Origin of the sequence: Nonomuraea sp. NPDC050790, from assembly GCF_044456745.1 — a bacterium.
Taxonomy (GTDB): Bacteria; Actinomycetota; Actinomycetes; order Streptosporangiales; family Streptosporangiaceae; genus Nonomuraea.
In genome coordinates, this window is record NZ_JBITGF010000020.1 from 1 (window position 1) to 54,059 (window position 54,059).

Annotated in this window: 60 protein-coding genes and 2 pseudogenes (1 of these 62 running past the window's edge); 34 read left to right on the forward strand and 28 right to left on the reverse strand. The window is 67.8% G+C overall.

Annotated features, from left to right (window positions below; genetic code table 11):
• Together ACIBEJ_RS51295 and ACIBEJ_RS51300 are read left to right on the forward strand one after the other, a co-directional pair.
• A partial coding sequence (locus ACIBEJ_RS51295; RefSeq protein WP_397190356.1) for a TetR/AcrR family transcriptional regulator C-terminal domain-containing protein occupies positions 1-529 on the forward strand: 529 nt, incomplete at its 5' end.
• 88 nt (positions 530-617) lie between these two features.
• A pseudogene (locus ACIBEJ_RS51300) lies at positions 618-1,540 on the forward strand (Tn3 family transposase); the annotation flags it as partial.
• 81 nt (positions 1,541-1,621) lie between these two features.
• Here the strand turns inward: ACIBEJ_RS51300 and chrA are convergent.
• From chrA to ACIBEJ_RS51315, 3 genes are all read right to left on the reverse strand, one after another.
• On the reverse strand, positions 1,622-2,980 hold the full coding sequence (chrA, locus tag ACIBEJ_RS51305) for a chromate efflux transporter (RefSeq protein ID WP_397190357.1): 1,359 nt from the start codon (positions 2,978-2,980) through the stop codon (positions 1,622-1,624).
• Positions 2,981-3,050: 70 nt separating this feature from the next.
• The gene (locus ACIBEJ_RS51310) at positions 3,051-3,482 is read right to left on the reverse strand and encodes a chromate resistance protein ChrB domain-containing protein (RefSeq protein ID WP_397190358.1); all 432 of its coding nucleotides are present in this window, start codon (positions 3,480-3,482) and stop codon (positions 3,051-3,053) included.
• Complete coding sequence (locus ACIBEJ_RS51315) at positions 3,479-3,997, reverse strand: Chromate resistance protein ChrB (protein WP_397190359.1); 519 nt, start codon at positions 3,995-3,997, stop codon at positions 3,479-3,481. Before ACIBEJ_RS51315 ends, ACIBEJ_RS51310 begins: the two co-directional genes overlap by 4 nt.
• 125 nt (positions 3,998-4,122) lie before the next feature.
• Between ACIBEJ_RS51315 and ACIBEJ_RS51320 the strand changes: the two genes are divergently transcribed.
• The 7 genes and pseudogenes from ACIBEJ_RS51320 (at position 4,123) to ACIBEJ_RS51350 (ending at position 9,693) form a co-directional block, all read left to right on the forward strand.
• Positions 4,123-4,455, forward strand: a complete 333-nt coding sequence (locus ACIBEJ_RS51320; RefSeq protein ID WP_397190360.1) for an ArsR/SmtB family transcription factor — start codon at positions 4,123-4,125, stop codon at positions 4,453-4,455.
• A gap of 8 nt (positions 4,456-4,463) precedes the next feature.
• Positions 4,464-5,705 carry a GNAT family N-acetyltransferase gene (locus ACIBEJ_RS51325; protein ID WP_397190361.1) on the forward strand — a complete coding sequence of 414 codons (1,242 nt, stop codon included), beginning with the start codon at positions 4,464-4,466 and terminating at the stop codon, positions 5,703-5,705.
• A gap of 451 nt (positions 5,706-6,156) precedes the next feature.
• The gene (locus tag ACIBEJ_RS51330; protein WP_397190362.1) at positions 6,157-6,765 is read left to right on the forward strand and encodes a hypothetical protein; all 609 of its coding nucleotides are present in this window, start codon (positions 6,157-6,159) and stop codon (positions 6,763-6,765) included.
• Positions 6,766-7,056: 291 nt separating this feature from the next.
• On the forward strand, positions 7,057-7,710 hold the full coding sequence (locus ACIBEJ_RS51335; RefSeq protein WP_397190363.1) for an arsenate reductase ArsC: 654 nt from the start codon (positions 7,057-7,059) through the stop codon (positions 7,708-7,710).
• 58 nt (positions 7,711-7,768) lie between these two features.
• A complete protein-coding gene (locus ACIBEJ_RS51340) occupies positions 7,769-8,113 on the forward strand; it encodes an ArsR/SmtB family transcription factor (RefSeq protein ID WP_397190417.1) in 345 nt (114 codons plus the stop codon).
• A gap of 80 nt (positions 8,114-8,193) precedes the next feature.
• Entirely contained in the window at positions 8,194-9,183 is a 990-nt protein-coding gene (gene arsB, locus ACIBEJ_RS51345) for an ACR3 family arsenite efflux transporter (protein WP_397190418.1), read from the forward strand.
• Positions 9,173-9,693, forward strand: a pseudogene (locus ACIBEJ_RS51350) (arsenate reductase ArsC). The gene arsB and the pseudogene ACIBEJ_RS51350 overlap by 11 nt, the downstream one beginning before the upstream one ends.
• Here the strand turns inward: ACIBEJ_RS51350 and ACIBEJ_RS51355 are convergent.
• Entirely contained in the window at positions 9,649-9,915 is a 267-nt protein-coding gene (locus ACIBEJ_RS51355) for a hypothetical protein (protein WP_397190420.1), read from the reverse strand. The pseudogene ACIBEJ_RS51350 and the gene ACIBEJ_RS51355 sit on opposite strands and share 45 nt — an antisense overlap.
• Positions 9,916-10,172: 257 nt before the next feature.
• Between ACIBEJ_RS51355 and ACIBEJ_RS51360 the strand changes: the two genes are divergently transcribed.
• Complete coding sequence (locus ACIBEJ_RS51360; RefSeq protein WP_397190364.1) at positions 10,173-10,481, forward strand: hypothetical protein; 309 nt, start codon at positions 10,173-10,175, stop codon at positions 10,479-10,481.
• Positions 10,482-10,561: 80 nt separating this feature from the next.
• Here the strand turns inward: ACIBEJ_RS51360 and ACIBEJ_RS51365 are convergent, their stop codons facing one another.
• The 6 genes from ACIBEJ_RS51365 to ACIBEJ_RS51390 form a co-directional block, all read right to left on the reverse strand.
• Entirely contained in the window at positions 10,562-11,401 is an 840-nt protein-coding gene (locus ACIBEJ_RS51365) for a hypothetical protein (RefSeq protein WP_397190365.1), read from the reverse strand.
• Positions 11,398-11,904, reverse strand: a complete 507-nt coding sequence (locus tag ACIBEJ_RS51370; RefSeq protein WP_397190366.1) for an RNA polymerase sigma factor — start codon at positions 11,902-11,904, stop codon at positions 11,398-11,400. The genes ACIBEJ_RS51365 and ACIBEJ_RS51370 overlap by 4 nt, the downstream gene beginning before the upstream one ends.
• A 223-nt stretch (positions 11,905-12,127) precedes the next feature.
• On the reverse strand, positions 12,128-12,265 hold the full coding sequence (locus tag ACIBEJ_RS51375) for a hypothetical protein (RefSeq protein ID WP_397190367.1): 138 nt from the start codon (positions 12,263-12,265) through the stop codon (positions 12,128-12,130).
• 203 nt (positions 12,266-12,468) lie between these two features.
• On the reverse strand, positions 12,469-12,966 hold the full coding sequence (locus ACIBEJ_RS51380) for a hypothetical protein (RefSeq protein ID WP_397190368.1): 498 nt from the start codon (positions 12,964-12,966) through the stop codon (positions 12,469-12,471).
• A gap of 11 nt (positions 12,967-12,977) precedes the next feature.
• Entirely contained in the window at positions 12,978-13,229 is a 252-nt protein-coding gene (locus ACIBEJ_RS51385) for a hypothetical protein (protein WP_397190369.1), read from the reverse strand.
• Between the two features lie 108 nt (positions 13,230-13,337).
• On the reverse strand, positions 13,338-14,075 hold the full coding sequence (locus tag ACIBEJ_RS51390; protein ID WP_397190370.1) for a TetR/AcrR family transcriptional regulator: 738 nt from the start codon (positions 14,073-14,075) through the stop codon (positions 13,338-13,340).
• A gap of 123 nt (positions 14,076-14,198) precedes the next feature.
• Between ACIBEJ_RS51390 and ACIBEJ_RS51395 the strand changes: the two genes are divergently transcribed.
• From ACIBEJ_RS51395 to ACIBEJ_RS51410, 4 genes are read left to right on the forward strand one after another with little or no spacing between them, the layout of a single operon-like run.
• Positions 14,199-15,695: an MFS transporter gene (locus tag ACIBEJ_RS51395; RefSeq protein ID WP_397190371.1), complete on the forward strand. Its 1,497-nt coding sequence runs from the start codon at positions 14,199-14,201 to the stop codon at positions 15,693-15,695.
• A complete protein-coding gene (locus tag ACIBEJ_RS51400) occupies positions 15,685-15,879 on the forward strand; it encodes a ferredoxin (RefSeq protein WP_397190372.1) in 195 nt (64 codons plus the stop codon). Before ACIBEJ_RS51395 ends, ACIBEJ_RS51400 begins: the two co-directional genes overlap by 11 nt.
• Positions 15,876-17,012, forward strand: coding sequence for an NAD(P)/FAD-dependent oxidoreductase (locus tag ACIBEJ_RS51405; protein WP_397190373.1), 1,137 nt, complete (start codon positions 15,876-15,878; stop codon positions 17,010-17,012). Before ACIBEJ_RS51400 ends, ACIBEJ_RS51405 begins: the two co-directional genes overlap by 4 nt.
• Entirely contained in the window at positions 17,009-18,190 is a 1,182-nt protein-coding gene (locus ACIBEJ_RS51410) for a cytochrome P450 (protein ID WP_397190374.1), read from the forward strand. The genes ACIBEJ_RS51405 and ACIBEJ_RS51410 overlap by 4 nt, the downstream gene beginning before the upstream one ends.
• A gap of 107 nt (positions 18,191-18,297) precedes the next feature.
• On the opposite strand, the gene ACIBEJ_RS51415 is transcribed toward ACIBEJ_RS51410, so the two are convergent.
• Positions 18,298-18,420 (reverse strand): hypothetical protein, encoded by a 123-nt coding sequence (locus ACIBEJ_RS51415; protein ID WP_397190375.1) that lies wholly within the window; start codon positions 18,418-18,420, stop codon positions 18,298-18,300.
• Positions 18,421-18,617: 197 nt separating this feature from the next.
• Here ACIBEJ_RS51415 and ACIBEJ_RS51420 point away from each other — a divergent pair, with 197 nt between their 5' ends.
• Positions 18,618-19,523 carry a recombinase family protein gene (locus ACIBEJ_RS51420; protein ID WP_397190376.1) on the forward strand — a complete coding sequence of 302 codons (906 nt, stop codon included), beginning with the start codon at positions 18,618-18,620 and terminating at the stop codon, positions 19,521-19,523.
• A 204-nt stretch (positions 19,524-19,727) separates the two neighbouring features.
• Here the strand turns inward: ACIBEJ_RS51420 and ACIBEJ_RS51425 are convergent, their stop codons facing one another.
• The gene (locus tag ACIBEJ_RS51425) at positions 19,728-20,684 is read right to left on the reverse strand and encodes a hypothetical protein (protein WP_397190377.1); all 957 of its coding nucleotides are present in this window, start codon (positions 20,682-20,684) and stop codon (positions 19,728-19,730) included.
• A gap of 327 nt (positions 20,685-21,011) precedes the next feature.
• Here ACIBEJ_RS51425 and ACIBEJ_RS51430 point away from each other — a divergent pair, with 327 nt between their 5' ends.
• Both ACIBEJ_RS51430 and ACIBEJ_RS51435 read left to right on the forward strand, forming a co-directional pair.
• Complete coding sequence (locus ACIBEJ_RS51430; RefSeq protein ID WP_397190378.1) at positions 21,012-21,971, forward strand: phosphotransferase family protein; 960 nt, start codon at positions 21,012-21,014, stop codon at positions 21,969-21,971.
• A gap of 199 nt (positions 21,972-22,170) precedes the next feature.
• Positions 22,171-22,467: a tetratricopeptide repeat protein gene (locus ACIBEJ_RS51435; protein ID WP_397190379.1), complete on the forward strand. Its 297-nt coding sequence runs from the start codon at positions 22,171-22,173 to the stop codon at positions 22,465-22,467.
• Positions 22,468-22,496: 29 nt separating this feature from the next.
• Here the strand turns inward: ACIBEJ_RS51435 and ACIBEJ_RS51440 are convergent, their stop codons facing one another.
• The 3 genes from ACIBEJ_RS51440 to ACIBEJ_RS51450 are packed head-to-tail and all read right to left on the reverse strand — an operon-like array spanning position 22,497 to position 23,582.
• A complete protein-coding gene (locus ACIBEJ_RS51440; protein ID WP_397190419.1) occupies positions 22,497-22,889 on the reverse strand; it encodes a recombinase family protein in 393 nt (130 codons plus the stop codon).
• Positions 22,801-23,139, reverse strand: a complete 339-nt coding sequence (locus tag ACIBEJ_RS51445) for a recombinase family protein (protein WP_397190380.1) — start codon at positions 23,137-23,139, stop codon at positions 22,801-22,803. Before ACIBEJ_RS51445 ends, ACIBEJ_RS51440 begins: the two co-directional genes overlap by 89 nt.
• An 11-nt stretch (positions 23,140-23,150) precedes the next feature.
• On the reverse strand, positions 23,151-23,582 hold the full coding sequence (locus tag ACIBEJ_RS51450) for a tetratricopeptide repeat protein (protein ID WP_397190381.1): 432 nt from the start codon (positions 23,580-23,582) through the stop codon (positions 23,151-23,153).
• 968 nt (positions 23,583-24,550) lie between these two features.
• Between ACIBEJ_RS51450 and ACIBEJ_RS51455 the strand changes: the two genes are divergently transcribed.
• From ACIBEJ_RS51455 to ACIBEJ_RS51465, 3 genes are all read left to right on the forward strand, one after another.
• On the forward strand, positions 24,551-25,066 hold the full coding sequence (locus ACIBEJ_RS51455) for a serine hydrolase domain-containing protein (protein WP_397190382.1): 516 nt from the start codon (positions 24,551-24,553) through the stop codon (positions 25,064-25,066).
• A 644-nt stretch (positions 25,067-25,710) separates the two neighbouring features.
• Entirely contained in the window at positions 25,711-26,061 is a 351-nt protein-coding gene (locus ACIBEJ_RS51460) for a hypothetical protein (RefSeq protein WP_397190383.1), read from the forward strand.
• Between the two features lie 191 nt (positions 26,062-26,252).
• Positions 26,253-29,396 carry a BTAD domain-containing putative transcriptional regulator gene (locus ACIBEJ_RS51465; protein ID WP_397190384.1) on the forward strand — a complete coding sequence of 1,048 codons (3,144 nt, stop codon included), beginning with the start codon at positions 26,253-26,255 and terminating at the stop codon, positions 29,394-29,396.
• On the opposite strand, the gene ACIBEJ_RS51470 is transcribed toward ACIBEJ_RS51465, so the two are convergent.
• Both ACIBEJ_RS51470 and ACIBEJ_RS51475 read right to left on the reverse strand, forming a co-directional pair.
• The gene (locus ACIBEJ_RS51470) at positions 29,386-29,889 is read right to left on the reverse strand and encodes a GNAT family N-acetyltransferase (protein WP_397190385.1); all 504 of its coding nucleotides are present in this window, start codon (positions 29,887-29,889) and stop codon (positions 29,386-29,388) included. The two genes, ACIBEJ_RS51465 and ACIBEJ_RS51470, sit on opposite strands and share 11 nt — an antisense overlap.
• 36 nt (positions 29,890-29,925) lie before the next feature.
• The gene (locus tag ACIBEJ_RS51475; protein ID WP_397190386.1) at positions 29,926-30,351 is read right to left on the reverse strand and encodes a hypothetical protein; all 426 of its coding nucleotides are present in this window, start codon (positions 30,349-30,351) and stop codon (positions 29,926-29,928) included.
• A gap of 27 nt (positions 30,352-30,378) precedes the next feature.
• Between ACIBEJ_RS51475 and ACIBEJ_RS51480 the strand changes: the two genes are divergently transcribed.
• A complete protein-coding gene (locus tag ACIBEJ_RS51480) occupies positions 30,379-30,858 on the forward strand; it encodes a TipAS antibiotic-recognition domain-containing protein (RefSeq protein WP_397190387.1) in 480 nt (159 codons plus the stop codon).
• A gap of 748 nt (positions 30,859-31,606) precedes the next feature.
• Here the strand turns inward: ACIBEJ_RS51480 and ACIBEJ_RS51485 are convergent.
• The 3 genes from ACIBEJ_RS51485 to ACIBEJ_RS51495 form a co-directional block, all read right to left on the reverse strand.
• Positions 31,607-31,912: a hypothetical protein gene (locus tag ACIBEJ_RS51485; protein ID WP_397190388.1), complete on the reverse strand. Its 306-nt coding sequence runs from the start codon at positions 31,910-31,912 to the stop codon at positions 31,607-31,609.
• A gap of 777 nt (positions 31,913-32,689) precedes the next feature.
• Positions 32,690-33,229, reverse strand: a complete 540-nt coding sequence (locus tag ACIBEJ_RS51490) for a dihydrofolate reductase family protein (RefSeq protein ID WP_397190389.1) — start codon at positions 33,227-33,229, stop codon at positions 32,690-32,692.
• Positions 33,230-33,837: 608 nt separating this feature from the next.
• Entirely contained in the window at positions 33,838-34,152 is a 315-nt protein-coding gene (locus tag ACIBEJ_RS51495; protein ID WP_397190390.1) for a hypothetical protein, read from the reverse strand.
• Positions 34,153-34,814: 662 nt separating this feature from the next.
• Between ACIBEJ_RS51495 and ACIBEJ_RS51500 the strand changes: the two genes are divergently transcribed.
• The 4 genes from ACIBEJ_RS51500 to ACIBEJ_RS51515 all read left to right on the forward strand — a co-directional run bounded on the left by ACIBEJ_RS51500 (position 34,815) and on the right by ACIBEJ_RS51515 (position 36,892).
• Entirely contained in the window at positions 34,815-35,234 is a 420-nt protein-coding gene (locus tag ACIBEJ_RS51500) for an RICIN domain-containing protein (protein WP_397190391.1), read from the forward strand.
• A 376-nt stretch (positions 35,235-35,610) separates the two neighbouring features.
• A complete protein-coding gene (locus tag ACIBEJ_RS51505; protein WP_397190392.1) occupies positions 35,611-36,003 on the forward strand; it encodes a hypothetical protein in 393 nt (130 codons plus the stop codon).
• Between the two features lie 24 nt (positions 36,004-36,027).
• On the forward strand, positions 36,028-36,276 hold the full coding sequence (locus tag ACIBEJ_RS51510) for a hypothetical protein (protein ID WP_397190393.1): 249 nt from the start codon (positions 36,028-36,030) through the stop codon (positions 36,274-36,276).
• A gap of 415 nt (positions 36,277-36,691) precedes the next feature.
• On the forward strand, positions 36,692-36,892 hold the full coding sequence (locus ACIBEJ_RS51515; protein WP_397190394.1) for a hypothetical protein: 201 nt from the start codon (positions 36,692-36,694) through the stop codon (positions 36,890-36,892).
• A 699-nt stretch (positions 36,893-37,591) separates the two neighbouring features.
• Here ACIBEJ_RS51515 and ACIBEJ_RS51520 read toward each other — a convergent pair.
• Both ACIBEJ_RS51520 and ACIBEJ_RS51525 read right to left on the reverse strand, forming a co-directional pair.
• A complete protein-coding gene (locus ACIBEJ_RS51520) occupies positions 37,592-39,022 on the reverse strand; it encodes an MFS transporter (protein ID WP_397190395.1) in 1,431 nt (476 codons plus the stop codon).
• The gene (locus tag ACIBEJ_RS51525) at positions 39,019-39,321 is read right to left on the reverse strand and encodes a hypothetical protein (protein ID WP_397190396.1); all 303 of its coding nucleotides are present in this window, start codon (positions 39,319-39,321) and stop codon (positions 39,019-39,021) included. The genes ACIBEJ_RS51520 and ACIBEJ_RS51525 overlap by 4 nt, the downstream gene beginning before the upstream one ends.
• Positions 39,322-39,417: 96 nt before the next feature.
• On the opposite strand from ACIBEJ_RS51525, the gene ACIBEJ_RS51530 reads away from it, so the two are divergent.
• Positions 39,418-40,092 (forward strand): winged helix-turn-helix transcriptional regulator, encoded by a 675-nt coding sequence (locus ACIBEJ_RS51530; RefSeq protein ID WP_397190397.1) that lies wholly within the window; start codon positions 39,418-39,420, stop codon positions 40,090-40,092.
• Positions 40,093-40,558: 466 nt separating this feature from the next.
• On the opposite strand, the gene ACIBEJ_RS51535 is transcribed toward ACIBEJ_RS51530, so the two are convergent.
• The 4 genes from ACIBEJ_RS51535 to ACIBEJ_RS51550 all read right to left on the reverse strand — a co-directional run bounded on the left by ACIBEJ_RS51535 (position 40,559) and on the right by ACIBEJ_RS51550 (position 44,388).
• Positions 40,559-41,110: a dihydrofolate reductase family protein gene (locus ACIBEJ_RS51535; protein WP_397190398.1), complete on the reverse strand. Its 552-nt coding sequence runs from the start codon at positions 41,108-41,110 to the stop codon at positions 40,559-40,561.
• Between the two features lie 15 nt (positions 41,111-41,125).
• Positions 41,126-42,628 carry an MFS transporter gene (locus tag ACIBEJ_RS51540; protein ID WP_397190399.1) on the reverse strand — a complete coding sequence of 501 codons (1,503 nt, stop codon included), beginning with the start codon at positions 42,626-42,628 and terminating at the stop codon, positions 41,126-41,128.
• Between the two features lie 132 nt (positions 42,629-42,760).
• A complete protein-coding gene (locus tag ACIBEJ_RS51545) occupies positions 42,761-43,102 on the reverse strand; it encodes a DUF1330 domain-containing protein (protein WP_397190400.1) in 342 nt (113 codons plus the stop codon).
• A 122-nt stretch (positions 43,103-43,224) separates the two neighbouring features.
• Positions 43,225-44,388 carry an alpha/beta hydrolase fold domain-containing protein gene (locus tag ACIBEJ_RS51550; protein WP_397190401.1) on the reverse strand — a complete coding sequence of 388 codons (1,164 nt, stop codon included), beginning with the start codon at positions 44,386-44,388 and terminating at the stop codon, positions 43,225-43,227.
• Between the two features lie 107 nt (positions 44,389-44,495).
• Between ACIBEJ_RS51550 and ACIBEJ_RS51555 the strand changes: the two genes are divergently transcribed.
• From ACIBEJ_RS51555 to ACIBEJ_RS51575, 5 genes are all read left to right on the forward strand, one after another.
• Positions 44,496-45,050, forward strand: a complete 555-nt coding sequence (locus tag ACIBEJ_RS51555; protein WP_397190402.1) for a dihydrofolate reductase family protein — start codon at positions 44,496-44,498, stop codon at positions 45,048-45,050.
• A gap of 87 nt (positions 45,051-45,137) precedes the next feature.
• Positions 45,138-45,686 carry a dihydrofolate reductase family protein gene (locus ACIBEJ_RS51560; RefSeq protein ID WP_397190403.1) on the forward strand — a complete coding sequence of 183 codons (549 nt, stop codon included), beginning with the start codon at positions 45,138-45,140 and terminating at the stop codon, positions 45,684-45,686.
• Entirely contained in the window at positions 45,683-47,200 is a 1,518-nt protein-coding gene (locus tag ACIBEJ_RS51565) for an MFS transporter (RefSeq protein WP_397190404.1), read from the forward strand. The genes ACIBEJ_RS51560 and ACIBEJ_RS51565 overlap by 4 nt, the downstream gene beginning before the upstream one ends.
• A 23-nt stretch (positions 47,201-47,223) precedes the next feature.
• The gene (locus tag ACIBEJ_RS51570; protein ID WP_397190405.1) at positions 47,224-48,210 is read left to right on the forward strand and encodes an ArsR/SmtB family transcription factor; all 987 of its coding nucleotides are present in this window, start codon (positions 47,224-47,226) and stop codon (positions 48,208-48,210) included.
• 20 nt (positions 48,211-48,230) lie between these two features.
• Positions 48,231-48,770 carry a hypothetical protein gene (locus ACIBEJ_RS51575; RefSeq protein ID WP_397190406.1) on the forward strand — a complete coding sequence of 180 codons (540 nt, stop codon included), beginning with the start codon at positions 48,231-48,233 and terminating at the stop codon, positions 48,768-48,770.
• Between the two features lie 4 nt (positions 48,771-48,774).
• Here ACIBEJ_RS51575 and ACIBEJ_RS51580 read toward each other — a convergent pair whose 3' ends face one another.
• On the reverse strand, positions 48,775-49,299 hold the full coding sequence (locus ACIBEJ_RS51580; RefSeq protein ID WP_397190407.1) for a hypothetical protein: 525 nt from the start codon (positions 49,297-49,299) through the stop codon (positions 48,775-48,777).
• 594 nt (positions 49,300-49,893) lie between these two features.
• Between ACIBEJ_RS51580 and ACIBEJ_RS51585 the strand changes: the two genes are divergently transcribed.
• Positions 49,894-50,094, forward strand: a complete 201-nt coding sequence (locus ACIBEJ_RS51585) for a hypothetical protein (RefSeq protein ID WP_397190408.1) — start codon at positions 49,894-49,896, stop codon at positions 50,092-50,094.
• A 340-nt stretch (positions 50,095-50,434) separates the two neighbouring features.
• Here the strand turns inward: ACIBEJ_RS51585 and ACIBEJ_RS51590 are convergent, their stop codons facing one another.
• Positions 50,435-51,271 (reverse strand): EamA family transporter, encoded by an 837-nt coding sequence (locus ACIBEJ_RS51590; RefSeq protein ID WP_397190409.1) that lies wholly within the window; start codon positions 51,269-51,271, stop codon positions 50,435-50,437.
• Between the two features lie 247 nt (positions 51,272-51,518).
• Between ACIBEJ_RS51590 and ACIBEJ_RS51595 the strand changes: the two genes are divergently transcribed.
• Together ACIBEJ_RS51595 and ACIBEJ_RS51600 are read left to right on the forward strand one after the other, a co-directional pair.
• Positions 51,519-52,682, forward strand: a complete 1,164-nt coding sequence (locus ACIBEJ_RS51595) for an alpha/beta hydrolase fold domain-containing protein (RefSeq protein ID WP_397190410.1) — start codon at positions 51,519-51,521, stop codon at positions 52,680-52,682.
• A 1,220-nt stretch (positions 52,683-53,902) separates the two neighbouring features.
• On the forward strand, positions 53,903-54,059 hold the 5' portion of the coding sequence (locus ACIBEJ_RS51600; RefSeq protein WP_397190411.1) for an integrase core domain-containing protein. Its footprint extends 140 nt past the window's final position; only the first 157 of its 297 coding nucleotides appear in the window; the start codon lies at positions 53,903-53,905; its stop codon lies off the right edge, out of view.

Sequence of the window (54,059 nt, forward strand, 5' to 3'; positions counted from 1 at the left end):
TCAGTCATATCGAAACGGGCCATGCCCGAGTTCTACCAGTCATGACCAGCCCGCTCCCCGGCCTCACCTAGATCCGAACTCCGAACAGCTCCTAGCAGCGGTCCCGGGCGGCTGGCGCGGCAAACTCGAACGGTGGGCCCATCAACTGTGGGCGACCTGGGACCGCCACCCGTGGCTACCCGGCGCCACCCTCGGCGAGCGGGTCATGGGCCCCAAAGAGATCGGCTGGACCGAGATCGCCGTGGCCGCCCTGGCCGGAACCGGGCTGAACGGCAGCGAACAGATGGACGCGGTCCTCCTGCTCAGCGGCCACGTCCGCAACACCCGCTCGGTCGGCTCGGCCGGCACACAACCCTGGACTCCACAACAGCAGCTCACCACCCTGCTCGACCACGCCGCCGACCGCTTCCCCGCGCTGAGCGCCACCATCGTCTCCGCCGGAGACCCTGACCCGGGCAGAAGCCGCGAATTCGGCCTCCAACGCCTCCTCGACGGCCTCGACGTCCTCATCACCCACCGCACACGCTGACCAGACAAACCAGCTCTCCGCCCGAACCGTCCCGGCCCGGCAGGTGATCGCGTGGGATGGCGGGCGGAGGCGAGAAAGCAACAAGATCCCTCAGTACTTCGGCTACAATCGCGGCCTCACCCTCCTCAACGCAGTCAACGATCAAGTCATGGGGATCGGGCAGATGGTCGTGCCGGGCACGCCGCGCGACTCGCTGTACATCCTCGACACGCTGATCAACATCGACGCCGGCCCGCAGCCCGAGGTCGTCACGACTGACCAGGCCTCCGATAGCGACATGGTGTTCGGGATCTTCTCGATGCTCGGCTACCGGTTCGCGCCCCGCTTCGCCGACTTGTGCGACCAGCGGTTCTGGCGCGCCGAGCTGCCCGACGGGAGCACACCGGCCTATGGGCCGCTGGAGGCGATCGCCCGCAACAGGATCAACCGAGGCAAGATCGCTACGCAGTAGGCGGACATGACGCGGGTCGCCGGATCGCTGGTGACCAACCAGGTGCGCGACCTGCTGCGCATGTTCGCCCGTAACGGCTGCCCGACCCCGCTGGGGCAGGCGTTCGCCGAATACGGCCGCATCGACAAGACCCTGCACCTGCAGTCCATCCTGGACCCGATCGACGACACCTACCGGCGCAAACTCAACAAGCAGCTCACCGTGCAGGAGTCGCGGCACCGACTGGCCCGCACGATCTGCCACGACGGCAGCGGCCAGATCCGGAAGGCATATCGGAGGGCCAGGAGGATCAACTCGCCGCGCTCGGCCTGGTCGTCAATGCGGTTGCGCTGTGGAACTCGAAGTATCTGTCGGCCGCCGTCGACCAGCTGCGGGCCTAAGGCGTGCCGATCAAGGATGAGGACGTCGCCCGGCTGTCCCCGCTCGGCCACGCCCACGTCAACGTCCTGGGCCGCTACACGATCTCCTCCTCCCCCGCCGAGGGTTTGCGCCAGCTTGGCGAGATCCCCGACCTGCCCGATGCCTACGCCGAGGTCAACCCCTACGCCGATCCCCAGTGACGGTGTGCACGCCGGCGCGCCGCAGGACCCGGCAGCGCGTGGGCCGACCAGCCAGACCACGGGGGGTCGACGCATGGGGTACTACCAGGGCAGGAGCACCGTGCCGAGGCCGAGCAGCGCGCAGACGCCGAGGATGCGCAGCATCGGCCACTTCAGCGTGAACGTCATGACCAGCGCGGCCACGGTGATCGCCAGGGCGATCGGGTTGAGCGTGCCGAACTCGGGGACGCGCGCGGTGAACGGCCCCCACGCCCAGGCGAAGGTCTGCCCGAACAGGGTGTGCTCGGCGAAGTAGAACGCCAGGTTGGCGATGACGCCCACCACGGAGGCGGTGATGCCGGTGAGCGCGGCGCTGATGGCGGTGTTGTGCCGCAGCTTCTCCACGTACGGGGCGCCGAGGAAGATGAACAGGAAGCATGGCACGAACGTGACCCAGGTGGTCAGCAGCGCTCCCAGCAGCGCGCCGGCCCACGGGGTCAGTGCGCCAGGGTCGCGGTAGGCGCCGAGGAAGGCGACGAACTGCACCACCATGATCAGCGGCCCCGGCGTCGTCTCGGCCAGGGCCAGGCCGCGTACCATCTCGCCTGGAGTCAGCCAGCCGTAGACCTCCACGGCCCGCTGGGCGACGAACGCCAGCACCGCATAAGCGCCGCCGAAGGTGACCAGCGCGGTGCCGGAGAAGAACAGTCCTTGCGTGGTGAACACGCTGTCGGTGCCGAGCAGCAGCGCCACCGCGGCGACCGGCAGCCACCAGACGACCAGCCCGATGGCCAGGATCTTGCCCGCCGAGCGCCAGCTCGGCTGGGCGTGGTGCAGGGCGTCGTCCGGGATCAGCGGTGCCGGCCCGCCGTCGCCGCCGTGCCCGTTGCCTGCTGTGAAGGCGTGCGGGGCCAGCCGGTGGACCAGCCAGCCGACGATTGCCGCTGAGGCGACCACGAGCGGGAACGGCACGGCGAACAACGCGAGCGCGGCGAACGCGGCCACGGCCAGGGCGACGAAGAAGGGGTGGGTGAGGGAGCGTTTGGCGACCCGGATGACGGCCTGGGCGACGATCGCGAGCACCGCTGGGGCGATGCCGGCGAACAGGGCGGTCACCACCGTGGTGTCCTGCCACAGGAGGTAGACCGCCGACAGCACCAGCAGCGCCAGCATGCCCGGCAGCACGAACAACGTGCCGGCCACCAGGCCGCCGCGCGTGCCGTTCAGCAGCCAGCCCACGTAGATGGCCAGTTGCTGGGCTTCTGGGCCGGGCAGCAGCATGCAGTAGTTGAGGGCGTGGTTGAAGCGCTGCTGGCCGATCCAGCGTTTCTCCTCCACCAGGGTGCGCTGCATGACGGCGATCTGCCCGGCCGGGCCGCCGAAGGTCTGCAGCGAGATGCCGAACCAGGCCCGTACGGCTTGGCGGAACGGGATCACATCGCCGGTGGCGTCGATCGTCATGACGGCCTTTCAGAGGGCAGGCGGACGGATCGGAAGATCCGCCACAGGGTCAGGTCGTAGCCGGGCGGGGTCATGCCGGTTCCCGCCCCAGCAGCAGCGCCCGCCGGTGGAACTCATACAGCCCGTCGAAGATCGGTCCGGTGATCTCCAGCACCCGCTCGTCGTCGCAGACCATCGACAGCCCACGCAGGATCGCATCCACCCCGCGGGCCTCGGGCGCCTCGAAGCGCTCATCGTCGATGTCGGCCTCGTGCACGATCTCGGCCAGCTTCCACAACACCGGATCATCCAGCTGGTAGCGGCGCAGGATGGTCTCGAAACTGCAGTCACCGCCGTGATGCGACAGCTCTGCCCCGCGCATGTCGAAGGGGGTGGCGTCGGCCGGTACCGAGGCGGGGTCGTCGACGAACACGAACTCCGGCTCCGCATCGAGGTGCCGCCGGATCAGCCAGGCGCACGCGGCCCGGTCGATGTGTACCCCCGCCCGGGTGGCCCATTTCATCGCACGTCCTGCGCGAGGGCCGTCGTGGCGGCCGCCGCCAGCGCCCGCACGGCCTGCTGGGCGCCCTCTCGCTCGGGGGGCGGGAAGTAGTCGCGCCGGCCGATCCGGCGCAGCTCGGCCTGCAGCCGCTTGAGCGTGCGGCTGCGCTCGCCCGGCCGCGCCAATGCGGCGGCCTCGGCCTGCTCAAGCACCGCCCGGTATTCGGCCGCCCGCGCGCTGCGCATCTCGGCGGCGATCACTTTCTCCTGCGCCGCGCTGCCGGCGGCGGCCAGCCATACAGTGCTGCTGCCGCCCACCTCGCCGATCTCCTCGGCAATCCAGTCCAACTGCTCACGGGTACGGGCGTCGGCGGGCAAGGCCACCAGCCCGTCACCCAGCCGCGCCACACCGAGCCGGTCGAGCTTGCGCCAAATGGTGATCCGCAACGTGGAGGGCTGGCGCGGGATGCGATAGGCCAGCAGCACCCACTTCCCCGCCGTACCCGTCACCGTCTCCACGCCATGCCCCCTGTTCACGCATATAACCATGGTTACCGTAACCACGGTTGCAGACTAATGGCAAGCGATGGCCCACGCCCACCGGGCCCCCACATGGTTCAGGGCTGGTGCATGCACAATCAATCGACTATCGTCGATTAACGATGAATGAGAAGGAGCCCTTGGGCCGGGCCGAGGCCGAGGAGTACGCGAGCTGGTTCAGGGCTCTGGCGGATGCCACCCGCATCCAGCTCGTGTCGTTGCTGGCCCGCCGCCGGGAGCCGATGACGGTCGGCGAGATCGTCGAGGCGTCCGGGGTGGGCCAGTCGACCGTCTCCCACCACCTGAAGATCCTGGCCGAGGTGCGCTTCGTCCTGGTCGAGCGCCGCGGCACCTCCGGCCTGTACCGGATCAACGAGAACTGCGTGTCCTGTTTCCCGACCGCGGCTGATGTGGTCATGGGCAAGCCCGTCCCCAAATCACCCGTGTGCGAGTGAAGGAGCCGATGATGGCGGATAGGGAGATCGTCCAGCGCTACTCCGGCCTGGCCCGCCAAGCCATGAACGGCGAGGCCGCCCTCGACTGCGGCCCGCGGGCCTTCGCCGACGGCGGCTTCGGCGCCGCCGGCTACGACGAAAACGATGATCTGCCCGGTTTGCCGGACGGTGCGCTGCTGGCGAGCCTGGGTTGCGGCAACCCGGTCGCGGTCGCCGAGCTGCGCGCCGGTGAGACGGTGCTGGATCTGGGGTCGGGTGGCGGCATCGACGTGCTGCTGTCTGCCCGCCGCGTCGGCCCGTACGGCAAGGCGTACGGGCTGGACGCTAGCGCGGACATGGTGGAGCTGGCCCGCCGTAACGCCGCTCAGGCCGAGATGACCAACGTGGAGTTCCTGCACGGCGGCATCGAGCAGATCCCGCTGCCCGGCCGGAGTGTGGACGTGGTCATCTCCAACTGCGTGATCAACCTGTCCGACGACAAGGCCGCGGTGCTGGCCGAGGCCTTCCGGGTGCTGCGTCCCGGCGGCCGTTTCGGGGTGAGCGACGTGGTCGTCGACGGCACCGCCGATCCGGTACGGCAGGCCGCCGCCGAGCAGCGGATCGGCTGCGCCGCCGGAGCACTCCGCACCGAGACCTACCGTGCGCTGCTCGCGGCGGCCGGGTTCGTCGACGTGACGATCACGCTCACGGCCGGCCACGGTGACGGCGTGCACTCAGCCATCGTTCAGGCCGTCAAGCCCGCCATCGGGCCCGGCTTGGAGATCGGGCCGATGCGCGCCGACGACGCCGCGCAGGTGCTGGCCATCTACCAGGCCGGCCTCGACACCGGCCAGGCCAGCTTCGAGACGGTGGCTCCCTCGTGGGAGGGATTCGAGGCGGGCACGCTGCCGCACCTGCGCTTGGTCGCCGTCGACACCGAGACCGGCGAGCTCGTCGGCTGGGTCACGGCCTGCGCGGTGTCGAGCAGGCCGGTGTATGCGGGGGTGGTCGAGCACAGCGTGTACGTGCACCCCGGCTGCCAGGCCCACGGCATCGGCCGCGCGCTGCTGACCGCGTTCATCGCCGCGGCCGAGGACGCCGGGGTGTGGACGATCCAGTCGGGCATCTTCCCCGGCAACGCCGAAAGCCTGTCGCCGCACCAGGCGCTCGGCTGCCGCGTCGTGGGCACCCGCGAGCGCGTCGGCCGTCATCACGGCCTGTGGCGGGACGTGCTGCTCATCGAGCGTCGCAGCGTCGTGACCGGAACCTGAGCCGGCCCGCCCCCCGGCCGGAGGCGGGAACATCGGCGGGCGGCTGGTGGTTCCACCTCCGTGGCCGGTGTGCCCAGTGTCCCCGGGCCTCACCTTTCGCCTTCGCGGACGACCGTTCGGCTGGAGCCGCGTTGAGCCTTTCGCCGAGAGGCGACACGCACACCGGTACGCACACGTGACAAGGCCCCGGCGTCACCAGACGCCGGGGCCTTCGCCATCCCCCGGGCCGCGCAGCGGCCAGGGCCGGGAGCCGCGGGATCGAGCGCCTAGCTGATCTTGCTCGTGGCCTGGCGGCTCGGGCGCAGCCTGGACTGTGCAGGCGAGCGTGTCCTGACCACGCTGCGCCAGCTAGACGCTGCAACTGGTGATCCGTGACCCTTTCGCGCGCGAAGTAGCTGAGTAGTCCGCGCGGGCCACTCATCGATCAGCGTCTACCTGATGAGGAGATCAGATGCGACCACGACTAGTCGCTGTCTTCGTGCTACTGACCGCGGTGCTCGGAGGTTTGCTGACCGGAGCAAGCGCCGCCCACGCCCAGGCGCCCGACGACCCCGTGTGCAGACCGGCGTTGACCAACACACCCGACATCGTCTGCACCGTCCCGGTCAAGGCCGACGGCAGGAACACCGACTTCATCGGATGGACGAGCAATGGCGACCCCCTTCTCAGGTTCAACAACATCCGGAACATCCTGGTGAGTTGCGAACCCGGCGAGACACTCGAGATCGAGCTCACGATCATCTACTCCCTTGGCGTCGAGGAGACTATGGGGGACACCCGAATCACGTGCCCGGACCGCAGAACTGCCGGCATCCGGTACCTCAACTGCGACTCCGGCGCCGCTCTGGTCGTCTGCACCGCGCAGATCGACGGGACGCCACCGTTCAGCACCACGTGGACGATGAACGGAGTAGAACAGACCTACTTCAAGAACTCATCCACCCTGCGGGTCGGCTGCGTGGTGGGCCGCCCCTTCGATGTCCAGCTCGCCGTAACCGATGCGGCCGGCACCAGTGCCGCGGACCGAGCGCGAGGCTTCTGCAGAAGGATCCAGGAATGAACCTCGCGTAGCCGGCGGGTATCGCTCCCCTAGCATGCGCGATGCAGCCGGTGCCTGGCAGCTCCGAAGGAAACTCCCCTCGGAGTCCCGGGCTGCCAGGCATCAGACCCCGTTTCTGGGACGCCACACCGCCAGGCCGGCCTCGGGAACCGGCAGATCGCCAGCGCGAGAGCAAGATCAGCCATCACACAGGCACTGAGCGGGAGGCGACTGTTCACCCGCTGTTCGCTCACCCATACATCGATGAGTGTCAATATCGAGGCTCATCAATGTGACGGTGGGAGCCCTGAGATGCCGGACACCTACAAGCGCCACGGCCTGACCATCGACCAGCGGCTCGCCCTGACCACCGCCGCTCGCCGGCTGGGCGAGGAGTTCACCGGCACGTTCGGCACCGAGACGATCGAGCGGTTCCTGCACGCCAGCTACGACCAGTTCGCCACCAGCGCGGCCGTGGCCAACTTCCTGCCGCTGCTGGCCGAGCGCTTCGCCCGCCAGCGTCTGCACGCCCTGGCCCGCGTCGAAGGTCACGGCGACGGCCGCCCGATCGTGCTGTTCCTGTGCGTGCACAACGCCGGACGCTCGCAGATGGCGCTCGGCTTCTTCCGCGAGCTGGCGGGCGAGGCCGCGGTGGGCTGGTCGGGCGGCTCGGAGTTCGCCGCCGGCATCAACCCCGCCGCCGTGGCCTCGATGGCCGAGCGCGGCATCGACATCTCGCGGGAGTACCCCAAGCCGTGGACCGAGGAGATCGTCCAGGCCGCCGACGTGGTCATCACCATGGGTTGCGGCGACGCCTGCCCCGTCTACCCGGGCAAACGCTATGAAGACTGGGAGCTCGCCGACCCCGCCGGGCTCGCGGTCGAAGAGGTACGGCCGATCCGGGATGAGATCGAGCGCCGGGTCCGGGCACTGCTGGACCAGCTCGACGTCCCGGCCAAGGCATAGACGCCGGTCGATATAGACTCTTATCGACTTCGATGGTCATCGATACGGTAGGCTCGTGATGGAGCTGCTGCAGATCCTGGAGTGCAGTCCGCCGCTGGCGCGCGAGCCGCTGGACGCCGACCAGGCCGCGGGCGTGGCCCGGGTGTTCAAGGCGCTGGGAGATCCGGTACGGCTGCGCATCCTGTCGATCGTGGCCAGCCGCGAAGGCGGCGAGGTGTGCGTATGCGACATCACCGACGCCTTCGAGCTGTCCCAGCCGACCATCAGCCACCACCTCAAGGTGCTCAAAGAGGTCGGCCTGCTCATTTCCGAGCGGCGCGCGTCCTGGGTCTACTACCGGCTGGTGCCCGAGACCCTGGGCGAGCTGGCGTCCCTGCTCAGCCTGCCGGCGGTTGTGGCGTGAGTGCCACGACCGAACGCGCCGGCGTCATCGGCGGCCTGTCCACGCTGGACCGGTTCCTGGCCGTGTGGATCGCCCTGGCGATGGGGGCCGGGCTGCTGCTCGGCCGTCTGGTGCCCGGGCTGAACACCGCGCTGGAAGCGGTCAAGGTGGGCGAGATCTCGCTGCCGATCGCGCTCGGGCTGCTGCTGATGATGTACCCGGTGCTGGCCAAGGTCCGTTACGACCGTCTCGGCACGGTCACCGGGGATCGGCGTCTGCTGCTGTCCTCGCTGGTGCTGAACTGGGTGCTCGGCCCGGCGCTGATGTTCGCGCTGGCCTGGCTGCTGCTGCCGGATCTGCCCGAGTACCGCACCGGGCTGATCATCGTCGGGCTGGCCCGGTGTATCGCCATGGTGCTCATCTGGAACGACCTGGCCTGCGGCGACCGCGAGGCCGCCGCCGTCCTGGTCGCCCTCAACTCCGTCTTCCAGGTGGTGGCCTTCGGCCTGCTCGGCTGGTTCTACCTCGACCTGCTGCCCGGCTGGCTCGGCCTGCCTCAGGAGGCGCTGGCCGTGTCGGCCTGGGACATCGCCTTCTACGTGATCATCTTTCTGGGCCTCCCGCTCGCCGCCGGGGACGCCTCACGCCGATTGGGTGAGCGCACGCGCGGCCGCGACTGGTACGAGCAGCGGTTCCTGCCGAGGATCGGCCCGATCGCGCTGTACGGCCTGCTGTTCACGATCGTGATCCTGTTCGCCCTGCAGGGCCAGAGCATCACCTCCCAGCCCGCCGACGTCGCCCGGATCGCCCTGCCGCTGCTGGCCTACTTCACGCTGATGTGGGGCGGTTCGTTCCTGGCCGGGCGGGCGATCGGCCTGCCGTATGAGAAGACCACCACGCTCGCCTTCACCGCGGCGGGCAACAACTTCGAGCTGGCCATCGCCGTCTCCGTGGGGGTGTTCGGCGTGACCTCCGGCCAGGCTCTGGCCGGAGTGGCGGGCCCGCTCATCGAGGTGCCCGTGCTGGTCGCCCTGGTCTACGTCAGCCTGTGGGGCCGGCGCCTGTTCAAGGAGCGCGTGAATGTCCGATAGGCCGGCCAAGCCGAGCGTGCTGTTCGTCTGCGTGCACAACGCCGGCCGCTCCCAGATGGCCGCCGCCTGGCTCCGGGAACTGGCCGGAGACCGGATCGAGGTCCGCTCGGCCGGATCCGCGCCCGCCGACCGGATCAACCCGGTCGCCGTCGAGGCCATGGACGAGGTGGGCATCGACATCACCGCCGCCCAGCCCAAGGTCCTCACCGTGGCCGCCGTCGAGGTCTCGGACGTCGTGATCACCATGGGCTGGGCGACGCCTGCCCGATCTTCCCCGGCAAACGCTATGAGGACTGGGAACTCGACGACCCAGCCGGCCAAGGCATTGAGGCTGTCCGCGAGATCCGCGACGAGATGAGTACGGCGCCGAAGATCGCCGCGCTACGCGGCGGGGGCGTCACGCTCGCCGCGGCCGCCGACGCGTTCCTAGCCACCGCGCATCGCCAACCCCAGCACCCACCGCGCCTACGCCTCGGCCATCGACCGCGTCATCGCGGCGCTCGGCCGTGACCGGCCGCTGGCCGAGGTCGCCGACGCCGCGATCGGCGCCGCGCTCACCGAGCTGTGGGACGGACGCGCGCCGGCGACCTGGAACCGCAACGGCGCCGCCGTCACCTCCTGGCTGACCTGATGCCAGACCAAGAAGCACTGGGCCGCCCCGTCAGTCCCGGCCGACGCCGAGTGCCGCAAGGAGAACGCCGACGAGACCCGCGCCGTTGCCAAGACCGCCATCCACCGGCTGCTCTCGCGCCGCGACATCCCCCTTCGCGTGAGCACCGTGCGCGGCTGGGACGGCCGGGTGCTGGTCGAACTGGAGAAGGCCCACATCACCCCGCTGCTGGCGACCGGCTGGACCCCTCCGCAACGGTTCCGGGCCACGACCGCCGACGTACCCGGGTCTCGCCCGGCTTCGACCCGGGCGGTCTTAGAAGCAGTCGGCCGCCTGCGAGATATGCCCCAGCACTAGCCGATCGACAGCAGGATGCTTAGTGGGCGGACGGCCCCCTTGGGCCGCGCCCGCCGTACCGGCCGCCGTCGACGGCGGCGGGCAGGAGCACGCCGAACCACACCCCGGCCCAGACCCGGAACCGGTGACGGACGCCGAGCAGGTCCGCCAGGCCCTGCTGCACATCGGCCACCCGATCCTGTGCGCCCAGCAGGAGGCCGGACCCGACGGGCTCGCCCGCCAGCACCTGGAACAGATCGAGGTCTTCCAGCCCGCGACACAGGGCGTCCTGGTTGGCCGGGGATCTGCACCATTATTTGGCCGGATGTCACTCGTAGTGACGGGCCCCTGAGTCAGATCATGTGAGGTTGTGCCGTTCCGGCGTATGGCGCCGCACCTTCTGCTGCGGCGCCATACGCCACTCATGCGGGGTCAGCCTTTTGGGCATCCGGCCATCTTCTTCTTCACGTACGCGGTCAGCTCGGGAGTGAACTTCACCCGGTCCGGCTGCGCCCAGACGAGCACCTGCCCCGGGGCCGTCGGCACCGCGTCCTTGACGAACCAGCCCCCCGGCACCTGCTGAGCGCGGTCCGACCTCTTGCCGACCCTGAACTCCTCGATCGAACCGTCCCGCTCGGCCAGCACGGCCCGTACCTCGTCCACGGTCATGCCGCGATACGGGACGCAGTGCAGCAGCTCACCGGTGGCATCGACGTCACCGGCCGATTCGTACCGCTCTCCGGGCCGGGCCGGACGGGCGAACCAGATCGCCGCGCTGCCCTTGAAATCCGCGGGAATGCGGAACGAGACCGCGCACCGGCCGCCGGGGGACTCGCACTCCACCGACTCCTCCTCGATGCGGGCTTCCTCCGAGTATTCCCCGCCCGTGACATGGCCGGCCGTGCTCGGCGAGCCCGGGGTGATCGACAGCCGGATGTCGAGCCCGCGGGCCTTGAACTCGGACGCGAAGCGCTCTGGGTCGGCGTAGAGGTCCTTGACGGTGACGACCCAGTCGTCGCCCGAGCGCTGGAACGCCAGCGCGGCGGACGGCGCGATGCCGGTCGGCGCGTCGGCTGGGAGGAAAGCCACACCCAGGACGGCCGCGGCCGCCAGCACCGCGGCGACGGGGATCACCACCGGCCAGCGCGCCCTGCGCGGTGCCTTGACCGGTGTCGCGACGATCTCGTGGAGCAACTCACGTGCGCCCTGCCCCTGTTCTGGCGTGTGGGGAGCGGGGTCGATGGCGGCCACCATCCGGCCGATCTTGCTCACAGGCTCTCTCCTCCCAGCTCCGCGAACGCCTGCTCTTCCTCCGTAAGCCCCAGCGCCTTGGCTAGCCGCTTGCGTGCACGGTGCAGCCTGATCCGGGCGGCGGTCGCCGTGCAGCCGAGCACTTTGCCGATCTCCGGGCCGGTCAGGTCTTCCCAGAAGGCCAGCGCGAGCACTTCACGGTCACGGGCGGGCAGGTCGTCGAACGCCTCCCGCACGCCGTCGAGTCCGGCCGGCCCGGACGGCCGCGCGGCGGACAACTCGTCCTTCAGCCGTTCAGCCAGCCCGGCCCTGCGGGACTGGCCGCGCCGGTGGTTGGCCAGGACACGACGGGCCACGCCGTACAGCCACAAGCGGGCGGCATCGCCATCGGGGACGTCGGCGATGCGCCGCCACGCGGTGAGGAACGTCTCAGAGATCACGTCCGCCGTGTCGTCGGGCGAGCTCGTACGGCGGGCGGCGTACTGGTGGATGGCCGGGTAGTGCGCGTTGTAGATCGCTTCCAAGCGGTCTCGTGCTCCCGGGGGATGGGTCACGGATGGCTCTCCTCGTGCCAAGGTGTCGAACATCTCGTTACATGTCCGGCACCCTTTCCGAGTGTTTCACCCGCCCGGCCAAGCTCTCACGGACCTGATCGACCGACCGCCACGCCATGGTCCGCGCCCGGTTCACGCATCCGCCCCGTGCGGCCTGGCGGGAGATCGCCCGGCTCAGGTTCGGCCCGGAGGTTCAGGCCAGGGCGAAGGGCAGGGTGACGCGGGTGCCCGCGGCGCTGGCTACGGTGACGGTCCGGGCGACGGTGCGGGCGATCCAGAGGCCGCGTCCGCCGAGGGTGGGCCGTCCAAAACCGATCCGGACGAACGTCACCGCATATCCGATCGCCAGGACCAGCCGCCGCCGACAGCACCGCGCCCGCGTCGTCGAGGATGTCGGCGTCGGTGGCGAGTTCGCACATGAGCTGGTCGACCGCCGCGGCGGTTGAGAAACGGCGCATGAACTACGGGCTTTCGATACGCAACGGCGTCGGTAGATGGCGATGTACGGCCGGCGCAAAGACTGCCATGGCCGGGTCAGGAGACGGCCAGCGAGAGGAGGATGGCCAGGGAGCCCGCCGTTGTCAGGAGAAAGCGGGTCAGGACCAGGGGCCGGAACCAGCCGGGGAAGACCTTCTTGGCCGCCCCCATCAGCGCCTTGGTGTCGATGGTGGTGATGTCGGACTTGCGGAGGGCGCTCTCCACATAGCGGTCGACGAAGACCTGAGTGGTGGTGACGAAGCCGCCGGCGATCAGCAGGATGGGCTGCAGGATCCAGGTGAACAGCGGCTGGCCACCGAGGTTCAGTACGGCAAGCGCCGCCAGGACCGCGGCGATCAGCACCGAGACCACCACGCTGGCGATGCTGGCGGTGAAGTCGAGACCGTGCTTGGCCAGGATGGCGGGAAGGTGGCCCTGGCGCCGGACCTCGGTTTCGGCCGCGTGCTGGGCGGCGGTGCCGTACCGGTGGCCGACAAGCGGAACGATCACGTACGTCAGGGCTGTCAGGAATTGAAGAGCGACGACGACGAACACGAGGAGTCTCCTCAGACCAGATTTTGAACTTTGTTCAACACCGTAGCGTCGATTTGATCTAAGTTCAAAACGGTGGGGTCATCGCCGAAGTATTCAAGATCGCCCAGAATGTCCCGGCTGCGGGCCCCGCACCGGCTCCGGCGCCACTCGGCCGTCCGGCGACGCTTTCGAGTTCGGACTCCACAGCCTTCCCGCCGGGCTGGAATCACGCCTGCCCCCTGCGGCACGTCGGCGCCGTAGCCACGCAGCGCGATAGCGATCACCAGGCACTCGTTACGACTGGCGGGAGGGCACGGCCTTCCCGTGACTGACGTGCCCGGCGGCCTCGCCGGGGCCGGGCTGCGGATTGGAGACCGGGACGGACCCTGCGGTCAACGGCCGCTCGCGGGAGTGAGCCAGCTCTGCAGGCTGTCCAGGAACAGGGCGAGGCGGCGCTCGAAGTCCTCGTCGCTGGCGCTGTGCAGGCTCTTTCCCGGGCGCGTGGCGTACAGCTTGCTCAGGCGCGGGTACGGCTGCGCCGCCTGCTGGGCCGCCGGCCATACCCGCTCGACCAGATCGTCCTCGGACTGGCCGCTGCGGGCCAGCATCGTCAGGTACGCCGCTTCGCTGATCGCCGTCCCGAGCACGTAGGCGATCAGCGTGTTCAGCGCGTGGTCGGCCTGCTCCAGGGTGAAGCCCCCGCGTTCGAACAGGGCGAGGATGTCCTCCGAGGCGCGCATCATGCTGGGCCCCAGGAAGACCAGGCCCGCCTGGCCGATCACCGAGGCGAACCAGGGGTGCCGCAGGATCACCGCGCGCAGGCTGCGCGCGGTGTGTACGGCGCCGCCGCGCCAGTCGGCCGGCTCGCCCGGCACCTCGATCTCGCCGTAGATCTGGTCCACGATCAGCTCGAGAAGCTCGTCCTTGCTGTTCACGTGGTAGTAGAGCGCCGGGGCGACGGCGTCGAGACGGCTGCCGAGCCGGCGCATCGTCAGCGCGTCGATGCCCTCTTCGTCGAGCAGCCGGATCGCCTCGGACACGATCTGCTCGCGGCTCAGCTCGGGCCGCGCCCGCCTCGTACGGGTCGGGCGGGTCCAAACCGAGCTGAACGCCTGGTCATCGGCTGACATGCGACCTCCTCCATCCCGGCCAAGTATAGCCACCTGTTGAACAACGTAAAACTTCATGTACGGTGTTGGCATCTTCTAACGACGTTCAAACAGTCATACAATGTTCAGAAGGAGGTGTCCGGGATGGAACGACATCCCCGGCGCTGGCTGATCCTGACCGTCCTGTGCCTGTGCACGCTGGTCCTGGTCGTCGACAACGGCGTACTCACCGTGGCGATCCCGACGCTCACCCGCGACCTCGGCGCCAGCGCCCAGGACATCCAGTGGATCACCGCGTCCTACATCCTGGTCTTCGCCGGGCTGCTGCTGACCGCCGGCAGCCTGTCCGACCGCTACGGCCGCCGCCGCGTCATGATCATCGGATTGGTGGTCTTCGGCGCCGCCTCCGCCCTGGCCACCTACGCCACCACTCCCGGCCAGCTGATCATCGGCCGGATCCTGATGGGCCTCGGCGGCGCACTGGTCATGCCCAGCACCCTGTCGATCCTCATCACCGTCTTCCACGACGACGAACGACGCCGCGCGACCTCGATCTGGAGCTCGGCCCTGATGCTCGGCGTGATCGGCGGCCCGGTGCTGGGCGGCGCGCTGATCGCGAAGTTCTGGTGGGGATCGGTGTTCCTCATCAACGTCCCCATCGCCATCGCGGCGATCATCGCCGCGCTCGCGTGGATGCCGGAGTCCAAGGCCCCCGCCCGCAGAGCCGACCCGCCAGGCGTGATCCTGTCCGCGCTCGGCATGAGCGCGCTGGTCTGGGCGATCATCGAGGTTCCCCGCTACGGCTTCGCCCACCCGCTCGTCCTCACCGCGCTCGGGGTGGGCACGGTGGCCATGGTCACGTTCGTGCTCTGGCAGGCCCGCGCGCCGTACCCCATGATGCCCCTCGCGCTCTTCCGCCGACGCGACTTCACCGGCGGCAGCCTGGCCCTGGTCCTGGTCCAGGTGGGTACCGCGGGACTGCTGCTCGCGGTGCCGCAGCACCTGCAGTTCGTCCTCGGCTACACCCCCACCCAGGCCGGCCTGGCGATCGCCCCCATGGCACTGGCCACCATCGCCGCCAACGCCGTCGGCGGCGCGCTCGGCAACCGGATCGGCAACCGCCCCCTGACCGTCATCGGGATCGCGGTGCTGGCCGCCGGCTTCGCCTTCCTGGCCGTCACCTCGGGCGGGGACGGCTACGGAAGCGTGATCACCGCCCTGATCCTGTTCGGCACGGGAACCGGGCTGGCCCAGCCCGCGGCCGTGGCGGCACTGATGGGCGCGGTCCCGCACGAGCACGCCGGAGTCGGCTCCGCGCTCAACGACACCATGCAGCAGGCCGGCAGCGCCCTCGGCGTCGCCGTCCTGGGCAGCGTGCTGGCCTCTGCGTACACCTCGGCCATGCCCCTCACGGCCACCGAGCAGGCACGCGCCTCCATCGGCGACGCCCTCGGCGTCGCCACCCGCACCGCCGACACCGCCCTGGCCGAGACCGCACGCAGCGCGTTCACCACCGCGATGTCCGTCACCTCCATCGCCGGAGGCGTCCTCGCGGTGGCCGGAGCCGTCCTGGCCTTCCTCCTCATCCGCGACCGCTCGGCCGGAGCGCCGAGCTCGAAGGAACTTCATCATGCACGTTGACGTGGACATTCCCGCCTGCATCGGCGCCGGCCAGTGCGTCCTGCTCGCACCCGACGTCTTCGACCAGCGCGACGACGACGGCCTCGTGGTGCTCTTGCGCCCCGAGCCCGCCCCCGAGTTCCGGGAGGCGACCCGCGAGGCGGCCCAGGTCTGCCCGGCCATGGCGATCAAGGTCACCGAATGAACCGGATCGTGATCGTCGGCGCCTCCACCGCCGGGCTCTCCGCCGCCCAGACACTGAGGCGGGAGGGCTATGACGGGCAGCTCACCCTGGTGGGCGCGGAACCGCACCTGCCCTACGACCGGCCACCGCTGTCCAAACAGGTGCTCGCGGGGACCTGGAAACCCGAGCGCGTCCAGCCCTTCGACGCCGCCCACTACGCCCGCCTCGGCGTGGACCTTCGGCTGGGACGAGCGGCCACCGCCCTGGACCTGCCCGGCAAGGCCGTTCTCCTGCGCGGGGAGTGGCTCGCCTACGACGGCCTGATCATCGCCACCGGCGTCTCCCCCCGCCGTCCGCCGTGGCCCCACGTGCTCGTGCTGCGCACCCTGGATGACGCGCTACGGCTACGCGCGGCCCTCCGGCGGCTGCCCCGCCTGGCGGTGATCGGCGCCGGCTTCCTCGGCGCGGAGGTCGCCGCCACCGCCCGCACCCTCGGCTGCGACGTCACACTGATCGATCCGGCCCCCCAGCCGATGGCCCACCAGCTCGGCCTCCGGCTCGGCGCCCGCGTCGCACGCCTGCACCGGGAACACGGTGTCATCGTGCGTACCACCACGAAGGTACGGGGGGTGACGCCGTCCGGCGTGGAACTGCACGACGGCCGGACCGTCCAGGCCGACCTGGTCGTCGCGGCCATCGGCTGCACTCCCGCGACGGGCTGGCTGACCGGCTCCGGGCTCCGGCTCGGCGACGGCGTCGAGTGCGACGAGCGCGGCCGCGCCGCACCGGACGTCTACGCCGCCGGCGACGTCGCCGGCTGGCACAACGCGGCGTTCGGCACCCGGATGCGGCTCGAACACCGCCTCAACGCCGTCGAACACGCGAACGCCGTCGCCCGCAACCTGCTCGGCGCCGACCGGCCCTACGCCCCGATCCCGTACTTCTGGAGCGACCAGTTCACCACCAAGATCCAGGCATACGGAATCCTCCCGGCCGACGCCGAGATCACCGTCGAGCACGGCTCACTCACCGGCGACCGTTTCGTCGTCGCCTACCGCCGCGACGGCCGGGCGGTCGGACTGCTCGGCTGGAACAGCCCGCGTGAGCTCCGCACCCTGCGCGCCCACACCTTCGAACCAAGGAGAACACGATGACCGAGTCCGTGGCCTTTCCCCACGAACGCCCCGCGCGATGCCCCTTCGATCCCCCCGGGCAACTGGCGAGCCTGCGCGAGCAGCGACCGATCACCCGGCTGGCCTTCGCCGACGGCCACCGGGGCTGGCTGGTGACCAGCCACTCCCTGGTCCGCGAAGTGCTCGCCGACGCCCGCTTCACCTCCCGCTACGAGCTGCTGCACCACCCCCTCGTCCCCGCCGGGTCGGGCCCGATGCCCCCGGCCCCCGCCGGAGACCTGTCCGGCATGGACGCCCCCGGGCACACCCGCTACCGCAAGCTGCTGACCGGCCAGTTCACCGTCCGCCGGATGCGGCAGCTCACCGGCCGCGTCGAAGAGGTCACCGCCGAGCACCTGGACGCCATGCAACAGCACGGCCCACCGCTCGACCTGCTCCAGGTCTACGCACAACCCATCCCCGCGATCATGATCTGCGAGGTCCTCGGCGTACCGTATGCCGACCGCGACACCTTCCGCCGCCAGGCCGCCGACGGCATCGCCGCCTCCACCCCGGAAAAGCAGTTCACTGCCTTCGCCGCACTCGGCGAGTACATCGGCGAACTCGTCCGGGCCAAACGGGCCGACCCGACCGACGACGTGCTCAGCGACCTGACCCACACCGACCTGACCGACGAAGAGCTCACCGGCATCGGCGCCCTGCTCCTTGGAGCCGGCCTCGACACCACCGCCAACATGATCGCCCTCGGCACCTTCGCCCTGCTCCAGCACCCCGCCCAGCTCACCGCACTACGCGAGAACCCCGGCCTCGCCGACAAAGCCGTGGAGGAACTACTGCGCTACCTGACCATCGCCCACACCGGCATCCGCGCCGCCTTGCAAGACGTCGAACTGAACGGCCACCTGATCAAAAAGGGCGAAACGGTAGTCCTCGCGGCCAACGCCGCCAACCGCGACCCGGCCAAATTCCCCGACCCCGACACCCTCGACCTGAACCGCCAGGCCACCGGCCACCTGGCCTTCGCGCACGGCATCCACCAATGCATCGGCCAGCAACTGGCCCGCGTCGAACTACGCACCGCCCTCCCCGCCCTGCTCACCCGCTTCCCCGACCTGCGCCTGGCCGTAGCCCCAGAAGACGTCCCCATGCGCACCGACTCCAACGTCTACGGCGTACGCGCACTACCGGTCACCTTCTAGCCGCAGCACGACGAGCGATCCGATCACCTCACGGACCGGGCCGGCGGCCAGGAGATACGGCGGGCGACCCCAGCGACACCCCCATGGGCTCGCCCGCGCCGGCCGCGTCAGCACCCGGATCGTTTGAGCCAGGAGATGGTGTACTCGGTGACCGCGTCGTTGGGCCGGGTGGGCGTCATGTGGTCTGCGCCGCGTAGTTCGAGGTATGCCTTGCCTTGTGTGGAGCGCATGCTGATGTAGAACGTCTCGGGGGGTGTGCCGGTACGGAGGTGTCGTCCTCTTCGCTGCCGAGCAACAGTGCCGGTGTACGTGTTGCATGAGTGGTCACCTATGAAACACTCTCCCGCTTCCGCGCAGTGCCAGACCTTTCCACACCCGAATCTGTTGCATAGGTTGTTGCAAAGATCTTGAGGTGTGAAACATACCCATGAAACGCTTCCAGGTGAGTGACGACGACTTCCTGCGGGTCGAGGCCCGCGACTGCCCGATGACGTCCTGCGCGGCCCCGGCCGGCTCCCCGTGCCGTACCGGGCGGGGGAAGGTGGCCGTCGGCTATCACACCGCCCGCTTCCGGCTGGCGCCCCATCTGGCCAAGGCACTGAGCGTTCCCGTGCCGCCGGTGCGCCGGCCGGGTACGGCCTGGGTCGAGCTGCCCCGCCCCGTCGCCGATGCTGAGACCGCCGAGCACGCGCGGATCGGCTACGCCCGCGCCTCCACCGTGCGGCAGTCGCTCGACACCCAGCTCGACTCCCTCAAGGCGGCCGGGGTCGCCCGGGTCTTCTCCGAGAAGATCTCCACCCGCGCCACCACCCGCCCCGAGCTCGACAAGGCCATCACCCTGGCCCGTGAGGTGCGCGCCACCGGCGTCGCGGTCACCCTAGTGGTCCACGAGCACAAATGCCTCGGCCGCGGTCTGGAACTGGCAGCGCTCGCCGAACAGCTCAAGGCCGCCGGCATCGGCCTGCGGTTCCTCACCGGCGAACTGCAAGGCAGCCATGACCCGTCCGGGGTGGTGTTCACCGTGCTTGCGGCCCTGTCCGGTATGGAGCGCGAGTACATCCGTGACCGCACCCTGGAAGGCCACGAGTCCGCGCGGGCCCGCGGCAAGCACATCGGCGGGGCCAGCGTCGTCGACGAGAACATGCTGTCCATGGCCCTGCACCTGCGCGGCCAGGGCGCCAGCCTGCGCGACATCGCCGCCAAGCTCGTCATCACCTCCGGCGCCAAGAAGGGCCGGCACCCCTCCGCCGCCACGGTGCTGCGGATGCTGCGCGAGCACGACCAGGCCGTCGAGGCGGCCGCCCTGCAAGCCGTCACCCCTCCTGCTGTCTGACCCCGGATCTTCGGCACGGGGTTCGCCTGCCCGCTGCCTTAACGACAGGCCGCATCGGCGACCGAGTCGTCGGGCAGATCATTGCGCCACAACTGCTCCCACCACCTACCGGTGCCCTCATCGCGGCGCAACACGCTGCGGCGCTCCCAGCCCGCCAGCCCAAACCCGAACGGCCCAGGGTGCCTGCTCATTGCGCTCCTCTCCTCACCATCTCGGGTCAGTGCGGTCGGCCTCGATGTCCAGGGCACCGGTGACGGCTGCGTCCTCCCGCCGGGCGACACGCAGGACGGCGGCCATAAAGATCAGGCCCACGGCGATGCCCACAGTGTGCTGAACGACTGCGACCATCGTGTATTCGGCGGTCACGAAACCTCCGGGCTGAAGGATCACCATCGGTAGCTTCCAACCGCTCCAGGCGAATAGCGAGCCTGAAGCTCCGAAGGCCAGCGTCATCGGGATCCACCGCCGAAGCCGGGCCGGCCGGCAGCGCGTGAGCGCCCAGATGCTCCAGGCTCCGAGCAGGGCCCACAGTCCCGAACTCGCGTTCAGCAGTCGCCCGTTGAGATCCCAGCGGTCGCGATGAGCCGGGTCGAGGCCCAGCGTCCCGCCCAGCGCCCAATAGGACCAGGCCAGTCCCAGCCCGACGGCCCCCGCTATCGCCATCGTGACCGGGGCTGACGTGCGGGCGCGGCCGTCCCCGGCGCGGCCGAGGAAGGCTTTCGGCCATCTCTCCCTCAGATAGATCGGCAAGGCCACGGCCAGCCCCACGGCCATCCCGGCGCAGCCGATGGTGAGGAAGACCGTCTCCCCTCGCGGAGCCGATGCGGAGTCCTCGCCACCACCCAGATCGATCCCGAGTGCGCCGAGGACACCCTTGATCACCGAGTAGGGAAGCGTCGGGACCAGGAAGCCCGCACCCACCCACGAAAAGAAGATCACCGGTACGGCCGGCAGCCGGCGGCCCCATCGCTGAGCCAGCGCCAGCCCCAGCGCGATCCCGGTCATCGCCATCACCACGGTAGCGACGTTCAGCAGCACCCAGTCAGCGGTGCCGTAGTTGTCCGGACCGTACCCGAGCAGCGCCGCGGCGACCCAGATGAGCTTGACCGCCAGGTAGAGCGACATGCTGAGTGCCGCGGCATAGCCCGCGAGCCCGCGCACCGCGCTCCATCCCGCGCGCACACCCATCTCGGCGGGAAACTCACCCGAACCTTGTGTCACCTGAACCCGACCCCCAAGCGTGTCGATCTCGACATCCTGGAGTCTTGCGGGGTGTCGACCGGACGGGATCCCTCCACGGTGTGGAACGCTGGTGATTGTCTCCCCCGTACGGGGGAGAAAGGATCACCCTCGGAGCGCCTGACTTCCGAGCCCTGGCCAGGTCGATGACAAGCAATCGTCCTGCAGTTCTGCCGCCACGATCCGGTGCTCACGCACTGATCGAGAAAGCCTTGGCGCGTTCAGCCGTCGGGCTGGTGAGATGGCACGATGATCAACCACGATGAGGCGGCTGTTCCACCATTGACGCTGGCTTGGGTGAGCCGGCACCTGGAGGTCGGCGAACGGATAGTCAAAACCGAGGCGCTACGCGGCGGCATCACAGCTGACATGCGGAGGCTGACCATCGGCGCGCAGGACGGAAGCATGCGTGACCTGGTGCTGCGGAGCTTCGTCGACCCGTTCTACGTGGAGCGCGCCGAGGGCGGACTGAACGGGGAGGCCGGAGCTCTGACCCTGTTGGCGCGGACCGGTGTGCCGGCTCCTGCACTGGTCGCGGTTGATCCAACCGCCACGCATTGCGAGTATCCGTCGCTCTTGATGACGCATCTAACGGGCCGGACGGTTCTCGACGATGAGGGCGTGGAGAAGCGTGTCCCACTGCTGGCCCGTCAACTCGTGGCCATCCACGCGCTGCGGCCCTTCGAACGGCCCCGGAGGTTTGTGACGCTGACGACCGCCGACACCGTCGTGGTTCCGAAGGGCGCCGACGCGACGGCATGGGCGACGGCGATCGACGTGATCCGCAGGCCCACGCCGCCCTATGAAGGGCGATTCCTGCACCGGGACTTCCAGCCCGGCAACGTGCTGTTCGCCACGTCGCCCCCAAGCCTGGCAGGTGCCCGGATCACCGGCGTCGTCGACTGGGCCGCGACCTCCTGGGGCCCGGCAGACCTCGATGTCGCGCACTGCTCCACCAACCTCGCCCTGCTGCATGGACCGGCGTGGGGTCTGCGGTTCTCTGAGGCGTATGAGGAAGCCGGCGGGGTGCTGGCCGCGACCACGAACGAGCGGCTGTACTGGCAGGTGCGGGACGCGCTGGCCTGCTCAGAAGAAGTGCAGTCGGTGTCGCAGCCATGGCGGGAGGCAGGCAGAACAGAGCTGACGACGCGATCCGTGGAGGAGCGGCTGGACGCCTATGTCATCGCCCTGTTGGACGCGCTGGGCTGAGCCGACGACGATGACGTACGGCAAGCACGGGAGCGGCTACTCCAGCACTACCTGGAACACACCGTCGCAGGCGACTCCCACCTGACCGGGTTGGCGGGCCAGCCGATCTCAGCGGTGTTTGCCGACCGTGAGGATACGCTGGCCTGGTTCGACACTGAACGTACCAACCTCGTGGCTGCGGTCGGCACCACCCACCGCCGTGGCCATCCCATCTCGCCGCAGCCCAGGCCTCACGCCTCGGCGCGTACTTGACGTTCAGGCGGCATCTGCAGGAATAGCTCACCGTCACCAACATCGCCCTGACCACCATGCAGGAGTTGGTGACCGGCACGGTGAAGGAATCGCGTGGAACAACCTCGGTGTCGTGTTGCAGGAGGTGCGGCGCTTTGTGGATGCGATCGAGGCGTTCCAACAGGCCGTCGCCGTCTTCGAGGAGGTCGGTGACGACCACAACCGGGACATCGCTCTAGCCAACCTGGCCGCCCTGCGGGGATGAGTGAGCGGGGCTACGGAGCGCCTCGGGTGTCAGAGCCTTGTGGTGCTGCGCGGAGTTCTTGGAGGTCGGATGTGGTTGTAGAGGGTGCCCACGCTCACCCCCAGCAGCTTGGCGATCGAAGTGACCGACCGCCCCGGGGCGGGCAGCAGATCCCGGGCCGCCTTGAGCAACTCGGCGTTGGCAACGGTGGGGCGGCCGCCGGTACGGCCGCGCGCCCTGGCGGCAGCCAGCCCCTCATGCGTACCCGCCACGACGAGCTCGCGGATGAACTCGGCCAGGGCGGCGACGACGTGAAAGACGAGCCGGCCACCGGGGGTGGTGGTGTCGAGATTCTCATGCAGCGAGGTGAAGCCGATCTCCCGGCGGCGCAGCTCGCCGACCATGGTGATGAGGTCGTGCAGGGAGCGGCCGTAGCGGGCCAGCTCCGGGACGACGAGCGTGTCGCCCGGGTGAGGAAGGCGTGGCAGGCCACGAGCTCGGACGTTCGGCGTTCTTGCCGGACTTCTTGTCCGCGAAGACTTTGCGGCAACCGGCCGCGGTGAGAGCGTCGAGTTGACGGTCGAGGCTCTGGCCGCGGGTGAAGACGCGGGCGTAGCCGATGCGGATCTCCGACCGGGTGGCGGGGAAGGCGGCCAGAACGTCGTCCGGCAGGTCCCGGGGCGTGCTCGTCACCCCGGATTCTCTCAACAAACGGTGTCGAAGGTTATTGAAGACACGGGGTTGTTGAAGCGAGTTTTTGAAGGCCTCCGCCGCAGGTCGGCGCTCCCGGCTTGATCATCGTCATTAATCGATTTGCTGCGGACCACGCGAGTCGTCGGGTGGTCGGGGCCCAGCACCCGCTCGCAGTCGGTGAGGGTGGTCTCCAGCAGGGGGATGGCCCTGCCCAGGTCCCCCGCCGTGTAGTGCGCGCTGGCGAGGTTGGTGCGGGAACCCAGGGTGTGGGGGTGGTCGGGGCCGAGCACCCGCTCGGAGTCAGTGAGGGTGGCCTCCAGTAGAGGGACGGCCTGGCCCAGGTCCCCCGACTCCCGGTAGGCACTGGCGAGGTTGTTGCGGGAGGTCAGGGTGTTCGGGTGGTCGGGGCCGAGCACCCGCCTCATCACTACTCTGGAGATCACTGACGATCCTACCGGTGACCTCGCTCGCGACATTCAGGAGCGTATGGCCGCGCTGGCCAGCCAGAAAGCCGACAAGCTGGCGCAGCTGCGTGATCTGGAGAGAACCCGCCGGTGCGTCAGGCGCCCGATCTCCTCGACGCTCTGCCTACGGGCGTCCCGAGCCTGGACGGATTGCCCGAGGAACTGCTTCGGAGGCTGTTTGATGTGTTTCGTTTGCGGGTCCGCTATGACAGGGCCACGCACATAGCAATATCTACGGTGACCCTGACAGGTGACACCATCGACGTGGCGAGAGCTACCTCGGACGGAGCCCTGGAAAAGCCAAACGGGCTCGTCGCCGTGCCCGTTTGTATGGTGCCCCCTGCGGGGGACCGTGCAAACGGGCACCGCAACGAACTGCGGGAAGTGAAAACGGCCATGGTTGTTACGGATGATATTCGGCTGAGGTCAGAGACCTGAACGGCGATGGCGGCGCCAAAGAGAGGGCGCCATGATCTTGGCTAGCGGCGAGAGGTAGTTGCTGGGCGTCCGGGACGCAGTTGGCGCGCCGGACGTCCAGAGAAGTCTGGACCATAGGCGACTCGGTCGACGTAGATCAGGGCGGATGGGCTGGTCTTATCTACGGTCCAAGAGATGCTTACATGATCTGGTCGTCGACTAACGGATTAAGAGTTTCCTTGATCGATGCCAGCCGGTGTCGCGTAGCGGCGATTCGTACCATCATTTGTGCGATTGCCATCAGCGGGATGTCGGGGGTGCCGCCGCGTACCCTATGTCGCGTACACGCGAGCAACCATCGAGCGATCATGTGTCCTTGACGTTCGGTTCTGTCCGGCTGACGCTGGCACATCTTTGCGTCCCCTCGGTGCAAGGTCACGGTCGCTAGAAGCTGAGCGCCCGCTCAAATCAGGTTGAGCGAACGCTCAGACGAGAATGCGCATTTCTTGAGCACTTCCAGGTCAGAGTAGGTGGACAAATTTTCGGCACCCACACAGTCGATCGCCGATGCGATGAAGCAGCGCATCCTGGACCCGCTCGCGCTGCGGGGCACATTGGCGCCGGGCACCACGGACCTCCCCAGGCCGTATGCCCACGGCTACTTCCGCTACCAGGACGCCGCCGAGGAGTGGAAGGTGATCGACGTCACTCGCCAGGACCCGTCCATGGCGGCCGGCGCCGGCGACATGATCTCCACCACCAAGGACCTCCACACCTTCTACTCCGCGCTGAACAGCGGCACGCTCGTGTCGGCCAAGCTGCTGACCGAGATGCGCAAGCCGCACCCGGCGAGCGCCGGCCCCTTCGGTGGCTACGGCCTCGGGACATACGTGCAGGACCTGGGCGAGGGCTTCGGCACCGTCCTGCATCACAACGGCAGCACCGCGGGGGGCTACGTGGCGGTGATGTACGGCACCCCCGACGGCAAGGCGTCGGCGCCCTCCAGGTGCCGGGCCACGTCCTGGGTCATCTCGTCGTCGATGTAGTCGTAATGCCAATGCTCCATGGCCTCGATCAGACCGTCGAGGCTGACATTGGTGGTGTTGATAATGCGACGCATGAGCCCTCTGAGAATCGAGTTCTGGCTGTGTCCACCACGATGAGGTACAGCGTGTGGCGAAAGGCCTGAAGCCATCCTAGGAGCGGGGGCGACAATTCGCCCTCAGATGCCCATCATTCGACATTCGTACGTGTACTCAGCTCAGCACATGCCCTCTCCGATCACGCTCCCAGGGCCGTTGCTGAACGCTCGGCACCCGGGAACGCCCAGACAAGTTCTTTTCCGCGCCGGTGATCGTGACGCGGACCTGCGCCCTCGCAGGGAGCGTCCGCGTCACGGCGTAGCCCGGCTCGCACGCACGAGCCAGTTGCGATCCGGGGACCACGCCTTTCCGGCCGCAACGGTCCGCGGCCAACGGAGTCGACATGCATTCGAACGCGACCCACTTGCGCCGCCGTACGGCGGTCCATCACATACCTCATTGGCTTGATCATTGGGTGCGTGTGAGTGGTGAAGCTTGGCCGCGGAAAGCAGCTGACCGTGACCGAGCGAGGTCGAGCCGATGCACATAGGAGGGTGAACGCTGCTGGTATGTGACGGCTTTGTAGGACTCAGAAGGGCAGTACGTCCATGAAGAGACTCATCACCATCCTGACTTGCGCGGCTTTGCTGGCCGTTGCGCCCGCAGCTCACGCGTCCAGTGCGTACTCCTGGGAGTGCTCCCGGGGCTACACCTGCATCTTCGAGAATGACCGCGGGAGCTGGCCCCGATACTCGATCAGTAACACGCGCTGCGGCCTGACCCGGTTCTCGTCGGCATGGCAGGACAAGGCGTCCTCGATCCGTACCACCAGCAAGGGCGTCTCACTGCGCTCGATATGGCCAACAGTGTGGGAGGTGGTTCGCGTTCCGGCGTGGACGTATTACGAGATTCCGTGGAACGAAGACGATAAGGCCGACGGTGTCTTCATCTTCTGCTGAGTTCGTCGGCTGAGAGCCTCCCATCTACAGAGCCACCCCAGTGCGGCGGGGCTCGCCGGCGTGCTACGTGCAACAGCCTCGTGAGCGGCGCTCGACGTTTCGAGAGCCTTCGAAAAGGTTGCCCGAGCCGCGACGCCGCCCAAGTCTGGTGTCGGCAGGAGCGGAATCAGGACGTCGAAGGCGGGCGGCTCATGGTGGTTCGCGAGGTCGAGCCGGTGGAGAACGCCGGCTCGGTGCGGGGGCGTGCGCTCTCGCCGCGCTTCTCTGTTCTGGGTCCGCTGACCGTCAACCTCGGCGACGGCGCGTGGACGCCGGTGCCGGGGGCCAAGAACCGCATCCTGCTGGCCTGCCTTCTCCTGCGGGTCAACCAGATCGTCTCCGTCGACAACCTGGCGCGGCGGCTGTGGGGGGACCATACGCCGCAGGACGAGCGGCGCGTCGTGCAGACGTACGTCGCGCGGCTGCGGCAGTGGCTCGGGGACGACGGCACGGTCATCCAGACGCGGGCCGCCGGCTACACGATCCAGCTCGGCCCGGAGCAACTGGACCTGCTGGAGTTCCGCCACCTGTTGCGCCGGGCCGGGCAGGCGGACTCACCCGGCCAGGAGGCCGCGCTGCTGAGCCGCGCGGCCGGCCTGTGGCGCGGCGCCGCCTGCGAGGACGTCATCTCGGAGATCCTGCACCAGCGCGATGTCGCCGTCCTGTCGGAGGAACGCAGGCAGGCCGTCGAACGCCGCATCGATCTCGATCTGTCCTCGGGGAACGCCTCCCGGACCCTCATTCCCGAACTGCGGATGCTGACCCTGGAATACCCTCTGCGCGAGCGGCACTGGGCGCAGCTGATGCGCGCCCTGCATCAGGCCGGACGACGGGCGGAGTCGCTCGACGCCTATCGCGCCGCCTTCGTCCACCTGCGCGAGGAACTGGGCGTCGAGCCCGGCCCCGAGCTGCGTGATCTCCACCAGACGATCCTCGCCGGGTCGCCGGAGCCCACGACGAGCGCCGCGTCACCCGTGACGGCCGCGGAAGCGCCAGAGGCCGCGGAGCCGTACCCGCCGCGAGAGGTGCCCGCCGACGTCACCGGCTTCGTGGGACGCGCGGCCGAGCTCGACACCCTGGACCAGGTCATGACGCGCCCGGGAACCACCGTCATCGTGGGCAGGGCGGGCGTGGGCAAGACCACGCTGGCCATCCACTGGGCCACCTCCGCTTCCGGGGCATTTCCCGACGGCCAGCTCTACCTCGACCTGCGGGGGTTCGACGCCCTGCCGCCCCTTCCTCCCGGCCAGGCCCTGCGCGTCTTGCTGCACGGCCTTGGCGTGCGCCCGGCCGACATCCCCGCGGAGCAGGACGCGGCCGCCGCGATGTTCCGATCCCGTACGGCCGGCCGCGGAATGCTGATCGTCCTGGACAACGCCCGCGACACCCGTCACGTGCGGCCCCTGCTGCCCGGTAACGGCCCGTCGGTCATCGTCACCAGCCGTAACCAGCTGCGCGGCCTGGTCACCAGCGGCACCGCAGCGCGGATCGCGCTCGGCCCCCTGCCGCCGCAGGAAGCGCTGGACCTGCTCGCCGGGCACGTGGGCCACGACCGGCTGCGCCGCGAACCCGACCAGGTGAGAACCCTGGCCGCCTTGTGCGAACACCTGCCCTTGGCGCTGCGCATCGTGGCAGAGCGCCTGGCCCGCGTGCCGGGACTGTCCGCCGGGACACTCGTGCGCGACATCGAGCGCGACGTCTTGGCCGCTTTGCGGGCGGGCGAGGGCGACCCGGACATCCGGCACGCGCTGTCGTGGTCCTACCAGCGCCTCGACCCGGCTGCCAGGCGGACCCTGCGCCTGGCAGCGGTCCTCCACCCCGGCCCCGTGCTGGAACCCGAGCCGCTCGCCGCGCTCGTCCAGGTGCCTCCCGGCCACGTCCGGCGGCACCTGGACCTGCTTAGCGCCGACCACCTGGTCGAACAGACCGCGCCGGAGCGCTACCGGCTGCCGCACCTGGTCCGCACACACGCGGCGATCTCACCCGACGAAAGGATCACGCGAATGGATACCCAGATGGACGGGCACATGCTCCTGCCAGGAGACGAGGGGTACGACACGTCCCGGTCGGTCTGGAACGCGATGGTGGACCGCCGTCCTCGGGTCATCATGCGTTGTGCGAGCGTGGCAGACGTGCGCGCGGCCGTACGCGTCGCTCGTGAGCGGGATCTGTCGGTCGGCGTGCGGTGCGGCGGGCACAGCATCGTCGGGCACGCCGTGCCCGACGACGGCCTGATGATCGACCTGACCCCGCTGGCGGCTGTGCGGGTCGACCCGCTCGCGCGCCGCGCGGTGGTGCAGGGCGGCGCGCTGCTGGGCGCCCTGGATACCGCCAGTCAGGTGTACGGCCTGGCCACCACGGCCGGAAACGTCTCGCACACCGGCGTGGGCGGACTCACCCTCGGAGGAGGGATGGGCTGGCTGGCCCGTCGCTACGGCCTGACCTGCGACAACGTCACCCGATTCGAGCTCGTCACCGCGGACGGCGAACTGGTGCGGGCCACGCCGGAGATCAACTCCGAGCTGTTCTGGGGCCTGCGTGGCGGCGGCGGGAACTTCGGTGTGGTCACCGAGTTCGAGTTCGCCCTGCACAAGGTGGGCACCCAGGCCTTCGTCGCCGAGCACGACTTCGACGCCGCCACGGCGGGCCAGGCGATGCGCGCCTGGCGCGACCTCAGCGCCGCCGCCCCGCGCGAGGCCACCTTCAACGCCACCGTCGCCGACGGGGTGGCGACGCTCGGCTGGGTCTGGGCCGGCGACCCCGGACAGGCCCGACACCACCTGTCCGCGCTGAAAGCGCTCGGCGAGCCGCTGGCCGTACGCGCGCACGAGATCAGTTACCTCGACCTGCAGCGTCGCGAGGACAGCGCGGAAGGACACACCTTCCGCCGCTACTGGAAAGGTCACTACTTCGCCGAGCTGACCGACGAGGCGATCGAGGGCATCCTGCTGCACGGCATCGGCCGGCACGGCGTCGCCGCCAGCATCCAGCAGTACGGCGGCGCCATCGCCGAAGGAAGCGACTCGGCCTTCGCTCACCGCTCGGCCGCGTTCGAGTACGTCGCCGCGGCCAAGTGGAGCGACCCGGCCGAGGACGAGACCCGGATGGCCGACGCCCGGCTGCTCGCGGCGAACCTGGCCCCACACGCGTCCGGCGCCTACGTGAACGTCCTGTCCGACGACGACAATGGAATCGGCCGTGTCTACGACCAGCCCCGCATGGATCGGCTGCGGGCGCTCAAGCGGGCATGGGACCCGGGCAACATCTTCCGCCACAACCACAACATCACCCCCTGAATCGGCGCCTCTCAGACAGGTCCAGCCAGGCGCTCACCTCGCCGTCCTCAACACTGACGGCGGCGCCGAGCGCGGTGAGGAGCCGCCGCATGGGTGCGTTACTCGCCGTGGTGGAGGCGAACATACGCCGGGCGCCGAGGTCTCGGGCCACCTCTACGAGCTGGCCGAACACGGCGGAGCCTCGGCCCATGCTGCGATAGGAGCGTCCCAGCCAGATGCCCGCCTCGACACTTGCCACCGTTCCCGTGATAGGGGCCAGCCGCGCCGCCCCAATCACGTTCCCTTCCTCGCGGATGGCGTAGGTGGTCTCGACGGGTCTGTCCGACAACGACCTCGTCTGATGGAAGCGGAGAAAGGCCAGTTGCCGTTGCACCGTCCATCCCTTGGGGCCCTCGATCGCAGGCATCACCTCAAGGGGATCCGCATCCGAGATCGCGGCTTCAAGCAACTGCTGCAGCAACGCTTCGTCTAGCTGATGCAGCGTGATATCCACCGGCATCGAGGTCCTCACCGCTCATCGAAAGATACGTCAGTGCTCGGTTACGACCCAGGTGACGGAACCCGGGACAACAGTCCATTCTGCCGGGCACGTGTAAATACTGTACTGGCCGACTCTCCTCTCCGGACCGGAGAGGTTGTCTCGTCTCTGCCAGTTGCTGTGCCAGCAACTGGTCTTGACGCGGTATTTCCCCGTGCCGTCGTTGCATATGGCGGCGGCGGACCGTCCGTAGTTGTAGACGATGGTCTGGCAGTTGTCCGGATCCGCTTGGGCGCTCCCACTGAGGGCGATGATCGACGCGGCCCCGAGGATCGCCCCTAAAGTCAAGGCGGCAGTTTTTCTCACCTGTGACACGTCCCTTCTCGTTTCCTCGGAGCGTAGGTTGGAGCGATCTCGTCCAGCCCTCACCTCGCCATCGCTGAGGCTCATCCCGCCTGTTTCCGGGTTGAACCTCACGCGACGTGAGGCTTTATCGTCATCGTTATGAGCGACAAGAGGATTCAGTCACCCCTAAGCGACGAGGAAAAGCGCGAGGTGTGGGGCGAGTGGGCTGAGAAGGAGGACCAGCACCTTCAGGAGGTTGAGCAACGCTGGGGTGATTCCGACGCCTATAGACAGACGGCCAGGCGGGTGGCCGCCTACGGCAAGCACGAGTGGGAACAGATCAATGCGGGCAACGCCGAGATCGAGGCGCGCATCCGCGACCTCATGGACGCGGACGCCGACCCCCTGGGTGCTGCGGCCATGGATGTGGCCGAGGCACAGCGCGCGCATGTCAGCCGCTGGTTCTATGACATGAGCCACGAATTCCACGTGCTCAAGAGCCAGCTTTACGTCGACGATCCGCGCTACCGGGCCGGTATCGAGGACAACACCCGCCCTGGCGCGGCCGAATGGCTGCGGGCGGCCATCGCGGCCAACGCCGCGCGCGCGGCCACCACGTCGCCGGAGTCGGGAAGCTAGAAGCCGGGCGCCTATACTCTCCTGGCTGCTCGCCGGGGTCTACGGCCAGCGTCCGTCGGGGCTGGTACGGTCCGCAGGGATCCGGCGACCAGGTGCACGCGGGCGTACCGGCGGCGGTGGCCTATAAGCAGCGCAACCACGCTTCCAAGCGAGGGGCGGCCGTACGCCCCGCCGCCTATGAGACAGCGTGCGACCGACGCCGCAGTGAATGACGGCCGCCGATCGACACGTCAGTCACGCTGCGTCGTTACGGCTGGGCGAGGGGACCTTTACTCGATTCCAGGACTTGATCGTCACTGTAGATGACCCGCGCGGTTCCCAGGTTACGGTCACGATTGACCTGGCATCGGCGGGCACCGTCAGCCGGCAGCGTGACGCTCCGCCGATTTCCTCAATGTTGCTGCACATCCGGCCATGGAGTACCGATCGACCGGTGTTCGGGAGAGCTTCATTCTCGACGGGGAGCTCACCCTCCGGGTATCGGCAGGAAGGTACCCCTGGCTCTCGAAGTCAACGGGTTCGTACCCGATCTCTTCGCATCCTGCCCCTCGGGTGGGATGCGGGCGGGCTTCACCACCGCAGGAGAAATCAGCCGCAATGACTTCGACGTCAGCGGAGGAGGAGTCGCCGGTGGGGAGACGATTCAGCTTATTGTGGAAGTCGAGGCGGTACTCCAACGCTGAAGCCCCATCCTGGCTACCGGCGCGCGACCTCGGCCGGGCCGATAGCCAGGGTGACTCCGCCATGCTCAGGACGGGCAGGTCCCGCCATCGAGGACCGTCATCCCGCCCTCCTTGATATAGCCATTCCATGCGGGAACACGCACCCGATCCGTGCCGATTCCGGTGTCATAGAAATAGACGACCGTTCCCCGCTTGATGGAGCCCTTGGGCGTCCAGCCCCTGAGCGTCCGGTACACCGTCTTGTTCACATTGAGTCGTGCCTTGTTCCAACTGCAGTCCGCGGCCACAGATGTCGCGGCGGTGGCGGCACCGGTTGTCGCTGCGAAGGTAAGGCCGGTCGCCAGCAGAGCTCCGATAAGTATTCGACGCATATCGATGCGCTCCTTCGTTGTCGATTGTGGCCCGGAAATGCTAGCCGCCCCCGTATTCAGCCGGACATCAGGGCGCATTCAAGAGGATGTCCTACCGACTTTCCGGGTTGCGTGCTCTCGCCCGAGTGGCCGTTTCAATCGGAGACTCTGTAGGATGGATTCACAGATCTGCCGACGCCGCGAACGTGGGTGCTCATTTCACGAGGCCGGTCAGTCGTCGAGCCCCATGAGGGCGGTGACGCACCTTCGGATGTGATGGGTGCGGGTTCTGCTGCGATGTACCGACTTCCAGCCGGACCGGAAGCGCGCCACCCATGGTGAAGGGTTTTGCGTGCCCTCGGCATCTGCGGCCGTCGTGGCCACGGCGACTGCGCCCTCGTGGGCATGCGCACGCGGCTAAGCCTGCATCGTCTAACGGCCGCAGGGCCAGCCTCGATACTCAGTCAACGATACGGGATGTCGAATGGCGCGGTTCTCATCGGCCAGGCGTACCACCAGCAAGGGTGTCTCGCTATGCGCTGTGTAGTTGATGATCCGGCATGGACCCGATACGAGATCCCGCGGCACAAGGTCAACCCGGTCTTCGGCGTCTTCGCCCTCTGCTGAGGCATATCGTGCGGACGTACGGGCCCAGCACCGGTATCGGCAGCCAGGACCGTCCTTCGCGCCACTTGTCCGGTCCTCCGCCCAGCGGTGCCGGCCCAGTCGCTGGATGGACTCGATACCGCCTGGGTGGCCCGCCCCAGGCAGTCATAGGGGCAGGCAGGCTCTGCCGTTCTATTTCCTGGAGTAGTCGAGGAACAACGTGCCGTTCCGTCCCTGCTCGACGTCGGTCAGGGCCCAGGACCGCACGACGTCCTCCGCCTCGAAGGCTCGCCTGCCCTGCCCCACTACGGCGGGCGCGACGACCAGACGTAGCCGGTCGATGAGCCCGGCGTGCATGAGCGAGCGCGCCAAGCCAAGGCTGCCATGCACGCCGATGTCGGCACCAGGCCTCTGCTTGAGGTCCGCGACGTAGTCGGTCGCGGGCGCGTTGGTGACGACGGTGTTCGCCCACTCCGCGGTGAGCGCGCTGGACGTGAAGACATGCTTGCGCACGCCGTTGATGAACGTGGCGAAGGGCTCGAAGTCCGATGTAGGCCAGTGTTTGACCCAGTAGTCGTAGTTTCCCCGTCCCATCAGGACATCGTCCTGGGTGGCGATGACCCGGCCGAGATAATCGATCAGGTGATCGCCTTCATCGCCGAGCCAGTCTCCTGGTTCCTCGTATGCGACACCGTCCAGTGACATCAGGTGATACAGCACTACGTTGCGCATGTCCGCTCCTAAGTTGGTCAGTTGTGTGGTTGGCGATGCACGGCGTGAACCGCTGCGGCAAGGCACGGGAGCCGACGCCCATACCCGACGCCGACCGTGCGGCTGTCCCCGCTTCTTTCGACGTGGTCAGACTGGCACGGCTGAGCCTTCCGACGGAAAGGCCGAACGTGCATGACCGCAATACGGGTAGCACATGACTGAAACCAGCGGTCGGCCGCGGCCGCGGAACACGGTGATCTCTGTTTCTCCCCCGTGCAGATCATCAAGACGACCCATCTCAGGGCGATCAGGTGTCCGCCCCGGGATCCTGCGACTGGTCGGCTCAGGATCGGTGGCCGACCACATCGCGGAAGGGGCCCGGCGGAGCGGCCGCGGGCGCACGGCCGCGCCGCTTGGACGAGGCACGCAAGAAGCCCCGTCGTCCGAGCCGGCGCCACCTGCAGAGTGGCATTGCGCGGGGTGGGAAACCGCTGTGCGCAGTTCCCCGTGCCGCCCTTTCGCTGGCTGCCTTCTTGTCACCTCAGCAGTTCATTGTGCCCCTGTCTGACCACCGAAGCCCGCCCGGCGCCACTCGGTGGACGACGGCGCAGAGTGTCCGCCGTGGTGTATCAGACGCGGCAGGAGGCCGGTATTTCCACCATCTTCCTCACCTGCCCCCACGCCAGACCACCCGGCTCCATCTGCCGGTGGGGGACGCCATTGATGATGGCGGTCAGATGCCGGTAGCCGGCGAACTGCTGACCAGCGCGCACCAGAAAGGCCCGATCGCCATTGGAAATCACAAAGTGGTGTTGCGCAGTGATCCGGTACGTACAGACCATGTGACTCAAGCTGTTGGAGTCGGCCGCCTGTGCTGCGACCGGCAGGGCCAGGCCGCTCACCAACGCTACGACGGTAACCGAGATCCGGATGATGTCTCGCATGTCTGCCTTTCTGTCCAGTGTGTGCAGCGCGCCGCCATGCATAGCGGTAGCGCCTGAGAGGGAGATGTGGCCGGGACCGCGGGATGACGGAGTAGCTGCCCTTGTTCCGTGGCGTCGCCTGTCCGCTCACAAGTAGTCTGTAAAGCTACTGACGCCTGCCATCAGGCCACCCTCACCGCGTCATCAGCGTGCAACTAGCGTGGCCGCACCCGGCTGAGCCGAGCTCGTGCTGCTTCGACGGGCACCGTCGATGGAGCGGTAAGGGCGCGATCTCACCGACGACCGAGTGGGCCCGGATGCTGGATGGCGTCTTTCAAGACCCCTAACGCGCGGGCGGATGCTAGCAGTCCATTGCTATGTTCAGCGTGGTGTGAAGAAGCTCTGGGGTAGTGCGGGCAATTTCACGATGATCCTGATGAGCTGTCGGTCGCGCAGCAACGAATCGAAGCGTTCGCAGGCGTCATGCCCAGATCTCCGAGGAGTTGCAGCGCGTCACCCTCGTCGCCTCCCTCACGTGAGCGCCCCTCGGCTCGCTAGGCGCTGGACCATCTGCTCCCGGACGGTTTCGTCGGCCACCTGCTCTGCCCGCGATGTCGAGATAAACGGCTCAATATAGTCGGCGAAGTCGATCGGAGGGCGGTGTAAAGGCGGGCTCTGTTCTCATGAGCACCCACGCGCGGAAGTCGCACGCACCTTCCGGCCTTCATCGATGCCTGGACGCTGACTCCAACACCCTGCGGGGTAACGGCACTAAAGTCCAACTATGGGATTGCAAAGGCAGATCAAATCAGCGCTGGTCCATGAGCGGGGAAGGCCGCCTGGTCAACTACGCCAATGGGAGATGCCTCGCTGTCAATACCAGCCGAAGGGGGGCCAACGGGAGCAAGGTCATGCTGTGGGGCTGCGTCCTGCCCATGCCCGCCACCAGAAATGGTATCGCTACGGAGATGCGCTGCGGACCTCGTATGCCCGGCAAATGTCTCGATGCCGGTCTCAACACCATAGGCAGGCTCGGCACTAAGGTCCAGATATGGGATTGCAACGGTCAGCTACAGCAGCAATGGCAGATCATTCCAAGATGATCATTTCTCACTACAGGTGCCCAGACTCCTTGGTCTTGCATTATCCGTCGCGACAATCCTCGGCTGCTGGCCAACGGCAAGTCATCCGAATGCTTTGGTTGTCGAGCTGATCCGGGGAAGGTGACCGTCTTCGGGCAGTGAGTTGAATCTGGAGCCGGGAAGTTCTCTCGCATTGGAGGCGACAAGGACGAGATGAACTACGCATCCCCCGGTTCGGACGCGCCCTTTTCCCGGGAGAGTGAGAAATCGGGTAGGCGTTGTCTTCCCCGTCCGTGCTACTCACCTTGGAAGCGGTGAGGGCGATTCGGCGCTGGGATGGAGGAGGTCTGTGGGTGGTGGACTCCACACTGGTGGCGCACCCAGACAGGAGAAGCACATGATCACTCAATCTCCCTCAACCGGGCTCACCTTCCTTAGACGTGTCCTCGGTCTCGACGCCGCTGTCACCGCAGTCAACGGGCTCGCCTACGTGGCGGCGGGCGAGCTGATCGGCAAGGTTCTGGGTCCAGACGCGACGACGCTGCGCTGGCCCGGCGTCTTCTTGATGATCTACGGCGCGGCGGTGGCCTTCCTGGCAGCGCACCCCAGGCCCGCAGGCGTGGTCACGGTGGTGACGGTCAACGGGGTGTGGGCTGTGGGCAGCATCGTCGCCATTCCGGCGGGCCTGCTGAATCTTACGGCCCTGGGGGTCGCCTGGACGCTGGCACAGGCCGCCGTCGTCGCAGTGTTCGCTGTCCTGCAGGTCGCAGGGCTGCGCAGGGTGAACTGACGAATCTTCGTCGAAGGAGAAACGATGCGCATCATGTTCAGGAAAGCGGCAGCAGCGATGGCGGGTCTCGCGCTCGCCGGTGGCGTCCTATTCGGCGCGGCTTCGGCGGCACGAGCCGATGTCGTGCCGATGGGCTGGGAACTCTACAAGGCCTACGGCGACAATACGGAGGCCTCGCGCAAGCTATGTTTCGCAGAGGGACGCCGGTTGTTCGGCAACCAGTTCAAATGCTCCCCTGGAGCGTTGGGCTGGGCGCTCTACTTCTGGTCCTGATGTGGGTGGGGCCCGGCCTGTCCGGGCCCCACCCACATCAAGGGAGGACGAGTGGTTGCGCTGGACAGTGCCCGGAATGCGGACGTGGCTGGAGTCGGGGTGATCCCGTCGTCATCGGACAGGAAGGTTGGAGCTGCCCTGCCTTCCTCCCTGTCCTCGCACCGCTGCAGGTCGAGATATGTGATCTCGTGCGCGCGCACGTCAGCGGTCGGCCAGCGTCCACAGAACGGATAGATAGTGGGATACCGGCCCGGTTCGCTAACCAGGCCCCATCCCAGTGCCGCCATCTGTCGGCGACGATGGCATGGGCTTGATCCGGATTGACGGACACCATCGTCGTGGTGGTCTGGTCGGGCAACACCAGTCGAGTCCGGCTCAACCGCGGCGGCAGTCGGCTCATGAACTGCGGCCTGACGTGATCGCTGATACCCAAGCCAGCGGCATCGGGCAGGGCAAGGGCTACATCGACCGGCTCCAGGGCGAAGGCAAGTCCCGCACCGAAGCGATCCGACTGCTGCGTCGCCGGATCTCCGATATCGTCCACCACACGCTCAAGACCGTCGACACCACGGCCGCCATCGCTCAGAACTCACCGAGTCAGGCCTTGACGACGTAGGAGCATCAAGGAGAGCGCGCGGGCGCGCACCCGTTTTTATCAAGGCGAGTAGGCAGGGTGGCCATCTTGATGCGCACCCTCGGCCCGGCCGGACGTATCGGTGCCGTCGCCGGCAGAGCACGATCGCCGCTCCGAACGCCGCCGTCCGGCCGGACCCGATCGGCCCCGACTTCAATCCCGGCGCGGCCGCCATGATTACCCGCTGATGCGGCGATATCCCCTTGTGGGAAGCCACAAGATGCATCCGGCAGGGTGCGGGTCGAGCCGTCGGCGGGTGACCCCTCAGATATCACCGGCTGCACGTGAGGTCTTCATGTAGACGGTGGCCCCGCCGACTGCTGGGTCTGCAGCCAGCTGGTGAGGTGTCGCGCCATGAGCGCTATTCATGAGGGTGCCGCGCCGGCCCTGTGCTTGAACGTCCATCGCGTAACTGGAGGAGAGCTTGGAGGCCATCACCTGCGGGATCGACTGGATCAGAGCGCCACCACGAGATCGCCTTGATGAACGCTGACGCCGTGGTCGTGGCGGCCGTCAATATACGATCACCGCTGGGGCCACGTACAACTCTCTCAGCTGTGATAGCCGGCCCTTCTGGCGGCGTCAGCTGGTCGTTGACCAGGTCTGATCTCCGTACCACCCGATGCCCGGCTGGCCGCCTCTCGCCGGCCAGTGCTGGGTCTAGAACCTTCGGTGACGGAACTAATGGCGTACGGCCGTCTCGGGTTCCGGTGCAGTCCGGAGCCTGCCGGGAATGAGGAAGGCGGCGGCCAAGCCCAGAACGGCGAACGCTGCGGAGACTGAGAACGCGGCGCGCAGGCCCTCGGTCAAGGCTTCGGCAGAGTCGGCGTGGCCCGCGCCGCCGGCCACGGAGAGGGTGACGGAGGTGACGATGGCGATGCCCAGCGCACTGCCAATGTTGAAGGAGGTGTCGACCAGCCCGGCGGCGAGCCCGGAATCCTGCTCTGCCACCCCATCCAGCGCAGCGATCTGTGAGGCGACGAATGCGGCGCCCATGCCAGGACCGAAGATCAGCAGGCCCCAGAAGAGGTCGCCAAAGAAGGTTCCCTCAACTGAGATCGAGACCAGCAGCAGCGTCCCGACGACGATGAGCAGCAGCGCGGGTACGGCGATCGGCCGCAAGCCCATTCTGGTCACCGCCGCTTGGCCCGCGAAGGCGCCGGCGATGGTCATCCCCGTCATGACCGCGCTGGTCAGAGCGAATTGCAGAGCGGAGTAGCCCAGCACCTGTTGCGTGTACAGGGCGAGCGGAAACAGCATGGCGTCCACCGTGAGCCCCACCGCGAAGATCACCAGGTTGCCCGCTGCGAGGCTACGTCGCCTGAAGATCCGCAACGGCACCAGTGGTGCCGCCGATCTGGACTCGATCACCATAAATAGGCCCAGCAGCACGACCGCCGCGGCGAGCTCGACGAGGGTGACCGCGCTCGACCAGCCAGCTTCGGGTGCGTTCGTGATCGCGTGGATCAGCAGCACCAACGCGGCGGTGGCGGTGAGGGCTCCGGCCACGTCGAACCGGCGCACGGCGACCTGGTCGCGGCTCTTGGCGACCAGAACCGGCACCAGCACGATCAGGGCGACGCCGATCGGGACGTTGACGAAGAAGATCCATTCCCAGCCGAAGCTGGAGGTGATCACTCCTCCGAGTAGCAGACCTGCGGTGGCGCCGATCCCTCCCAGTCCACCCCACACGCCAAGGGCACGGTTGCGCTCGGCGGGATCGCGAAAGGTCGCGAGCACGATGGACAGCGCGGTCGGCGCCATGATCGCGGCCGAAACGCCCTGGAGCACTCGGCCCACGATGAGCGCGCTCCCGCTCCAGGCGAGCCCGCAGATGAGCGACGAGCCGACGAACAGGGCCAAGCCGACGAGGAAGACACCTCGCCGTTCCGTGACGTCGGCCACTCGGCCGAAAAGCAACATCAGGCCACCGAAGGACACCGCGTACCCGGTGAGGACCCATTGCACTCCCGCCACCGTCAGGCCGAGATCTTTCTGCATCGACGGGATCGCGGTCAGCACAATCGTCGCATCGAGGATGACCATGAAGAAGGCCGCGCCAAGCAGGGCCAGCGCCTTCCAGCGGCGCGGATCGGGCGGGAAGCCGCTCATCTGCCGCCTCCGCATCGGTGGGAGCCGACCCACGCCGCCGCCAACGGCGTGACTGGCGTCACGAACCGGTCCGCGATCCCGGCCAAGACATTCCGGAAAGTCGACAGGGACGGCAGCACGTCGGCGCCGTCGATCGCGACGTGGCCGAATGCCACGCCGCCGATGAGCCTGAAGTCCGCACCGCGAAGGCCGTCGGGTGCTTGTGCCACCAGCCGGGCGAAGTCGCCTTTGATCAGGCGCTGGCTCTCCCTGGCCGGTTCGGTGCGCGTCTCGTTGCAGATCACCGGGGCTTCACTCATGCCACACCTCCTAGATTGGTTGGAATATACAATCACTTAGTTGGAAATAACAACTACGTGGACTGATTTTCCTACTCTGCTTGGTAGGGTTGTGGGATGACGGGCAAGAGGAAGTACGACGACGGGTGCGCCGTGGCCCACGGCCTCGACCTCATCGGCGAACGCTGGGCGCTGCTGGTGGTACGCGAACTTCTGCTCGGCCCCAAACGTTTCACCGACCTGCGCGCCGGCCTCTCAGGCGCCAGCTCCGACGTGCTTACCCAGCGACTACGGGAGCTGACCCGATCCGGCATCACACGCAGGCGTAAGCTCGCTCCGCCCGCCGGGTCCTGGGTCTACGAGCTCACCGACTGGGGCATGGAGCTGGAGCCCATCGTCACCCAGTTGGGCAGGTGGAGCAGCCGCTCACCGGCCCTGCAGACCGACGCCAAGATCGGCGCCGACTCGCTGGTCCTATCCTTCAGGGCGTTGTTCGACCCGCGGGCTGCGGGCGATCTCACCGCGACCGTAGCCCTGCGCCTGCACGAGCAGGAGTTCGGCGTCCGCATCGCCGACGGCGTACTCGACGTCAGCCGCGGCCCCGTCGAGCGTCCACATGTCGTCATCAGCACCGATCCCGACACCCTCAGCGAACTGCTGCACGACGGGCGGCAGCTGAGCGAAGCGCTGCGAGCGGGCGATGCGCACGTCGAGGGATCGTCGCAGGTGGCCGAACACTTCCTCACCCTGTTCCCGCTTCCCGTACCCGCGCCCCTTCCCGCTGACGCCTGAATCCTCGGCGCGGAGACTGGAAAGCGTGGTGGCGGTCAGGCGGCAAGTTCGATCGGAGCGGCTGAGCCTGCGGCAGCAGCGGGCGAAGCCGTCCGCCGATGGTTGACGATCACAAAACAACACCTTCGACGCGGCCAAGATCGCACGCCTGGCGCCCGGACTATGCGGGACGCCGCGCTGCGGTAGACCGGCGGCATCGCCCCCGGCAAGAGGGTGATCGCCTTGCCCGGCCGGTCGACGGCACCGGTCGTGGGCGGCCGGGCAAGAGACGCGGGAAACGCATTTACGGCATGGAGAAGTGCAGGTCAGCGGCATCCCTCGACCGCAAGCCAGCAAAGGTCGAGGTACTCCGGCGTTTCGTCCAGGGCGTCAATGAGCACTCTTGGTCATCCGTCCGGTCAGGCGCGCCGGTCGCTGAGCCTGCGGAGCTTCGGGCTATCGGCCGACGCCTGCCGGCCGGCAAGCGTCACTTCATGAGTGGCCTGTACTCCAGGACCACAACGTTGTGGTCGAATACCTTGGTGTCTTCAAGGGCAAGGGCGCCCATGCCATAGCCTTCGAACAGAGACCGACCGCCGTCAGGGCCGAGAATGACAGGGCTGACGTGCATGACGAGTCTGTCGACCAGGCCTTGGCGCATGAGGGAGCGTACGAGGGCCACACTGCCGGGAACAAGGATGTCCCCCTCACGCTTGAGCGCGGTGATTCTCTCTGACAGGTCACCTTTATCGAAGACGGTGTTCTCCCACATGTCTGGGCCGGTGACGGTCCGAGTAAGAATGACCTTGCGGGTCTTGTTCATGACCGAGGCCAGCCGGCCCTCCGCATGCGGCCAGTAAGCGACCATGATCTCGTAGGTAACTCGCCCCATGACCAGGACGTCGGCCGCAGCGTGTAGTTCGTAATCGAAGTCAGCCTTTTCCGGTCCGGTGTTGGAGGACACCCAAGCCATCTCCTCCTTGATATCGGTGGCGTAGCCGTCCAGTGAGACGAACAGGCTCGCGGTGAGTTTTCCCATGACGATCTCCTTTGACTAGGAAGGGGTGATGGTGGCGAGGTGCTCAGATGAGCGGCTGGGGGGTACGTGGCGGAGTAGCAGGATCGTGACTAGGGCCAGGACGGTGAACACCCCCGTGCCGAACGCGGCAGCCACGTGCATGGCGACGTCGAATGCGTTACGGGCAGTGTTGAGTAGATCGGCGGGAAGGTCAGCGGCCACGGCGGCGGCCAGGTTCTCGCGCGCGGCCTCGGGTAGCGAGGCAGGGGCCTCGCCTCGGTACACGGCGATGGCGAGGCTGCCCATGCCGGCGATGCCAAGTGCCAGTCCAAGTTCGCCACTGGTCTCATTGAGAGAGGAGGCGGCGCCCGCGTTCGCCGAGGGTGCTGAGCCGAGAACCAGGTCGTAGGTCAGAGCCAGCGGTCCGAGGCCGACGTTCGCGACGATGAAGCCGACGGTCAAGAAGACGCCGTTGCCGTACGACATGAGCCCGAAACCGGCGGCTGAGATGAGCAGTCCCCCTGCGATGACACGCGCGGGCCGGATCGTCCGGGCAAGACGAGGCACCAGAAGTGAACTGGCAGCCATGGCGAGGGAACCAGGTACCAGCCAGAGGCCCGCCTCCACCGGAGTGCGGCCCTCAACCAGCTGAATGTGCTGGGCGACAAGGAGAAACATCCCACCTACCATGGCCCCGACCATCAAGCCCACCAGTAGCGCGGCGCTGAAGGAGCGACTGGCGAAAAGACTCAGATTGAGCAGCGGACTGGCCAACCTCCGCTGTCTGCGGACAAAGATCACCCCGGCGATGAGTCCGACCGACAAGGTCAGCAGCGTTGGGGCGGTGAGCCCGATGCGCGCCAGTTCCTTCAGCCCGTAGACCACCGGCAAGATAGCGGCGAGCGAGAGCAGCACACTGCGCAGGTCAAGGTTGCCGGCACGCGGGTCGCGACATTCAGGCAGCAGCCTGGGAGCTGCCACCAGAAGGAGCGCCATGATGGGGACGCCCAGCAGGAAGGCCGCTCCCCACCAGAACGCCTCAACGAGCACGCCACCGACAAGCGGACCGAGTGCGGTTCCGCCAAGGAAGCAACTCAGCCATACACCCAGCGCACTGGCCCGCTGCCCTGGGTCGGGAAACATGGTGCTGATCAGCGCCATGGTCGAGGGCATCAGCGTCGCGCCTGCTATGCCCAGGAATGCTCGGCTTGCGATCAGCATTTCGGTGCTGGTGGAGAATGCGGCCAGGATCGACGCAACGCCGAACGCCGCAGCGCCGATCATCAGGAGCTTGCGTCGGCCGATCCGGTCGCCCAGGGTGCCCATGGTCACCAGCAATCCGGCGATCATGAAGCCGTAGATATCCATGATCCAAAGTTGCTGGGTACCGTTGGCTCCCAGATCGGCGCTCAGATGGGGAAGGGCCAGAAAGAGCACGCTGACATCGAGCGCAAGCAGCAATGTGGGTAGGGCCAGCACCATCAGGCCGAGCCAGGGGCGAGGAACTGTGCTTGCGCGAGCACTGTCACCTTCGATCATGATTATCCTTTCCAATCGCAATGCAATTCAGGTCCAGCTCAAGGGCATGATTCCGCTCCTGTCGGCATCAGGCTTGGGCGGCGTCGCGGCTCGGGCAACCCTTTCGAAGGCTCTCGAAATGTTGAGCGCCGTTCACGAAGTTGTTGCGCGCAGCGCGGCGGCGAGTCCTGCCGCGCTGTGACCGGGCGAAACGCCTTCCACCAGAACGGCGACGCCCTCGATGTGCCCGGTGCGCAGCGGCAGGATGTCCTGGTAGGCGGCCGACTCGTACCAGCCGGTGACATGATCCATGTCGGGGAACTCGATGACCACGACGGTGCCGGGCCACTCGCCTTCACGGACGTCCACCTCGGGTCCGTGAACCAGGAACCGCCCCTGGAAGGGGTCCATGGTGGACTGGACGCGTTCCATGTACTCCAGGACGTCGGGGTGCGCGGACGGCGTCTTGAGATGGGCGATCGCGTAAGCGGTCATGGGGTGAGCCTTTCGTGGTGAGGCGGTGTGCCGGCTGGACGAGGCCAGGCTGGCACGACGGCTCACGCCGGAGGAAAGGCCGAACGCGTATGACCGCGATACGCAGAACGCATGAGCTGCCCTCAGTCCTGGGCGGGGCGGAAGGTGGCGGCGCGGGTCAGGGCCTGGGCGGCTTCGGGTAGGAAGGACCAGAACATGTGGAAGACGTGCGCCTCGACCGGGTACAGGTCGAGCTCCGCCTCCACTCCGTGCTCCGCCGCTCGCTCGGCGAGCAGGCGTGCCTCGTGGATCAGGGCGTCTCCGGTGCCGACCTGCAGGAGCATCGGCGGGTAACCGGTCAGGTCCGCCTTGAAGGGGTCGAGCACCGGGCCGCGTACCGGCTGACCCTGAAGGTAGTCACGCGCGGAGTCCCGGCTGAGCATCAGCAGCGGTGCCGACGCGGTCTCGGCCATGATCTCGCAGGTCAGGTCGAACCATGGGCAGAGCAGGAGTGCGCGTCCGGGCAGGGGTAGTTGTCGTTGTTTGATTGTGGCCAGGAGTGACAGGGCCAGTCCGGCGCCGGAGGAGTCTCCCGCGACGGTCAGGGTGGTGGGGTCGTCGGTGCGGTCGAGCAGCCATTGGTAGGCGCGGATCACGTCGTCGAGGGCGGCCGGGTAGGGGTGTTCGGGGGCCAGCCGGTATTCGGGCAGCAGCACCGAGGTCCCGGCCGCCACGCAGAAGGCGCCCACCAGTGAGCGGTAGCCGTAGGCCGACCCCATGGTGTAGCCACCGCCGTGCAGGTAGAGCACGGTGGGCGGGCACTCCGAGCCAGGCGTCAGCACGAACGACGGCACCCCGCCCGCACTGAGCGGACGGGTATCGATCTCCGCAGGTACGGGGAACTCCGCCAGCAGCGACTCGAAGGCCTCGCGTAGTTCCTGCCGGTGCGCGGTCCCGACGATCGCGTGCCGCGGGTCCATCAGGCGGGCGATCCGTCCGGCCATGTCATCTCCGGCCGCGCGGGCCGCCGCCACGGCGACGTCCACGTCGGCGAGGACGGCGCGGGCGCGCTCCAGCAACGCTGTTCCGGCGGACGTCAGTTCGACCCGGTGGGTGGTACGGCGTAGCAGCTCGTAGCCGATCAGCCGTTCCAACGCCCGGATCTGGCGGCTCAGCGCGGGCTGTGACAGATAGAGCCGGCTGGCCGCCCGGCCGAAGTTCAGCTCATCGGCCACCGCGACGAACGCCCGCAGATGCCGCAACTCGATCGCCTCCGGCGCCGCAGGCAACGGCAGCTTCTCACTCACCCCGCCATTGTGGGCCATGCGTCGCGCGCATTGCGGTCATGCACGTTCGGCCTTTCCCCCGGCAGGCACGGACATGCCACTGTGACCGCGTCGAAAGGAACACCATCATGGGCTTCCTGGTCAACTCCACGTACATCACGCTCGACGGCGTCATCGGCGACCCGCAGGACTGGCCGTCCACGGGCGACGACGGTGGCGCCTCCAAGAAGATCCAGACCGATCTGCTGCTCGCCTCCGACGCCCTGATCATGGGCCGGCGCACCTACGAGGTGTTCGCCGCCACCTGGCCAGAACGCTCCGGCGACGCCTACAGCGACCACATCAACACCATGCCCAAGTACGTCGCCTCCACCACCCTCACCGCCCCGTCCTGGTCGGCCACCAGCGTCCTGGCCGAGCGGGCGGCCGAACGCGTCGCGGCGCTCAAAGGCGATGGCGCGCGGCTAATCCAGTACGGTTTCGGCTCGTTCTCCCGCACGCTGCTGGAACACGGGCTCATCGACGAGCTGCGGCTGTGGGTGCATCCCTTCCTCGTCGGTGGCGGCGACCTGCTCTTTCACAAGGGCCTGACCGCCCGCTTCGCCCTCGCCGACGCCGGCGTCCTGCCGTCGGGCCTGGCCGTGCTGACCTACCGCCCAAAACCCGCACGTCAACCTGCTTGAGCCTCACGTTACGTCAGGCCCTACGTTCACCTCTTGTCTTGGCATCCCATCCAGTGTCCGCCGGACACCCACATCGGAGCAGGAAAAATGAGCAAAATCATCAACTCCACGTTCGTCAGCGTCGACGGCGTCGTCAACCACATGGACGCCTGGCACTTCGCCTACATCGACGAAGAGTCCAACGACATCACCCTTGAGCAGCTCTCGGCGGCCACGGCCCTGCTGATGGGGCGCGCGACCTACGACGTCTACGCCGGAGCCTGGCCGGAGCGGGACGGCGCCTACGCCGACGCGATCAACCACCTGCGCAAGTACGTCGCCTCCACCACACTGCGGAGCGCGCACTGGCACAACAGCACGATCATCACCGACCTGATCCCGGCCGTCGAGAAGCTGAAGCACCAGGACGAGGGCGACATCCTCATGCACGGCTTCGGCCCCGTCGCACGCACCCTCATGCGGCACGGCCTGCTGGACGAGCTGCATCTGTGGGTGCATCCGCGCTTCGCCGGCGTCGGCGGACCCGGCGACATGCTGCTCAGCGAGGGCGACAACACCGCCCTGGAACTGACGGGCACCCGCGCCCTCCGCTCAGGAGTGGTGATCCTCTCCTACCGGGTGGCGGATGCCCCGTGAGCCCGCCCGCGGGCGCCATCCGGGCGGGCAGGCGGGAATGGACGGGTCTGGCCGTCCTCGCGCTCCCCACCCTGCTCGTCTCGCTCGACACCTTCGTCATGCTGCTGGCGATCCCCCACATCAGCATCGACCTCGGCGCCGGCAGCACCCAGCAACTCTGGATCATGGACATCTACGGCTTCCTTGTGGCCGGTCTGCTGATCACCGCCGGAGCCCTGGGCGACCGGTGGGGACGCCGGCGGCTGCTGCTCGTCGGCGCGGCGGCCTTCGGCCTCGCCTCGGCGGCGGCCGCGTACTCCACCAGCCCGGAGATGCTCATCGCGGCCCGAGCCCTGCTCGGCGTCGCCGGCGCCACACTGACCCCGTCGACCCTCGCCCTCATCATGAACATGTTCCAGGACCCCGGCCAGCGCGCCACCGCCGTCGGCATCTGGGCAGGCTGCTTCACCACGGGCGCCATCATCGGCCCGCTGGTCGGCGGCATCATGCTGCAGCATTTCTGGTGGGGGTCGGTCCTGCTGCTCGGTGTACCGGCCATGGCCCTTCTCCTCATGCTCGGCCCGGTCGTGCTACCGGAGTTCCGAAGCACGGCCGGGCGTGACCGGCTGGATCTGCCCAGCGTGCTGCTGTCACTGGCGGCGATCCTGCCGATCGTCCACGGCCTGAAGGAAACGGCCGCCCACGGCTGGCGGCTGGAGTCCGCCGTCAGCCTCGGGCTCGGGCTGGCCGCGGCCGTGGTCTTCGTCCGCCGCCAGAACCGGCTGGCCGATCCCCTGCTGGACCTGCGGCTGTTCGCCGGGCGCAGGGTGAGCTCAACGCTGACCGCCATGCTGCTGTACACGATGCTCTCCGGGGGCACGATGGTCTTCGTCGCCCAGTACCTGCAGCTCAACCACGGCCTGTCACCCCTGAGCGCCGGCCTGGCGATGGTGCCCGGCATGGTGACGGCGATCATCGGCTTCCAGCTCGCCCCTCTCCTGGCCCGGCGCGTCCCCACCGCTCTGCTGTTCGGCGGCGGGCTGCTCACGGCCTCGGCCGGGCTGGTGACGCTGGCCCAGGCCTCGGCCTCGACAGGGCCGGCGCTGGTGGTGGCGGGTTTCTGCCTGACCTCGCTCGGCGGCGGGCCACTCGTGAGCCTGGGCACGAACGTGGTCGTCGGCTCCGCCCCGCCCGAACGGGCCGGGTCGGCCGCGGGGCTGACCCAGACCAGCAACGAATGCGGCTACGCCCTCGGCATCGCCGTCCTGGGCAGCATCGGCGCCTACGTCTACCGCACCCACATGGACCTCGGGGTGCCGCGGCTCCCCGATGGTGTCGCCGCGGCGGCGGCTGATTCCGCCGCCGCTGCCGGCGCGCTGGCCGCGGCACTACCCGGCGAGCAGGCAACCGCGCTGCTGGCGGCGGCCCGTGAGGCCTTCACGGGATCGCTCCAGACCGTCGCCACGATCAGCGCCATCGTCCTGGCCGTCACCGCCGTCGCCCTCCTGAAGCTGCTCAAGGATCACGCCGACTGAAGGACGAAGGCAACAGGAGAGATATGCAGAGCTACTCACAGTTACGCCTCGGCGACCTCGACAACGTCAACGTCACCGTGACCCCGCACCCCGGCGCCACGCTTCTGTCATTGATCGCGGGAACGCTCGGGGGGCGGCCGCACGGCGTGCCCCGGCACTGGCAGCGCACCGTCGAGGCGGTCATCGGCGCGGACTCCGTCATCCTGCGCCCGCTGTTCGACCCGCACTATTCGGTCATCCCCGACTGCCTGACCGCCACCTCGACGATGGCGGAGGCGGACATGAGCTCCTATCTCGGCGCCCTGGCCGAACTCGACGACCACATTCTCATCCAGCAGTTGGAAGCCGAGTTCGGCCCGGCACTCCCCCGGCACTGGCAACCGGTGGCCGACCGCCCGGGAACGTGGACGCGCGCCTACGCCAGGCTCATGGGCCGGCTTTGGGAGGAGTTCCGCATCGTCTGGAAGAACGCCGACGCCCTCTTGCGCAAGGAGCAGGAACGCATCGGCCTGGCCGCGGTGACGCGCAGTCTGCACGTCCTCCTGCCCGGGCTGAGCGATCGCCTGACCTGCGACGACGCCTCCATCCAGCTGCCGGACCAGCAAGGCGCGACTTTCGACCTCGCCGGCCGGCGGCTCACCCTCGTCCCCGTCATCTCCGGCCATGGCGCCTGCCTGTTCTCCTTCGACCAGCCCGGTCCCGCGTGGATCGGCTACCCGCTCCCGGCCGTCGGCCTCCTGTGGTCCGGTCATGCCCGCCCGGCCGTCCGCGACACCACCGACAAGCTCACCCTCGCCCTGGGCCACACCCGCGCCGCCATCCTGCGGCTCGCCGGGACCTCCATGCCCGTCGGCCAGTTGGCCGCCCTGCTGAACTGCTCGCCGTCCACGGCCAGCTACCACTGTGACCAGCTTCAAGCCGCCGACCTGCTCAGCCGGCGACGCCAGGGCCGCCAGGTCCACATCAAGATCACCGCCAGAGGAGAAGAGCTCCTCACCCTCCTGGCCTGACCACCTGCGGAAAGGACCTCATGTCACCGCTCCTTCGCCAGAAAAGCCCGGTTTGGCCCGCGTACGGCGCCGCCGGGTTCGTCGGCCTGTTCTGCGCGGTCGTGCTCATCCTGGCGGCCGTCAACGCGGTCGTCGAAGGCGCCCTGCCCGAAGGCGACGGCTGGATCGCACTGGGAGCGGTAGGGCTCAGGCTGCTCACGGTCGCGCTCGCACTGGCCAGCGTCCGCCCTTGGGGCAGGCGCCTGCCCGGCTGGCTCATCCTGAGCGGGCTCTGGGGGGCGGCCGCCGCCCAGTTCGTCTATCCAGCGCTGGAACTCGTCGTCAAACTGCTCATCCTCGCAGGCGTCCCCATCGCGCTCGGCAAAGGCATCAGCAACATGTCCGCCACAGGCTGGTTCAACTTCGCCGCCGCCTGGGTGGTCTTCGGCATCCCCGCCCTCTTGTTCGGGCTCGCGGCCGTGTCCTACCAACGCCGATCCGCCACCCCCTCCCGCTACGCCTGGCTGGGCATCGTGGCGGGAAGCGCGGCTCTGATGCTGATCGGACTCCTCATCGGATGACAGCTCACGCGCATTTCCGCTCGAACCGTGCGATCGAAGCGTAGGACCCGAAAGTAGGCACAGGCTCCCAGTGGTCCGCCACCGCGACGCCCGTGTACTCCACCGTCTCGCGTGTTCTCGCGTCCTTGTCCGTCACGACACGGCGCGCGCGACCGTCCGGGTGGAAGCGGATCTCCTCACGGACCACGGCGTCGGCCAAAAGCAGGCCGGGCCGGGCATCCGGATAGATCCACACGTACACGCGGCTGAGGAACAGCCGCTCGGCATCGTGGCGCATGAAGGTGTACTGCGTGCCACGACGTCCGGCGCCATCGAGAAACGTCGCCAGCACTACACCGGTCCGCCATATCAAGGTCACCAGGATCGGCGAGCGCGTGCCGGGGCGTGGCGGCAGGATCGCGGTGTACTCCTCACCCTTGGCGTCTCTTGCCCGCGCCTGTTCCTCGGTGAGCGGTGTGCCTGGCTCACTCCGCCGGTGGTTCCAGCGCAAGACGTACGACATCATGTCCGTCTCAGAGCGTTCAGGCACGGTCACTCCCTGCTGTAGATGTGAGGAAGGGGAATGTCTGGAACGGACTCCATCGAAGGCGCTGCCTGACGAGCGGCATCTTGCCACCTGACGCATTCAACCGAGCTTCATTCCGCGATCTTCAGGATGACGCCCACACGCAGCCATCGATGTCCATCCCGGCTCACGCCCACCCCGACGTGACAGTGGTGTAGCGCACCAGTGGCTTCAGACGTGGTGAAACGTTCTGCCGGACCTCGTTAAAGCGTCTCGCCAGCCCTGTAGTGGTCGCGCCCGTTATTCGTCGGGCCCGGTGACCCTATACGGTCACAGCACCCCTTCACATCGACCTGATCGGGCCTGCGCTTGACATCAATGGCCGCGGAGCAATGACAGACCTTCACGTTCCGTCGACGAAGGAGAAACGTCGTCTACCTGAGGTCGGAATGCAAGGGAAGACTGCTTGCATCGAAAAAGCAGCCCTTCAAGAAGGAAGTCCGAATGCGCCAACCAAGACGATACTCTATCGTACTCATCGCGGCTGCCGCCGCTGGCCTATCGCTGGGAACGCCCATCGCGAACGCTAGGTCCGAGACGGCAAATTATCTCCGCTGCATGTACAAGATCACCGCTTCGCACTGGTTCATCTTTTCCACCAACGACCGCTCGAAGTGGGTGACCGCTGGCACGCAGGTGTCCGGACTGCGGGACATCAAACGGACCGTCGGTGGTATCACCTACCGACAGATGGACAAATGGAACTGGGGCGAGACGTCCAGGATGACTCAGGTTCCTGGCAGCGCATGCTGGCGTTGACGCATCCGGCGGCGGCGAGACCAAGCCAGGATCCTTCGCCCCATGGTGCCCCGTAAACGACAGTCGTCAATTCGCCGGCGGTGCGCAGCGAGATGTCCATGAGCGAACGGCCAGCCTCCGGTAGCGTGATGACGCTGCGGCGAATCGAACGACTCAGCCCCGCGGGCGGCATTGCCACCGCAGACGAGGTGAGCACATCACGGTCGAACTTGTTCGGGAACGCGATGAACTCCTCGTGGCGACATCCAGCATGACGAACACGGTTGAGTGGCCCGTGCCCACCAGCTTGGGAGGCTTGGCAACCCAAGCCTCCCAAGCAACACCACTACGACCGCTCAAACTAGCCGAGGGCCAGCAGCGCGGTCGCGGCCAGGCAGGTGACCAGGCCCAGCCGTTGGGCGGAGCGGAGCCGCTCGTCCACCACCACAGCGGCCAGGGCGACGGTCACTCCGGGATACAACGAGGCGATCACAGCCGTAAGCGCAAGGGCGCTGGTCTGCGTGGCGAGCATGAACGCGAGCGAGCCGAGGGAGCCCAGGCATCCGGCGGCGACGCCCCAGCCGAGGGCAGAGGGCCGAGGCAGCCAGCGCTGCCGGAGCGAGCTCGCGACGATCACGGTCACGATCGCACCGACGATCTGGTTCGCAGCGAGGGGAAAGGTGCCTGCCCCCTCCGGTATCTGCGCGAGCGCGACGAAGAGCACACCGAAGCCGGCACCCGCCGCCACACCGTCGGCCAGACCTGCTCGCGATCGGCCGACCGTGCCGCCGCCCTCACTCGAGACCAGCCAAATACCGGGAAGAGCCACGAGCACGCCCAGCCACGCCAGCATGGTGGGGCGTCCGCCCTGCACCACGTCCACCGCTACCGGCAAGAGCGCCGCGCCGACGGCGGAAACCGGGGCGACCAGGCCCATCCGGCCCTTGGCCAGCCCTCGGTACAAGAAGATCGTGCCAACCGTGGTCCCCATCCCCGCGAGCAACGCCCACACGAAGTCGCCCGCTTCCGGTCGGCCCGGAACCACCAGACCTGCCGCCAGCATCAGGGCCACGCCCGCGATCTGGCCGACGAACACCACTGGCCAGGCCCCGGCGCGGCGCGAGCCGAGCCCGCCGAGGAAGTCCGCGGCGCCGTACCCCACGGCGGCTGCCAGGGCGAGCAGGATTCCGATACTCATAAGGACCTCCGGTCGCGAACGGTGACCTGAACAGGGGGTTGGAGGGGCGAGCAGCAGATCGGTACAGCCTCACTTGGGCGCCCCGCAGCGGCCGATCAGACCCTTGGGCCTGCCGTGGATGGAGTCAACTGGGTAGCGCCTGGCGCTCACTATCTGCCGTGGCCAGGTTTGCACGGCTGCGCACACCGAAGGAAAGGCCGAACGTGCATGACCGCAATGCGCGCGACGCATGGCCCACAATGGTGGAGTGAGTGAGAAGCTGCCGTTGCCTGCGGCGCCGGAGGCGATCGAGTTGCGGCATCTGCGGGCGTTCGTCGCGGTGGCCGATGAGCTGAACTTCGGCCGGGCGGCCAGCCGGCTCTATCTGTCACAGCCCGCGCTGAGCCGCCAGATCCGGGCGTTGGAACGGCTGATCGGCTACGAGCTGCTACGCCGTACCACCCACCGGGTCGAACTGACGCCCGCCGGACAGGTGCTACGCGAGCGCACCTACGCCATCCTCGCCGACGTGAACGACGTCGTGGCCGCTACCCGTGCGGCGGGCGATGAGACAGCCGGGCGCATCGCCCGCCTGATGCAGCCCTTGCACACCATCGCCGGTAGCGCGCACCTACAGGAACTACGCGAGGCCAACGAGGCGCTCCTGGCCGAGTTCCCCGTACCTGCGGAGATCGATACCCGTCCGCTCAGTGCGGGCGGGGTGCCGTCGTTCGTGCTGACGCCTGGCTCGGAGTGCCCGCCCACCGTGCTCTACCTGCACGGCGGTGGCTACACGATGGGATCGGCCTACGGCTACCGCTCACTGGTGGGCGCCTTCTGCGTGGCGGCCGGGACCTCGGTGCTGCTGCCCGAATACCGGCTGGCCCCCGAACACCCCTACCCGGCCGCCCTCGACGACGTGATCCGCGCCTACCAATGGCTGCTCGACCGCACCGACGACCCCACCACCCTGACCGTCGCGGGAGACTCCTCCGGCGCCGGACTGGCCCTGTCACTCCTGGCCACAATCAAACAACGACAACTACCCCTGCCCGGACGCGCACTCCTGCTCTGCCCATGGTTCGACCTGACCTGCGAGCTGCTGGCCACAACCGCTTCAGTGCCGCTGCTGACGCTTGCCCACGACGCCGTACGCGACTACCTGCAAGGCCATCCGGCAAGCGATCCGCTGCTCAACCCGCTCACGGCGGACCTGACCGGATACCCTCCCATGCTCATACAGGTCGGCACCGGCGACGCCCTCGTACACGAAGCACGCCTACTCGCCCAGCAGGCGTCCGAGCACGGAGTAGAGGTGGAACTCGACCTCTACCCCGTCGACGCACACGTCTTCCACACCTTCTGGTCCTTCCTACCGGAAGCCGCCCAGGCCCTGACCCGCGCCGCCACCTTTGGAACTGCCCGCGATTGAAGAGCTCGGACCGCTGGTGCGTCGGGCACATCGCGAACTCAGGCTTGCTCGCGTGACCGCACACCGCGCACGCCATCGACACACTCGCGGTGCTGGAGAACGTGGAACGTCTTTAGACCTCTTCCTGGACAACACATGGGACGCGTCCGAGATGGCCGGCCATCAGGCACTGCCGTGGTCATCCCGTTTCCGGCTCTCAGCGCACCGTCGGCTAGACCTGGCTATCAAGACAGCTTGCCACTCCGCACCGAACGCGATCCAGGTGGCGATCTTCACCCGGGCCTCGGCCCAGGTACGGAACCGGGGCGATGCGCGCACTCGACCTTGAGCGTGCTGTTGAACGCCTTGGCGGCTGTGTTTGTCGAGCGCGCAGCCCACACAGTCCATGGACTTGACCACGCCTACGCGGCGGCATAACTCCTGATAGCGGGCAGCTGCCGCGCACACCCTTAGCCGACGCCGTGGACTTTCAGCTTCGGCCAGCATCAACGTCTCGGCCATGGTCTTCACCAAGAATTGCAACAGAGCCGAAGTATCCGGACTGGAACTGCTTCGCCGGGCACTGTTCCCGGAGTTACATTGTTGTCTGCGGCCATCGCTTGGATCTCTTTCGTGTTAACACTGCGCCTGCCGAAAATGCCATCCTGGAACGGCAGCTCGGCGCCGATACCAAGGTGAGATCCGCTCCTGAGGAGCGCGTCTTCCTGGCCGCCCTTCTGGCCTCGTTGCCTCGAGCGGTCCTACGTCGCTTGCGGCTTGTCGTCCGCCCGGACACCATCCTGCGCTGGCACCGCGAGATCGTGAAGCGGCGGCATGCGCGTACCTGCTGGCCGAAACGGCGCGGGCGCCCGCCGACGGCCCGCTCCCTCCGCGCTCTCGTCCTGCGTCTGGTTCGGGAGAACCCGTCCTGGGGCTATCGGCGAGTTGACCACGCTCGGCCTCAAGGTCGCCGCTTCCACGGTCTGGGAGATCCTCCAGCGGGAAGGGATCGACCCGGCACCCGAGCGAGCGTCAACCACCTGGGCCGACTTCCCTGCGCTCGCAAGCCGACGCTCTTCTGGCCTGCGACTTCATCGAGACCGTCACCCTGAACGGACAGCGCCACTACATCCTGGCCATCATCGAGCACGCCAGCCGACGCATCCGCGTGCTCGGCACCATCGCTCACCGCTCACCCCACTTCGGCTTGGGTCACCCAAGCCGAAGCCAGGGTCCAGACCGTGCTCACCGGTATCCGGATGCCGCGGATGAACTCCGTCATGGACCGGTGGGTGCAGACGTGCCGTCACGAGCTCCTGGACCGATGTCTGCTCTGGAACGAACGCCATCTACGCCACACACTTGGCTGGTACGAGAACTTCTACAACCAGCACCGAT

What these genes read in the sequence shown, in the direction of transcription:
- chrA (WP_397190357.1), bottom strand. Translation starts at nt 2,980, where the DNA reads ATGACGATCGACGCCACCGGCGATGTGATCCCGTTCCGCCAAGCCGTA.
- ACIBEJ_RS51325 (WP_397190361.1), top strand. Translation starts at nt 4,464, where the DNA reads ATGATGGCGGATAGGGAGATCGTCCAGCGCTACTCCGGCCTGGCCCGC.
- ACIBEJ_RS51530 (WP_397190397.1), top strand. Translation starts at nt 39,418, where the DNA reads ATGACGGGCAAGAGGAAGTACGACGACGGGTGCGCCGTGGCCCACGGC.
- ACIBEJ_RS51505 (WP_397190392.1), top strand. Translation starts at nt 35,611, where the DNA reads ATGATCACTCAATCTCCCTCAACCGGGCTCACCTTCCTTAGACGTGTC.
- ACIBEJ_RS51335 (WP_397190363.1), top strand. Translation starts at nt 7,057, where the DNA reads ATGCCGGACACCTACAAGCGCCACGGCCTGACCATCGACCAGCGGCTC.
- ACIBEJ_RS51585 (WP_397190408.1), top strand. Translation starts at nt 49,894, where the DNA reads ATGTACAAGATCACCGCTTCGCACTGGTTCATCTTTTCCACCAACGAC.
- ACIBEJ_RS51480 (WP_397190387.1), top strand. Translation starts at nt 30,379, where the DNA reads ATGAGCGACAAGAGGATTCAGTCACCCCTAAGCGACGAGGAAAAGCGC.
- ACIBEJ_RS51410 (WP_397190374.1), top strand. Translation starts at nt 17,009, where the DNA reads ATGACCGAGTCCGTGGCCTTTCCCCACGAACGCCCCGCGCGATGCCCC.
- ACIBEJ_RS51465 (WP_397190384.1), top strand. Translation starts at nt 26,253, where the DNA reads ATGGTGGTTCGCGAGGTCGAGCCGGTGGAGAACGCCGGCTCGGTGCGG.
- ACIBEJ_RS51400 (WP_397190372.1), top strand. Translation starts at nt 15,685, where the DNA reads ATGCACGTTGACGTGGACATTCCCGCCTGCATCGGCGCCGGCCAGTGC.
- ACIBEJ_RS51355 (WP_397190420.1), bottom strand. Translation starts at nt 9,915, where the DNA reads ATGGCGGTCTTGGCAACGGCGCGGGTCTCGTCGGCGTTCTCCTTGCGG.
- ACIBEJ_RS51485 (WP_397190388.1), bottom strand. Translation starts at nt 31,912, where the DNA reads ATGCGTCGAATACTTATCGGAGCTCTGCTGGCGACCGGCCTTACCTTC.
- ACIBEJ_RS51535 (WP_397190398.1), bottom strand. Translation starts at nt 41,110, where the DNA reads ATGGGAAAACTCACCGCGAGCCTGTTCGTCTCACTGGACGGCTACGCC.
- ACIBEJ_RS51330 (WP_397190362.1), top strand. Translation starts at nt 6,157, where the DNA reads ATGCGACCACGACTAGTCGCTGTCTTCGTGCTACTGACCGCGGTGCTC.
- ACIBEJ_RS51390 (WP_397190370.1), bottom strand. Translation starts at nt 14,075, where the DNA reads ATGTCAGCCGATGACCAGGCGTTCAGCTCGGTTTGGACCCGCCCGACC.
- ACIBEJ_RS51590 (WP_397190409.1), bottom strand. Translation starts at nt 51,271, where the DNA reads ATGAGTATCGGAATCCTGCTCGCCCTGGCAGCCGCCGTGGGGTACGGC.
- ACIBEJ_RS51575 (WP_397190406.1), top strand. Translation starts at nt 48,231, where the DNA reads ATGTCACCGCTCCTTCGCCAGAAAAGCCCGGTTTGGCCCGCGTACGGC.
- ACIBEJ_RS51500 (WP_397190391.1), top strand. Translation starts at nt 34,815, where the DNA reads ATGAGCACCCACGCGCGGAAGTCGCACGCACCTTCCGGCCTTCATCGA.
- ACIBEJ_RS51460 (WP_397190383.1), top strand. Translation starts at nt 25,711, where the DNA reads ATGAAGAGACTCATCACCATCCTGACTTGCGCGGCTTTGCTGGCCGTT.
- ACIBEJ_RS51420 (WP_397190376.1), top strand. Translation starts at nt 18,618, where the DNA reads ATGAAACGCTTCCAGGTGAGTGACGACGACTTCCTGCGGGTCGAGGCC.
- arsB (WP_397190418.1), top strand. Translation starts at nt 8,194, where the DNA reads ATGGGGGCCGGGCTGCTGCTCGGCCGTCTGGTGCCCGGGCTGAACACC.
- ACIBEJ_RS51570 (WP_397190405.1), top strand. Translation starts at nt 47,224, where the DNA reads ATGCAGAGCTACTCACAGTTACGCCTCGGCGACCTCGACAACGTCAAC.
- ACIBEJ_RS51495 (WP_397190390.1), bottom strand. Translation starts at nt 34,152, where the DNA reads ATGCGAGACATCATCCGGATCTCGGTTACCGTCGTAGCGTTGGTGAGC.
- ACIBEJ_RS51320 (WP_397190360.1), top strand. Translation starts at nt 4,123, where the DNA reads ATGAATGAGAAGGAGCCCTTGGGCCGGGCCGAGGCCGAGGAGTACGCG.
- ACIBEJ_RS51520 (WP_397190395.1), bottom strand. Translation starts at nt 39,022, where the DNA reads ATGAGCGGCTTCCCGCCCGATCCGCGCCGCTGGAAGGCGCTGGCCCTG.
- ACIBEJ_RS51490 (WP_397190389.1), bottom strand. Translation starts at nt 33,229, where the DNA reads ATGCGCAACGTAGTGCTGTATCACCTGATGTCACTGGACGGTGTCGCA.
- ACIBEJ_RS51405 (WP_397190373.1), top strand. Translation starts at nt 15,876, where the DNA reads ATGAACCGGATCGTGATCGTCGGCGCCTCCACCGCCGGGCTCTCCGCC.
- ACIBEJ_RS51540 (WP_397190399.1), bottom strand. Translation starts at nt 42,628, where the DNA reads ATGATCGAAGGTGACAGTGCTCGCGCAAGCACAGTTCCTCGCCCCTGG.
- ACIBEJ_RS51555 (WP_397190402.1), top strand. Translation starts at nt 44,496, where the DNA reads ATGGGCTTCCTGGTCAACTCCACGTACATCACGCTCGACGGCGTCATC.
- ACIBEJ_RS51510 (WP_397190393.1), top strand. Translation starts at nt 36,028, where the DNA reads ATGCGCATCATGTTCAGGAAAGCGGCAGCAGCGATGGCGGGTCTCGCG.
- ACIBEJ_RS51430 (WP_397190378.1), top strand. Translation starts at nt 21,012, where the DNA reads ATGATCAACCACGATGAGGCGGCTGTTCCACCATTGACGCTGGCTTGG.
- ACIBEJ_RS51310 (WP_397190358.1), bottom strand. Translation starts at nt 3,482, where the DNA reads ATGAAATGGGCCACCCGGGCGGGGGTACACATCGACCGGGCCGCGTGC.
- ACIBEJ_RS51560 (WP_397190403.1), top strand. Translation starts at nt 45,138, where the DNA reads ATGAGCAAAATCATCAACTCCACGTTCGTCAGCGTCGACGGCGTCGTC.
- ACIBEJ_RS51340 (WP_397190417.1), top strand. Translation starts at nt 7,769, where the DNA reads ATGGAGCTGCTGCAGATCCTGGAGTGCAGTCCGCCGCTGGCGCGCGAG.
- ACIBEJ_RS51395 (WP_397190371.1), top strand. Translation starts at nt 14,199, where the DNA reads ATGGAACGACATCCCCGGCGCTGGCTGATCCTGACCGTCCTGTGCCTG.
- ACIBEJ_RS51525 (WP_397190396.1), bottom strand. Translation starts at nt 39,321, where the DNA reads ATGAGTGAAGCCCCGGTGATCTGCAACGAGACGCGCACCGAACCGGCC.
- ACIBEJ_RS51545 (WP_397190400.1), bottom strand. Translation starts at nt 43,102, where the DNA reads ATGACCGCTTACGCGATCGCCCATCTCAAGACGCCGTCCGCGCACCCC.
- ACIBEJ_RS51415 (WP_397190375.1), bottom strand. Translation starts at nt 18,420, where the DNA reads ATGCGCTCCACACAAGGCAAGGCATACCTCGAACTACGCGGCGCAGAC.